This is a genomic window from Microcystis sp. M_QC_C_20170808_M9Col, from assembly GCF_007095495.1.
GTDB lineage: Bacteria > Cyanobacteriota > Cyanobacteriia > Cyanobacteriales > Microcystaceae > Microcystis > Microcystis aeruginosa.
Window position 1 is genome coordinate 1 of sequence record NZ_SFBZ01000324.1, and the last position, 55,084, is coordinate 55,084.

At 42.9% G+C, this 55,084-nt stretch carries 52 protein-coding genes, 1 tRNA gene and 2 pseudogenes; 25 read left to right on the forward strand and 30 right to left on the reverse strand.

What is annotated here, in order from left to right:
- Window positions 1-106: 106 nt before the first annotated feature.
- From EWV68_RS20630 to EWV68_RS20645, 4 genes are all read right to left on the reverse strand, one after another.
- Window positions 107-415, reverse strand: coding sequence for a TPM domain-containing protein (locus tag EWV68_RS20630; RefSeq protein ID WP_287170894.1), 309 nt, complete (start codon window positions 413-415; stop codon window positions 107-109).
- The gene (locus EWV68_RS20635) at window positions 412-1,674 is read right to left on the reverse strand and encodes a vWA domain-containing protein (RefSeq protein ID WP_287170895.1); all 1,263 of its coding nucleotides are present in this window, start codon (window positions 1,672-1,674) and stop codon (window positions 412-414) included. Before EWV68_RS20635 ends, EWV68_RS20630 begins: the two co-directional genes overlap by 4 nt.
- Window positions 1,675-2,095: 421 nt before the next feature.
- The gene (locus tag EWV68_RS20640) at window positions 2,096-2,911 is read right to left on the reverse strand and encodes a prohibitin family protein (RefSeq protein ID WP_287170897.1); all 816 of its coding nucleotides are present in this window, start codon (window positions 2,909-2,911) and stop codon (window positions 2,096-2,098) included.
- Between the two features lie 556 nt (window positions 2,912-3,467).
- A complete protein-coding gene (locus EWV68_RS20645) occupies window positions 3,468-4,691 on the reverse strand; it encodes a methionine gamma-lyase family protein (protein ID WP_159251844.1) in 1,224 nt (407 codons plus the stop codon).
- 119 nt (window positions 4,692-4,810) lie between these two features.
- On the opposite strand from EWV68_RS20645, the gene EWV68_RS20650 reads away from it, so the two are divergent.
- The 4 genes from EWV68_RS20650 (at window position 4,811) to EWV68_RS20665 (ending at window position 9,898) form a co-directional block, all read left to right on the forward strand.
- Window positions 4,811-5,644, forward strand: coding sequence for an acyl-CoA desaturase (locus tag EWV68_RS20650; protein WP_002795871.1), 834 nt, complete (start codon window positions 4,811-4,813; stop codon window positions 5,642-5,644).
- Window positions 5,645-6,257: 613 nt separating this feature from the next.
- A complete protein-coding gene (gene dxr / locus EWV68_RS20655; RefSeq protein ID WP_287170898.1) occupies window positions 6,258-7,430 on the forward strand; it encodes a 1-deoxy-D-xylulose-5-phosphate reductoisomerase in 1,173 nt (390 codons plus the stop codon).
- A gap of 485 nt (window positions 7,431-7,915) precedes the next feature.
- Window positions 7,916-9,211: a glutamate-5-semialdehyde dehydrogenase gene (proA, locus tag EWV68_RS20660; protein ID WP_061432314.1), complete on the forward strand. Its 1,296-nt coding sequence runs from the start codon at window positions 7,916-7,918 to the stop codon at window positions 9,209-9,211.
- A gap of 15 nt (window positions 9,212-9,226) precedes the next feature.
- Window positions 9,227-9,898: a riboflavin synthase gene (locus EWV68_RS20665; protein ID WP_287170899.1), complete on the forward strand. Its 672-nt coding sequence runs from the start codon at window positions 9,227-9,229 to the stop codon at window positions 9,896-9,898.
- A 62-nt stretch (window positions 9,899-9,960) separates the two neighbouring features.
- Here EWV68_RS20665 and EWV68_RS20670 read toward each other — a convergent pair whose 3' ends face one another.
- Both EWV68_RS20670 and EWV68_RS20675 read right to left on the reverse strand, forming a co-directional pair.
- Window positions 9,961-10,431: a PIN domain-containing protein gene (locus EWV68_RS20670; RefSeq protein WP_287170900.1), complete on the reverse strand. Its 471-nt coding sequence runs from the start codon at window positions 10,429-10,431 to the stop codon at window positions 9,961-9,963.
- Window positions 10,431-11,606 (reverse strand): ImmA/IrrE family metallo-endopeptidase, encoded by a 1,176-nt coding sequence (locus EWV68_RS20675; RefSeq protein WP_287170901.1) that lies wholly within the window; start codon window positions 11,604-11,606, stop codon window positions 10,431-10,433. Before EWV68_RS20675 ends, EWV68_RS20670 begins: the two co-directional genes overlap by 1 nt.
- A 243-nt stretch (window positions 11,607-11,849) precedes the next feature.
- Here EWV68_RS20675 and ahcY point away from each other — a divergent pair, with 243 nt between their 5' ends.
- The 6 genes from ahcY (at window position 11,850) to EWV68_RS20705 (ending at window position 15,754) form a co-directional block, all read left to right on the forward strand.
- Window positions 11,850-13,127, forward strand: a complete 1,278-nt coding sequence (gene ahcY / locus EWV68_RS20680; protein ID WP_061432318.1) for an adenosylhomocysteinase — start codon at window positions 11,850-11,852, stop codon at window positions 13,125-13,127.
- Window positions 13,128-13,376: 249 nt separating this feature from the next.
- On the forward strand, window positions 13,377-13,982 hold the full coding sequence (locus EWV68_RS20685; RefSeq protein WP_287170902.1) for a DedA family protein: 606 nt from the start codon (window positions 13,377-13,379) through the stop codon (window positions 13,980-13,982).
- A 142-nt stretch (window positions 13,983-14,124) separates the two neighbouring features.
- The gene (locus EWV68_RS20690) at window positions 14,125-14,424 is read left to right on the forward strand and encodes a hypothetical protein (RefSeq protein WP_008206929.1); all 300 of its coding nucleotides are present in this window, start codon (window positions 14,125-14,127) and stop codon (window positions 14,422-14,424) included.
- Entirely contained in the window at window positions 14,421-14,702 is a 282-nt protein-coding gene (locus tag EWV68_RS20695; RefSeq protein ID WP_287170903.1) for a type II toxin-antitoxin system VapC family toxin, read from the forward strand. Before EWV68_RS20690 ends, EWV68_RS20695 begins: the two co-directional genes overlap by 4 nt.
- Window positions 14,703-15,076: 374 nt before the next feature.
- Entirely contained in the window at window positions 15,077-15,274 is a 198-nt protein-coding gene (locus EWV68_RS20700) for a hypothetical protein (protein WP_002789758.1), read from the forward strand.
- Window positions 15,275-15,418: 144 nt separating this feature from the next.
- Window positions 15,419-15,754: a type II toxin-antitoxin system VapC family toxin gene (locus EWV68_RS20705; protein ID WP_287638588.1), complete on the forward strand. Its 336-nt coding sequence runs from the start codon at window positions 15,419-15,421 to the stop codon at window positions 15,752-15,754.
- Window positions 15,755-15,923: 169 nt separating this feature from the next.
- On the opposite strand, the gene EWV68_RS20710 is transcribed toward EWV68_RS20705, so the two are convergent.
- The 11 genes from EWV68_RS20710 to EWV68_RS20760 all read right to left on the reverse strand — a co-directional run bounded on the left by EWV68_RS20710 (window position 15,924) and on the right by EWV68_RS20760 (window position 26,809).
- Window positions 15,924-17,426, reverse strand: coding sequence for a protein kinase domain-containing protein (locus EWV68_RS20710; RefSeq protein WP_287170904.1), 1,503 nt, complete (start codon window positions 17,424-17,426; stop codon window positions 15,924-15,926).
- A 790-nt stretch (window positions 17,427-18,216) separates the two neighbouring features.
- On the reverse strand, window positions 18,217-19,164 hold the full coding sequence (locus tag EWV68_RS20715) for a F0F1 ATP synthase subunit gamma (protein ID WP_002800073.1): 948 nt from the start codon (window positions 19,162-19,164) through the stop codon (window positions 18,217-18,219).
- Window positions 19,165-19,355: 191 nt separating this feature from the next.
- Entirely contained in the window at window positions 19,356-20,864 is a 1,509-nt protein-coding gene (gene atpA / locus EWV68_RS20720) for a F0F1 ATP synthase subunit alpha (RefSeq protein ID WP_061432321.1), read from the reverse strand.
- A gap of 68 nt (window positions 20,865-20,932) precedes the next feature.
- Complete coding sequence (gene atpH / locus EWV68_RS20725; RefSeq protein WP_061432322.1) at window positions 20,933-21,481, reverse strand: ATP synthase F1 subunit delta; 549 nt, start codon at window positions 21,479-21,481, stop codon at window positions 20,933-20,935.
- A complete protein-coding gene (locus tag EWV68_RS20730; RefSeq protein ID WP_061432323.1) occupies window positions 21,482-22,024 on the reverse strand; it encodes a F0F1 ATP synthase subunit B in 543 nt (180 codons plus the stop codon).
- 126 nt (window positions 22,025-22,150) lie between these two features.
- Window positions 22,151-22,582 carry a F0F1 ATP synthase subunit B' gene (locus EWV68_RS20735; protein WP_002795845.1) on the reverse strand — a complete coding sequence of 144 codons (432 nt, stop codon included), beginning with the start codon at window positions 22,580-22,582 and terminating at the stop codon, window positions 22,151-22,153.
- A gap of 230 nt (window positions 22,583-22,812) precedes the next feature.
- The gene (atpE, locus tag EWV68_RS20740; protein WP_002740068.1) at window positions 22,813-23,058 is read right to left on the reverse strand and encodes an ATP synthase F0 subunit C; all 246 of its coding nucleotides are present in this window, start codon (window positions 23,056-23,058) and stop codon (window positions 22,813-22,815) included.
- 230 nt (window positions 23,059-23,288) lie between these two features.
- Entirely contained in the window at window positions 23,289-24,038 is a 750-nt protein-coding gene (gene atpB / locus EWV68_RS20745) for a F0F1 ATP synthase subunit A (protein ID WP_002739857.1), read from the reverse strand.
- Between the two features lie 57 nt (window positions 24,039-24,095).
- Window positions 24,096-24,458: an ATP synthase subunit I gene (locus EWV68_RS20750; protein WP_002789747.1), complete on the reverse strand. Its 363-nt coding sequence runs from the start codon at window positions 24,456-24,458 to the stop codon at window positions 24,096-24,098.
- Between the two features lie 629 nt (window positions 24,459-25,087).
- The gene (psbQ, locus tag EWV68_RS20755; RefSeq protein WP_061432325.1) at window positions 25,088-25,528 is read right to left on the reverse strand and encodes a photosystem II protein PsbQ; all 441 of its coding nucleotides are present in this window, start codon (window positions 25,526-25,528) and stop codon (window positions 25,088-25,090) included.
- A gap of 147 nt (window positions 25,529-25,675) precedes the next feature.
- Window positions 25,676-26,809: an FAD-dependent oxidoreductase gene (locus tag EWV68_RS20760; protein ID WP_287170905.1), complete on the reverse strand. Its 1,134-nt coding sequence runs from the start codon at window positions 26,807-26,809 to the stop codon at window positions 25,676-25,678.
- A gap of 219 nt (window positions 26,810-27,028) precedes the next feature.
- Here EWV68_RS20760 and EWV68_RS20765 point away from each other — a divergent pair, with 219 nt between their 5' ends.
- From EWV68_RS20765 to chlP, 5 genes are all read left to right on the forward strand, one after another.
- Entirely contained in the window at window positions 27,029-28,219 is a 1,191-nt protein-coding gene (locus EWV68_RS20765; RefSeq protein WP_061432328.1) for a thiolase family protein, read from the forward strand.
- A gap of 12 nt (window positions 28,220-28,231) precedes the next feature.
- Window positions 28,232-28,948, forward strand: coding sequence for an acetoacetyl-CoA reductase PhaB (gene phaB / locus EWV68_RS20770; protein WP_061432329.1), 717 nt, complete (start codon window positions 28,232-28,234; stop codon window positions 28,946-28,948).
- A gap of 96 nt (window positions 28,949-29,044) precedes the next feature.
- The gene (gene phaE, locus EWV68_RS20775; RefSeq protein ID WP_287170906.1) at window positions 29,045-30,040 is read left to right on the forward strand and encodes a class III poly(R)-hydroxyalkanoic acid synthase subunit PhaE; all 996 of its coding nucleotides are present in this window, start codon (window positions 29,045-29,047) and stop codon (window positions 30,038-30,040) included.
- 165 nt (window positions 30,041-30,205) lie between these two features.
- Window positions 30,206-31,300, forward strand: a complete 1,095-nt coding sequence (locus EWV68_RS20780) for a class III poly(R)-hydroxyalkanoic acid synthase subunit PhaC (RefSeq protein WP_002795840.1) — start codon at window positions 30,206-30,208, stop codon at window positions 31,298-31,300.
- Window positions 31,301-31,549: 249 nt separating this feature from the next.
- Window positions 31,550-32,767 carry a geranylgeranyl reductase gene (gene chlP, locus EWV68_RS20785; protein ID WP_002735532.1) on the forward strand — a complete coding sequence of 406 codons (1,218 nt, stop codon included), beginning with the start codon at window positions 31,550-31,552 and terminating at the stop codon, window positions 32,765-32,767.
- 175 nt (window positions 32,768-32,942) lie between these two features.
- Here chlP and EWV68_RS20790 read toward each other — a convergent pair whose 3' ends face one another.
- From EWV68_RS20790 to EWV68_RS20800, 3 genes are all read right to left on the reverse strand, one after another.
- Entirely contained in the window at window positions 32,943-35,867 is a 2,925-nt protein-coding gene (locus tag EWV68_RS20790; RefSeq protein WP_287170907.1) for a tetratricopeptide repeat protein, read from the reverse strand.
- A gap of 277 nt (window positions 35,868-36,144) precedes the next feature.
- Window positions 36,145-36,315 (reverse strand): hypothetical protein, encoded by a 171-nt coding sequence (locus EWV68_RS20795; RefSeq protein WP_170915377.1) that lies wholly within the window; start codon window positions 36,313-36,315, stop codon window positions 36,145-36,147.
- A 63-nt stretch (window positions 36,316-36,378) separates the two neighbouring features.
- Window positions 36,379-37,320 (reverse strand): hypothetical protein, encoded by a 942-nt coding sequence (locus EWV68_RS20800; protein WP_002763376.1) that lies wholly within the window; start codon window positions 37,318-37,320, stop codon window positions 36,379-36,381.
- A 90-nt stretch (window positions 37,321-37,410) separates the two neighbouring features.
- Between EWV68_RS20800 and EWV68_RS20805 the strand changes: the two genes are divergently transcribed.
- On the forward strand, window positions 37,411-38,232 hold the full coding sequence (locus EWV68_RS20805) for a sulfotransferase family protein (RefSeq protein ID WP_061432335.1): 822 nt from the start codon (window positions 37,411-37,413) through the stop codon (window positions 38,230-38,232).
- Window positions 38,233-38,328: 96 nt separating this feature from the next.
- On the opposite strand, the gene EWV68_RS20810 is transcribed toward EWV68_RS20805, so the two are convergent.
- The 3 genes from EWV68_RS20810 to EWV68_RS20820 all read right to left on the reverse strand — a co-directional run bounded on the left by EWV68_RS20810 (window position 38,329) and on the right by EWV68_RS20820 (window position 41,542).
- Window positions 38,329-38,529 (reverse strand): hypothetical protein, encoded by a 201-nt coding sequence (locus EWV68_RS20810; RefSeq protein WP_002735656.1) that lies wholly within the window; start codon window positions 38,527-38,529, stop codon window positions 38,329-38,331.
- 371 nt (window positions 38,530-38,900) lie between these two features.
- Window positions 38,901-39,902, reverse strand: a complete 1,002-nt coding sequence (locus tag EWV68_RS20815) for an Npun_R2821/Npun_R2822 family protein (protein ID WP_287170908.1) — start codon at window positions 39,900-39,902, stop codon at window positions 38,901-38,903.
- Window positions 39,903-40,036: 134 nt separating this feature from the next.
- Entirely contained in the window at window positions 40,037-41,542 is a 1,506-nt protein-coding gene (locus EWV68_RS20820; protein ID WP_061432337.1) for a hypothetical protein, read from the reverse strand.
- Between the two features lie 127 nt (window positions 41,543-41,669).
- Between EWV68_RS20820 and EWV68_RS20825 the strand changes: the two genes are divergently transcribed.
- A tRNA-Glu gene (locus EWV68_RS20825) sits at window positions 41,670-41,742 on the forward strand.
- Window positions 41,743-41,762: 20 nt separating this feature from the next.
- Here the strand turns inward: EWV68_RS20825 and EWV68_RS20830 are convergent.
- Window positions 41,763-43,112: a sensor histidine kinase gene (locus EWV68_RS20830; protein ID WP_061432338.1), complete on the reverse strand. Its 1,350-nt coding sequence runs from the start codon at window positions 43,110-43,112 to the stop codon at window positions 41,763-41,765.
- Between the two features lie 320 nt (window positions 43,113-43,432).
- Between EWV68_RS20830 and EWV68_RS20835 the strand changes: the two genes are divergently transcribed.
- The 3 genes from EWV68_RS20835 (at window position 43,433) to EWV68_RS20845 (ending at window position 45,875) form a co-directional block, all read left to right on the forward strand.
- A complete protein-coding gene (locus tag EWV68_RS20835; protein ID WP_287170910.1) occupies window positions 43,433-43,906 on the forward strand; it encodes an EVE domain-containing protein in 474 nt (157 codons plus the stop codon).
- A gap of 3 nt (window positions 43,907-43,909) precedes the next feature.
- The gene (locus EWV68_RS20840; protein ID WP_002763389.1) at window positions 43,910-44,764 is read left to right on the forward strand and encodes a prohibitin family protein; all 855 of its coding nucleotides are present in this window, start codon (window positions 43,910-43,912) and stop codon (window positions 44,762-44,764) included.
- Window positions 44,765-45,224: 460 nt separating this feature from the next.
- Complete coding sequence (locus tag EWV68_RS20845; protein WP_287170911.1) at window positions 45,225-45,875, forward strand: restriction endonuclease subunit R; 651 nt, start codon at window positions 45,225-45,227, stop codon at window positions 45,873-45,875.
- A gap of 113 nt (window positions 45,876-45,988) precedes the next feature.
- Here EWV68_RS20845 and EWV68_RS20850 read toward each other — a convergent pair whose 3' ends face one another.
- Window positions 45,989-46,981 (reverse strand): DNA cytosine methyltransferase, encoded by a 993-nt coding sequence (locus EWV68_RS20850; protein ID WP_287170912.1) that lies wholly within the window; start codon window positions 46,979-46,981, stop codon window positions 45,989-45,991.
- Window positions 46,982-47,094: 113 nt separating this feature from the next.
- Here EWV68_RS20850 and EWV68_RS20855 point away from each other — a divergent pair.
- The 5 genes and pseudogenes from EWV68_RS20855 to EWV68_RS20875 form a co-directional block, all read left to right on the forward strand.
- Window positions 47,095-47,220, forward strand: a pseudogene (locus EWV68_RS20855) (IS30 family transposase); the annotation flags it as partial.
- A 425-nt stretch (window positions 47,221-47,645) separates the two neighbouring features.
- Complete coding sequence (locus EWV68_RS20860; protein ID WP_287170913.1) at window positions 47,646-48,140, forward strand: response regulator transcription factor; 495 nt, start codon at window positions 47,646-47,648, stop codon at window positions 48,138-48,140.
- Window positions 48,141-48,278: 138 nt separating this feature from the next.
- A complete protein-coding gene (locus tag EWV68_RS20865) occupies window positions 48,279-50,006 on the forward strand; it encodes a M6 family metalloprotease domain-containing protein (RefSeq protein ID WP_287170914.1) in 1,728 nt (575 codons plus the stop codon).
- Window positions 50,007-50,037: 31 nt separating this feature from the next.
- Window positions 50,038-51,723, forward strand: coding sequence for a DUF6345 domain-containing protein (locus EWV68_RS20870; protein ID WP_287170915.1), 1,686 nt, complete (start codon window positions 50,038-50,040; stop codon window positions 51,721-51,723).
- A gap of 84 nt (window positions 51,724-51,807) precedes the next feature.
- The gene (locus EWV68_RS20875; RefSeq protein ID WP_287170916.1) at window positions 51,808-52,245 is read left to right on the forward strand and encodes a pentapeptide repeat-containing protein; all 438 of its coding nucleotides are present in this window, start codon (window positions 51,808-51,810) and stop codon (window positions 52,243-52,245) included.
- Between the two features lie 452 nt (window positions 52,246-52,697).
- Here the strand turns inward: EWV68_RS20875 and EWV68_RS22185 are convergent.
- The 5 genes and pseudogenes from EWV68_RS22185 to EWV68_RS20900 all read right to left on the reverse strand — a co-directional run bounded on the left by EWV68_RS22185 (window position 52,698) and on the right by EWV68_RS20900 (window position 54,572).
- Window positions 52,698-53,141 (reverse strand): annotated as a pseudogene (locus EWV68_RS22185) (type II toxin-antitoxin system RelE/ParE family toxin).
- The gene (locus EWV68_RS20885; RefSeq protein ID WP_002754695.1) at window positions 53,134-53,370 is read right to left on the reverse strand and encodes a type II toxin-antitoxin system RelN family antitoxin; all 237 of its coding nucleotides are present in this window, start codon (window positions 53,368-53,370) and stop codon (window positions 53,134-53,136) included. The pseudogene EWV68_RS22185 and the gene EWV68_RS20885 overlap by 8 nt, the downstream one beginning before the upstream one ends.
- A gap of 58 nt (window positions 53,371-53,428) precedes the next feature.
- Entirely contained in the window at window positions 53,429-53,767 is a 339-nt protein-coding gene (locus EWV68_RS20890; RefSeq protein ID WP_024969856.1) for a HepT-like ribonuclease domain-containing protein, read from the reverse strand.
- Window positions 53,751-54,047, reverse strand: coding sequence for a nucleotidyltransferase family protein (locus EWV68_RS20895; RefSeq protein WP_106909158.1), 297 nt, complete (start codon window positions 54,045-54,047; stop codon window positions 53,751-53,753). The genes EWV68_RS20890 and EWV68_RS20895 overlap by 17 nt, the downstream gene beginning before the upstream one ends.
- A gap of 153 nt (window positions 54,048-54,200) precedes the next feature.
- Window positions 54,201-54,572: an endonuclease domain-containing protein gene (locus tag EWV68_RS20900; protein ID WP_287170918.1), complete on the reverse strand. Its 372-nt coding sequence runs from the start codon at window positions 54,570-54,572 to the stop codon at window positions 54,201-54,203.
- Window positions 54,573-55,084 lie beyond the last annotated feature (512 nt).

The following is a 55,084-nucleotide window of genomic DNA, read 5'->3' on the forward strand; positions in this document are numbered from 1 at the left end:
TCCTTCTTGTAGTACATCGCTTGGTACAAAAAACAAGGGCAACAAAGCCTGAAACGACCGGCTCCTGACTCCTGACTCCTGACTCCTACCCCCAGGAAAAACTTTTTCAGCAGACCCTAAATAGGGCTGTGGCGTAGGCTTTGGGGGTAGGATAGGGTAAGGTATTGGGGACGGTGACAACAGCAATTTCGGCGCTGGTTTCTGCCTCTAATTTGGCTATATCATCGGAAATTTGCGTAACAGCCGCCCGACTTAAAAGATTAGCTCGATCGCTGACCCATAATCCCCCTTGCGGATTTAGTTTCGGTATCTGTTCAATGGGAATAGCGTTGACTAAGGAGGGCAAAATAACAGGGGGAAGAGCGAACATTGTCACCAGAAAAATTCCTAGGGGCAAGGGGCGAATTTTAATCATTTTCCTGCTTCTCCGTCGGTTTGTAGTCTTGTTTTAGCAATAATGCGGGTTTTCTTTAAATCTCCCTCGCTCAATTCTTCTCCCACCTGTAAACGGGTGGCATTAGTTTGGAGGACAGTGGCGGCATTTTTTTCTCCCAATTGTAGGGCTGTTTTGGCCGCGGTTTGTAGCATGGTGGCGGCGGCTGCTCGATCGCCCTGTTTTAATTTTTCTTCAGCGATTTGGGTTTGACGATATTTGGCTAAAGTCAGAGTCGATTTCTGAACTTGCTCGTTTAATTGGGATTGATAGATAGCTTGGGAGGCGATATCAAGGCTAACAGTCGCAGTTTCTAGCCCTTTTTGACCGGAAGCGGGATCATCGTAGCGAATCTTCACCTTAGCTATGGTATGAGTACCGGGGGGAATTTGGTCGATATAGAGATTGAGGAGGATAATTTTTTCTTCATCTATCATTAAATCACCCAAACGGGTGATGTAAAAATTGCCCTCTTTTTGTAGGCTCATTTCTATAGTTTCTGGGGCAACTTGGGCAATGGGTTTTAACTCCGCTAAATGAGTCCGAGCATCTAATTCTAATTGCAGGAAAGCGTTAGTTAACCGGACAGATTGCAAACGGTTAAATAGACGAGTAAATTCAATTAAAGCCTGTTCGGGTCTTTCGATATAAGATAAACTTCCGCCAGCGATATCGGCAATTTTTTCTAGGATATCTTGATTCCAATGATCGCCAAAACCGAAGGTATTTAAGGTGATGCCGTACTCGGCCGCCACTTCGGCTAATTTTAAACAGCGTTGATTATCTCCGTGTTCATTTTCACCATCGGTAAGCAGAAAAATATGAGATACATAACCTTTGCTGCCGCTGGAACTTTCTTGAATGCCTAATTTTATCCCTTCATCGATCGCTGTACCTCCTCCCGCTCGTAATTGTTGAATTTTTGAGCGAATTAAGGTCAGGTCATCCTGTCGCGATTGGGAGGGAAGAATAACTTTGGCGCGATGATCGAAAGCTATGACCGAGAGACGATCGTTAACCCCGAGGGATTCTATTAAACTGAAGGCCGCTTTTTTGACCGTTTCTAGCGGTTTTCCCTGCATAGAACCGCTATGATCGAGAACTAAACAAAGATTAATCGGTAAATTTGTGTTGATCTGTTCACTGGTGGCGGCGATCGAGAGCATCAGTTGACGTTGACTGCTGCTTTGATTAGCATCGATATGACTATCACTCAAGGCCGATTTTAGAGTTACCCGCATAAGAGTTTTTTTATCGTGGTCGTTGATATTTATATTGTAATGAGTATAGTTAAATTTGTGCTTATTTTCCCGTCTGGCATCGAGTTAGACAAGTTCGAGCATTGAGTGCATCTCATTTTTGTCAATCTACGATGCACACCTGTGGTTGTTCATATATTGGTAAGTACCTAAGCAAAATTAATTATACATTTCGATAAAGCTTTTGCCTCTTGCCTCTTGCCTCTTGCCTATCTTCACTAGGAAATTTATTTTGCATGACTACTTAATAATTTAAGAGTCACTGATAATTCCCGATTGTCGATATTTCTACAAAGTTAAGATGCGGCCCCAGCAGTTCTTGTGGGAAATTTTACCGTGGCTGGTCGGACTTATTCTTTCGTGGAAGTCATGGCAAAATCTCTTTAACGCGAACTAAAGTTATTTACTCTTTTTGAGATGATAATAAATTGGAATCGATGTTAATCAGGGGAAGGGAGCCTGAACCAGTCATGACGACAGGAAAACGTCCATCCCACTTTTCGATTGCTCGTTGTTGTAAAATTTCTGCTGTTAGGTTTTGGCGCAATAGTTTTTGAGCTTCTGCCTGTCCCTTTGCGCGGTTGATTTCCGCTTTCGCTTCCTGTGCTGCTTGTTGTGCGCGAAAAGCTGCTTCTTGTGCCTTTTGTTCTGCTACTTGTTTGGCTTCAATCGCTGCGTTAAACTTTTCAGAAAAACCAAAATTAACGAGAGATACATCATTGATAATTATCCCATAACGTCTTAGTCTTTGGGCGAGGGAATTGTCAATTTCACGTTTGAGTTCTCCTCGCTCTTGCAAGATATTTTGTACGGCACGTTGTGCTGTTGCCGCTTTGACAATTTCCGATACTGCTGGGTTGATAATACCAGAGACAATCTCATTGATATCCCCAACTTGTTGATAAATCTGATTGACTTTGTCGGGGTCGATGTGCCAGTTAACGATAATAGTTGTTTCCACATCTTGCAAATCTTTAGAAGCTCCTTTTGCCTTTACTTCCGTTGTTTGCACTCGAACGTTGATGGGCTTGATCTTGGTGACAATCGGTATAACGGGATGAATTCCTTCATCGAGGATTTGTTTTTGCACTTTGCCAAAGTACATGACAACGCCGCGTTCGCCAGTATCAATAACGGCAAAAGGGCGCAGTATGGTAGTAAAAGCTAATATTAAAATTCCCCCCGCCATTAATGGTATTATATTGCGATTGTAATTCATGACAACTCCTTAGATATTTGATCGGTTTTATCGTACCACTGTTATTATAAGTAAGTAATCTCAATTAATTTTTAGATAAGTACCTAAGCCAAATTAATTACACATCTAAGCCACTACTCCGTCAGACTTCTGGTGTGAGGAAACAGTGAACTGAAAACTCAAATCCGATCCCTAATAGCTGTCTCCCGTATCCCGTATCCCGTATCCCGTATCCCGTATCCCGTATCCCGTATCCCGTATCCCGTCTCGGAGTCTCCTGTCTCGACTAGGAAATTAATTTTGCACGACTGCTTAGTGGGACAAGCTTCTGGTTCTTTGTATTTTATCTTTAATTGTAATTGGCTACTTAGTTGATGATAGGTGGTGCGTTACTTCAATCATAGTCCATCACACAATCACAGTGGATGATAGGTGGTGCGTTACGAGGGATTGTTACCTTCCAGTCACAGCAGCAATTTTGGCCGTCTAACGTACCCTACGTTTTACTTTTTGTTAACCACAAAGACAGGAAGTTAGGAATTTAACTAGGGGAGAGAAGGAAGGTGAGAGGAACCATTCAAGATAAAGCTGCGATCGCTTGTTCTAGGGCCAGGGAAATATGAGTCCAATGGGTTCCTCCCTGACAGAAAACGATATAGGGTTCCCGTAGGGGTCCATCGGCGGAGAATTCCGAGGTGCTACCATCGATAAACGTGCCACCAGCCATCACTACTTGGCTCTCATAGCCCGGCATTTGGGCAGGAATGGGATCCAAGTAGGAACCGATGGGAGAATAGGCTTGAATGGCTTTACAGAAGGCAATCAGCTTATCGGGGGAACCGAGTTTAATCGCTTGAATAATATCGCGTCGAGGCACAAAAGGGGCAGGATTGACCGGATAACCCAACTTATCGCCCACATAGGCAATTAAATGACTGCCTTTCATCGCTTCTCCCACCATTTGCGGTGCTAGAAACAATCCCTGATAAAGGAGACGATTTTGGTCAAAAGTTGCCCCTCCCTCGCTACCGATCCCCGGTGCTGTCAGACGATAGCAGGCCATTTCCACTAATTCCGCTTTACCTGCTATGTATCCCCCGGCCGTGACGATTGTACCTCCGGGATTTTTAATTAGAGAACCGGCCATCAGATCTGCCCCCACGTCGGTGGGTTCTTGGGTGTTGATAAATTCTCCATAGCAATTATCGACAAAACAGACGGTATTCGGGTTTTGTTGTTTAACTATACGGACAATTCTCTCGATTTCGTCAATAGACAAACTCGATCGCCAGGAATAACCGCAGGATCTTTGAATATGGACTAAACGGGTTTGGGGTTTCACTGCTGTGGCCAAAGCCAACCAATCGATCGCACCGGTAGAATCTAGCTCTAATTGCCGATAACTAACGCCAAAATCCTTTAAAGAGCCTTGACCACTGCCCCTAATCCCAATTACTTCTTCTAGGGTATCGTAGGGCGCACCCGCTACCGCTAACATCTCATCCCCCGGTCGAAGAACCCCATACAAGGCACAGGCGATCGCATGGGTTCCTGAAACAAATTGTACTCGCACCGCTGCCTTTTCGGCCCCCAGGGCTTGGGCGAACACTTGATCTAAAGTATCCCGTCCCAAGTCATCATGACCATAACCACTAACACTAGCAAAATGATGCACCCCGACGCGGTTTGCACGGAAAGCAGCGAGGACTTGACGGAGATTTTCCTTGACCTGTGCGTCAATTTCCGAAAAGATGGGGAGTAAGGCCTTTTCTGCCCTGTGGAGTAGAGAGGGGATATCCATCAAACAATAGACTGTGATATTTGTTACTATTTATTAAGCGTCAAAGTTCCCCCTGTGTCAAATCGAGACAGATAAGACAATGATGCTCTGTCTCCTGTTGTTTCCCTTTGGGTTATTCAATGACTGTTGCGACTTCCGAAAAACTTCCCATTGACTGGGTGACTCTCATCTACATGGCTTTTATCCACTTAGTGGCTCTTTTAGCCTTCTTGCCTAGCAATTTTAGCTGGGGTGCAGTGGGAGTGACATTGATTCTCTATTGGATTACCGGGGGTTTAGGAATTACCCTCGGTTTTCATCGTCTGGTCTCCCATCGGAGTTTTAAGACTCCCAAATGGCTAGAATACTTTCTGGTTTTCTGCGGGACCCTCGCTTGTCAGGGAGGTGCGATCGCATGGATAGGTTTACATCGTATTCATCATAAATATTCTGATACTGCTCCCGATCCCCACGATTCTAATAAAGGTTTTTGGTGGAGTCACATGGGTTGGATGCTGCACGAAATTCCTGCCGACGAAGAAATCGCTCGTTTTACCCAAGATATCGCCGACGATCCTTTCTATAAATTCTGTCAAAATTATTTTGTTCCTATCCAAATTGTTTTAGGCTTAATTCTCTATGCTATGGGCGGTTGGCCGTTTGTAATTTGGGGAATTTTTGTTCGCTTGGTCTTAGTTTTCCACTCCACTTGGTTTGTCAATAGCGCCACCCACAAATTTGGTTATGTTAGCCATGAATCCCACGATAATTCTAAAAATTGTTGGTGGGTTGCTCTCTTAACTTTCGGTGAAGGTTGGCACAATAATCACCATGCCTATCAGTATTCTGCCCGTCATGGCCTACAATGGTGGGAAGTTGACCTGACTTGGATGACCATTCGTCTGCTGCAAATTCTGGGACTAGCCACTAATATTAAGTTACCCCCCACCACGGCAACGGCGACAGAAAGTTAGTTTTATCCAGTTGTTAAATAGGGGCTGCTGAAAAAGTTTTTCGTGGGGGCAGGGTGTGGGGTGTGGGGTGTGGGGTGTGGGGTTTTACCCATTTTCAGGTGGTCAATTACCTAATTTTCAGGGAAAAAATCCAACCCTAAATAGATTATAAATCTAGCCGAACTTAAGTTTAAGTTCGGTTATTTTTTCGGCGACTTAACCCAAATCTGACGGCTTTTCCCACGGCACAACTGAGGAATATAGGTACGGCGAATCCTCCCCCAAAAAAAAGAATTAAGGACAGAATCCCTTTCATGAATGCTGCTGCTGCCGAACATTGACTGGGGAGAGCGCAACTCATCCCAAGAGCGAAGGATAACCAAACAAAAAAGAAAACACACAGGGGAAATAAGAGGCAAAAAACCAGACCCCCCGCTAGACAGCCTAATCCATTGGCCGTTCTATTCGATTTCTTCTCTGTCACCATCTCTATCGCTGACTCTTTCTAACCCATAGCACAAAAAAGTCAAACTAGCAACTTTTTTAACAAATATTTAATATTTACTCTGATGTGCCGGAAAGACCCCGGAGAACGTATATTTAAAGCTAATCCCCAAATTATATTAAGTTTCTAATGAAAAAAATCTCGATTTTAGGCTCTACAGGCTCGATCGGCACTCAAACTCTCGATATTGTCACCGATCATCCCGATAAGTTTCAAGTGGTAGGATTAGCCACGGGTAATAATATTCAACTACTATCGGAGCAAATTCGGCAATTTCGCCCGCAAATCGTGGCGATTAATAACGAAAGTCAACTAGAAGACCTAAAAAGCCTAATTTCCGACCTTGACTATACCCCGATTATCCTAGCAGGAAAGGAAGGAGTAATCGAAGTGGCCCGTTATGGCGATTCCGAAAGCGTCGTCACGGGAATTGTCGGTTGTGCGGGATTGCTGCCGACAATTGCCGCTATTACTGCTGGTAAAGATATTGCCCTCGCTAATAAAGAAACCCTGATTGCTGGCGGTCCAGTGGTGCTGCCTTTAGTGGAAAAACACCGAGTTAAATTATTACCTGCTGACTCGGAACATTCAGCTATTTTTCAATGTTTACAGGGAGTTCCCACTGGGGGATTAAAAAAGATTATTCTCACCGCTTCTGGGGGTGCTTTTCGGGATTTACCGGTGGAAAAATTGCCGCAAGTAACCGTAGCTGATGCCCTGAAACATCCTAACTGGTCGATGGGCAAAAAAATCACCATCGATTCGGCTACTTTAATGAATAAAGGTCTAGAAGTTATCGAAGCTCATTATTTATTTGGTGTAGATTATAATGCGATCGATATTGTTATTCATCCTCAAAGTATTATTCACTCTTTAATTGAGTTACAGGATACCTCGGTTTTAGCTCAATTAGGCTGGCCAGATATGCGTTTACCCCTGTTATATGCCTTGTCTTGGCCTGAAAGAATTTATACCGATTGGGAACCTTTAAATTTAGTTAAAGCCGGCAGTTTAACTTTCAAAGAACCCGATCATCAAAAATATCCCTGTATGGGATTAGCCTACGCAGCTGGCCGCGCGGGTGGGGCAATGCCAGCAGTATTAAACGCGGCTAATGAACAAGCGGTAGCGTTATTTTTAGAAGAAAAGATTAGTTTCTTAGATATTCCCCGGGTGATCGAAAAAGTTTGCGATCGCTTTGCAATTCATAACACTTCTACCCCTAGCCTAGATGACATTTTAGCCGCCGATAATTGGGCGCGTCAAGAGGTATCTAACTGTCTGATTACCAATCTGGTCTAGATAGTCTAGTTCTGTAGGGATGTTAACTCTAATTTCTCTACAGGTCTAGGATAGAAAAATCACTAATTTCGGCTATTTTTTCTAGTTAACTAGATTTATGATGATCATGACAAAAGTTGATAAGTAGCTGGTTATAATTAAATTAAAAATGGATTTTAGGTTCGATCCCCCCTGCCCCCCTTGATAAGGGGGGTGCCGATAGGCGGGGGGATCTGATAACTTTTAACGCCTACCTACTTAACCTTCAATAAACCTCTTGCCTAATTAATTTTTTAGGTTTCAAAACCAGCAAAAATAAGGATTAAATTGCCTAAAATCCGTAAATAGACCATTTAATTGATTATTATTGATTCTTAATTCTCCTGACTACTGACTCCTAACCCTAACAACAATTTTTGATTTTTACAATGAGGTGTAATGACCCTGAAACTTGATCAAAAATAAGATAAAATAAACAAGATAGCGGTTATTACTTTTAATTTTCTATGGTTACAACTTCTCTATCCCTCCCCGAAATCGCCAGAGAAACCCGTCAAGCGAGTCGTCAACTGGCTATCCTGACTAACGAAGAAAGGAATGAAGCTTTAGAGGCTATTGCTGAGGCTTTAACTGCCAATGCCGATAAGATACTAGAAGCTAATATCGCCGATGTTCAAACTGCCAAAGCGATGGAATTATCCCCAGCTTTATGTGCGCGATTAGAGTTAAGTCCCAGCAAATTAAAAGCCGCTATTGCCGGGGTGCGAGATGTGGCTAAATTAGCGGATCCTTTAGCTACGATGCAAATTAATCGGGAATTAGATCAAGGTTTAATTCTGCGGAGAATAACCTGTCCTTTAGGGGTTTTAGGCGTTATTTTTGAAGCTCGTCCCGATGCTTTAATTCAAATTACCAGTTTAGCGATAAAATCCGGCAATGGCGTTATTTTAAAAGGGGGGAAAGAGGCGCTCCGTTCTTGTCAAGCTTTAGTAACAATTATTCATCAGGCATTGAGTCAAACTAAAGTTAATCCAGCAGCGGTACGATTATTAACAACACGAGAAGAAATTCAGGAACTCTTAAAACTTGATCAATACATCGATTTAATAATTCCTAGAGGTTCTAACGAATTTGTGCGTTATATCCAAAATAATACCCGCATTCCTGTCCTCGGTCATGCCGATGGTATCTGTCATCTCTACATCGACAAAGAAGCCGATTTAAGCAAAGCAATTAGAATTACCGTCGATGGCAAAACCCAATATCCTGCCGCTTGTAATGCCATTGAAACTTTATTGGTTCATCAAGACATCGCTAGACAATTTTTACCCGCAGTAGCCCGAGCATTAGAGGAAAAAAAGGTTAAATTGTTGGGAGATGAAGCAACTCGTCAGATGATTAACGTGCCATCGGCCACAGAAGAAGACTGGCAAACCGAATATAGTGATTTAATTCTGTCAATTAAAATTGTTGATAGTCTAGAATCAGCGATCGAACATATTAATTATTACGGTTCTCGACACACGGAAGGCATTGTCAGCGAAAATCTTAACACGGCCAAAACCTTTAGCGATCGAGTCGATGCCGCCGGAGTTTTTCATAATTGTTCCACCCGATTTGCCGATGGTTTCCGTTACGGTTTTGGGGCCGAAGTGGGTATCAGTACCCAAAAAATGCCCCCCCGTGGTCCGGTGGGATTAGAGGGATTAGTGACCTACAAATATCAATTAGTGGGAGATGGTCATATTGTCGCCGATTATTCCGGGGAAAATGCCCAATCTTTCACTCATAAGGATTTATAGTCGAGAAAAAAGCCGATGTTTACAGGATTAATTCAAGCCTTGGCAACGATTCGGGTCGTGGATACTGATAGACTATATTTGTCTGTATCCTCTGATACAATTATCCGAGATTTAATGATTGGTGATAGTGTGGCTGTGGATGGGGTTTGTTTGACAGTCGAGGAAATTCTCCCAGAGGGTTTTCTGGCCACCGCTTCCCCGGAAACCCTACAGCGCACTACTTTGGGACGAAGGATTAAAACAGAAACCAACGTTAACCTAGAAACCTCTTTGCGGGTGGGTAGTAAAATCGGCGGTCATTTTGTCACCGGCCATGTGGACGGTATTGGTTGTTTAGTCGAATCGATAATCGTGGCTAATTCGTGGGAAATGACCTTTGCTGCCCCTAGTTCCCTAGAAGAGCAGTGGAATAACTACATAGCTCGTTATATCGTCGGTAAGGGCAGTATAGCTGTTAATGGCATCAGTTTAACCGTGGCCGATTGTGATGCCTCCAGCAGCTGGTTTAAAGTGGCAGTCATCCCCCACACCTACGCTGAAACCAATCTTTCCCATTTAAAATTAGGCGATTGGGTGAATCTAGAAGGGGATATTTTAGGCAAATATGTGGAAAAATTGCTAGGAATGCGCTCTTATCACGCTCCTAGCGAGATTAGCCTAGAATTTCTGGCTGAACATGGTTATTAGTTTTCCAGAAAAAGCCTTTTCAACATATAAATTTATTGGCAATTTATCCATTAATTTTAGTTTTAAAATTGCCAACCTTCTCGCTCCATTAAACCCTGAACATTGGTACAATCGATAGAAAAGTGTTGACAGACGGTGGGGGTTTTGGGAGCATTAGGCTTTAAGGCTTCTTCGGTAATTACGCAACCGTCTTTTATCTTGGCACAGGCAATAATAAATGGGTCAGCCACTGGTTTTCCTTGTAATCTTGCTTTTTGACTCACTAAATCCTTAAAGTTTCTTATAGAAAAAATTTCAGGAATAAATAAAGTTTCCTGAGCAGTGGGTGGTAAAAATATTTGTTTATTCGAGTCTATCCAATCTAAAACAAATTGTTTATTATTGCCATATTCTACTTCTTTAAGCACTTCGCGTACTGATTGTAGTTTACCTTCTGACACAATCAAATCGATTTTTTGCCAAACGGTAGGAAAACTTTTGGGAAAATAGTTTCCTAAGACCTTAAAACTACTTTTGTCAAAAATGTAAACCATCAAAACAGTCCTTTGTCTAATAAATATTGTTCAATTTTTTCCACCGTAGCAACTTTTTTAATGTTTAGATAATCAGCAACACGCTCGATATCGTATTGGCCTTGATAGTATTTATTGAACACCAGTTTTAGGTAATTTTCTCCCAAATATGTCGCCTGATTAGCATAGGGATTACCTCCAGATTTTTTATTTTTGTCCTGATTTTTTCCCACCTGCTCACTGTACCACTCGTTTACTTTAAGAGTATATTCTTTCTGGGAGATTAAGTTATTATCTAATAGTTTTCGTAAAACTACTTCTCGACTAACCTTATAATCACTGGAAATTTTCGAGATAATTTTATCGTTAACTATTGTTTCTCTAATTATCTCAGAAAAGACATGATTAGGAAGCAAAAACTCCGCAGCAAATTTATTACAAAATATCTCGATACTTTTATTTGCTCCCTGCAAACTATTAATATATCTATCGTCAGACTTAGTAATTCCATTAGTCTGCAAAAGAATATGTGCTAATTCATGAAAAATGGTAAATATTTGTCTAGATTTTTCCGTGCTATTATTAAGATAGATGATCGGAAATTCAATATCTATCAAGCAAAATCCCGAAATTTCTCGCTGCTTAAAAGAACGCTTAAAAATAAAAATACCGGCTTCTTCCACGGCACTCCGCCATTTTTTTAAGGCAGTTTCCTGATCATTCCAGGTCAGTTGTTCTTCTAGAGTAACGTTTAAATAATTTCTGATCTGTTCGGCTAATATCCTTAAATCATCACTAGAACTAACCGCAATATCCTGAAAGATTTTCTTGGTACTAGGATTAATACCATTATTAATTTCCTGTAGCGACAATTGCATCGCTTTTGCTTGTCGTAAAGCATAGATAGTATCGGCGGCCAGGTTTTCGATTTCAAAGTCTGGCAAAGTTCTAAATTCTTGTTTTTCCTCCGCTTCTAGGGGAGGTTCTGGGAAAAAGAATAAAGCGAGAGGACGTTTATATATTTCTGCTAACTTTTCCAATTGACTATAAGTAGGAAAGTCCTCTCCTGACTCCCATTTCTCGATAACAGAAACCTCTTTTTTCAACTTGACCGCCACAGACTCAAGAGAATATCTCGCCCTTTCTCTTGCCCATTGGATTATCTTGGGATTAACGCCTGTCAGTTTGTCGCCCATCAGTTCATCTTATCATCACCAGATAGAGATTTCTAGCTTGATTTAGATCATACAGTAGTTTTATTGTACTATATAATTACCCAAAATAGAGACAATGTACCGATTTCTGGATAGGTCAGTGAGGGATTGATAACTTTTTCCTATATAAAAAACCAGCCGAAAGCTTGACATTAGCCAAAATACCCAGACAATGTTAAGTTAAATTAACCAATAGCCGAGGCTTGTATTTAAGGAAAACCCCTTATGGTAGCAACACCAGTTCAACAGAAATACGACATTAAAGATATTAGTTTAGCCCCCATCGGCAAACAACGCATCGAATGGGCCGGACGGGAAATGCCCGTTTTGCGTCAATTAGCCGAACGTTACGCCATCGAAAAACCTTTTGCTGGACTGCGTTTAGTCGCTTGCTGTCACGTTACCACCGAAACCGCTAATTTGGCCATCGCACTCAAAGCCGGTGGCGCTGATGCGTTATTAATTGCTAGTAATCCCCTTTCTACCCAAGATGATGTGGCCGCTTGTTTAGTCGCTGATTACGGCATCCCCGTTTATGCAATCAAAGGGGAAGATAACGACACCTATCACCGTCACGTTCAAATCGCCCTCGATCACAAACCCCAGATTATCATCGATGATGGTTGTGATGTAGTGGCCACCCTGGTTAAAGAAAGAAGTCACCAATTACCCGACATTATCGGTACTACCGAAGAAACTACCACCGGTATCGTCCGTTTGCAAGCCATGCTCAAAGCTGGGGTGTTATCCTTCCCGGCAATGAACGTTAACGACGCAGAAACCAAGCATTTCTTTGATAATCGCTACGGTACAGGTCAATCTACCCTTGATGGTATCATTCGCGCCACTAATATCCTCCTTGCCGGTAAAACCGTGGTTGTGGCTGGTTATGGTTGGTGTGGTAAAGGTGTGGCTATGCGGGCCAAAGGTTTAGGCGCTAATCTAATTGTCACCGAAATCAACGCCGTGCGCGCCATTGAAGCAGCGATGGACGGTTTCCGGGTTATGCCCATGGATGAAGCCGCTAAAGAAGGCGATATCTTTATCACCGTCACTGGTAACAAGCACGTTATCCGGGCCGAACATTTTGACCTGATGAAAGATGGGGCGATTGTTTCCAACTCCGGTCACTTTGATATTGAAATCGACCTGCAAGCTTTAGGCGCAAAAGCCGATAATGTTAAGGAAGTTCGCAACTTTACCCAACAATATAGCCTAAAAAGCGGTAAATCCGTCGTTGTTATCGGTGAAGGTCGCCTAGTTAACCTCGCCGCCGCCGAAGGTCATCCTAGCGCCGTTATGGATATGAGTTTCGCTAACCAAGCGATCGGTGTAGAATACTTGGTTAAAAATAAAGGTAAATTAGCCCCCGGCATCTACTCAATTCCCTACGAATTAGACCAAGAAATCGCCCGTTTGAAACTGCAAGCCATGGGGATTGAAATCGATACTCTCACCGAAGCCCAATTAGAATATATCAACTCCTGGACTTCCGGAACCTAATATCAGTTATCAGTTATCAGTTATCAGTTTTCAGTCATCAGTTTTTTAGCCGTCAGGAGTCGGTCGTCAGGAGTCGGTCGTCAGGAGATTGCTTTGATTTATTCTTGCCACTCCCCCACTTCCCCACTCCCCCACTTCCCCACTTCCCCACTTCCCCACTCCCCCACTTCCCCACTTCCCCACTTCCCCACCCCTAACACCCAACCCCCTTTTTTTACTTTTAAACTGTTTTCTAAATCATCAAAAAATATGACTGAATGGATTACAAATACAATGACTTCCATGGGCTATTTAGGCATAGCCCTATTAATGTTTTTAGAGAATCTTTTTCCTCCCATTCCCTCAGAATTAATTATGCCCCTGGCGGGTTTTACCGTCCATGAGGGACAAATGCAATTTATTCCGGCAGTGGTAGCGGGGATTTTTGGTACGGTCATCGGAGCGCTACCTTGGTATTATCTCGGTCGGGTTGTGGATGAGGAAAAAATCGAAAAACTAGCCGATAAATACGGCAAATGGATTACCGTTTCCGCTAAAGATATTCAAAAAGCTAATCAATGGTTTAACCGTCACGGTAGTAAAGCGGTTTTACTCTGTCGTTTGGTCCCCGGAGTGCGAACTTTGATTTCCCTTCCCGCCGGGATGAATCACATGGCGATGATTCCCTTTTTAGTTTACTCCACCATCGGCACGACCCTCTGGGTCGTTTTTTTAACGGCAGCAGGTTACTTTTTAGGGAAGAATTACCCACTTGTGGAAGAATATCTGGCTCCCGTCTCAAAAATCGCCCTACTTGTCCTGGTTATCTGGTTTATCCTCTGGATTGTCCGCAAACGTAACCGCCGGTATGAGTAAGTTTTGATGATAGGTGGTGCGTTACGACGGATTGTCACCTTCCAGTCACAGCAGCAATTTTTGCCGTCTAACGCACCCTACGTTTTACTACGTTTTACTGCTTATAAAGGGGCAAAAGGATAAGAATATACGAGGTTTTAATATGCCAAAAATTAAACTAAGTTCTCAGATTGGTAGAGATGGAATCTTACATTTAGATATACCGTCCGATTTTAAAGACACTGAAGTAAATGTTACAGTAACCGTTGAAGCGGTTCAAGAAGTCAGTGAAGATTTAGCAAGTAGAAAAGAGGAAAGAAAACCTCGCTATAATGCCTGGGGCAACCCAGTAGTAGAGCAATCTATTACCCAAGCTATTTCAGGAATGCGCCGCCTTCAAAAAACTGTAGCTTTACCTAAAAGTGAAATTCGTGCCATGCGAGAAGAAGGGAGGCGGTTTTGATTGAGTTCGTTTTAGATTGTTCGGTAGCAATTAGCTGGTGTTTGGTCGATGAAGATAACGATTATGCTAACGCAGTATTAGACATAATGCCAAACGCCGAAGCATTTGTTCCCGAAATTTGGTCTTTAGAGATTGTCAATACTCTCCCAGTCGCAGAAAGAAGAAATCGGATGACGGTCGAGCAAACTCAAGCATCGATTAATTGGTTACAGTCTTTACTTATTACTATTGATTCTTTAACTTCAGTCCAAGCTTTTGGCAGGACTTTAAGTAGGTAGGCACAATTATTTGTAGGATGGGTTAGCGGTAGCGTAACCCATGCGGGCGTTGGGTTTCATGCTTCAACCCAACCTACGTTCATTTTATATTTAATTCCACCCACCCAACAAAAATTAGCTTCTTATGATGCTGCTTACTTAGAACTTGCTTTGCGCTTAGATTTACCATTGGCTACCAATGATAAGCAATTAATAGATGCAGCATTACGCTGTCAGGTAGAATTACTTAATCCCGCTCTAAATTGAACAAAGTTAGTTTTATCACCCGAATATTCCTTGACTTGGTGGCTCTACCGTACTTGTGATGATAATATATAATGATGGTCTATGACAGAGAGAAACATTAAATACTGTTTGGTATTAGGAGAAAAGCTGTGCCACTGATTAAAATACCAAGGAATTATCTGATTGCTGAAGATGAAAATTTTATTACAGCAGACGTGCCAGATTCACTGCTTCAGCTTTGGCAAAAAGATTATCAAAAGGTGGTTAAAGCCAAAGGTATTCTTAAGGATAAAAAAGCGGCAATGCTATCTCATGTAGAGTCTCTTCGTCGGGAGTGGGATGGATGAAATACGTCTATGATACCAATATTTTTAAGTAGGTAGGCACAATTATTTGTAGGATGGGTTAGCGGTAGCGTAACCCATGCGGGCGTTGGGTTTCATGCTTCAACCCAACCTACGTTCATTTTATATTTAATTCCACCCACCTATATAGTTACTTCTTTTTTCTCCCAAGCTTTTTTGAGTTTGCATCAGATTTTTATCTCACCAATTGTCAGAATTGAGTTACTCAGTTTTCCTACTTTGTCTAAGGAAGAAGAGCAGATAATTGAAGATTTACTCTCACAGTTTGAATTAATTCCCATATTGAGAGAAATTGAAGATCTGACTATTCAACTGAAACGACAGTATAAAATCAAGATTCCCGATGCCATTATTGCCGCAACAACATTGAGCCAAAATGGATGTTTGGTCACTAGAAATGTTGATGATTTTAAGGGGATTTCCAGTTTAAATATTAAAAACCCGTTTATTGATGAGGGGTAAATAATAGTAGAAGAGCGAGAATTAAAAGTTGACTTATCTGCAAAGTAGCTTACTACTGGAAACCGATAGCTTGATGACAGCAACCAGTGCCAGGTATTGAAGTAGGAAAAAGCCTATGTTTTCGTTCTAGAAATCTCCAAAAATAAGCTTGACAAAAGACCTGATATCGTTATATCCTACAGGTTACAAGTCTTTGTAGGAGAGAAAAGAACCGGCACTTAACACCACCTTCAAAACTCTGATTTTGACTAACCACTGTGCGAGGAAGCAAAAATCCAGGGAGGTGAGCTTTGGGGGCTTTCTGCAAATCAAAGGTTAGGTCATAGTCTTCGTAAGACAACCACTTCCTCCTAAATATACCTTTTCTCCAGCCGACGTGATCGCTGAACTTTCTCCACATTTCGTGATCATAGACATAGATTCTTTGCTTCGTAAGACTCTCATAGATTTCTTTCTGGACGCTGAAGCCAAATTTGCCGTTACTGTAGTGTAGCCAAAGTTGGTTAATAGTTCGTAAATCTTCACAAGGGAAATCATGAATATCATCTATTCCCAAGAATCTTTCCCTTTCCCTTCGTGCGACTTGAAGCATAACTTTACCTGTTTCTTGGTCTGCTTCTTTCCAGTTTCCTGCTGCTAGGAGTTGCTGTAATTTGGAGTAGTTAACACCTCTAGCACTTTTAAGCACAATATTAGCAGCAACTTTAGGCGGTGGTGGTGTTTGAATAACGGGGGTTGCTGGTGTTGGAGAATAACGGGGAGTTGCTGGTGTTTGTATCGAAGTTGCTGGTGATTGTCCCGTCAAATCTTGTAAAATCTCCCGCGCTGACTGATAACGCTTTCTTGTCCCAAACTCGATCATTTTATCAAGAATGCGCCCTAAATCATCCCGAACATTATTATTAACTAAAAACTGTCGCCAAATCCATTCATGGTCACTGGTATCAAATAAATCAAAGGGTGAAATCTGAGTCAACAAATAAATACAAGTGACTCCTAAACTATACAAATCACTAGGATTGTTTGGCTTACCGTTAGCTTGTTCTGGCGCGACATATTCCGCTGAACCGATTACCGTACCAGTAACAGAACGGTTAAGAGGTGTAACAACTCTAGACGCGCCAAAATCCACTAAAACCGCTTTCTTGTCTGAGTTACGTCTAATAATATTTTCTGGTTTAATATCTCGGTGAACTACTCCCTGACTATGAATAAAATCTAAAACCGGCAAAATATCCGTTAATAAAGCTTTAATCTTGGCTTCATTAAATACCCCCTGGCTTCTTAATTCTTGTTCTAAATTCTGTCCTTCAATATATTCTTGTACCAAATATTGACGGTTATCATCATGATTGAGATAGGCGAAAAGTTCAGGAATTTGGGGATGTTTTCCTAATTTTTCTAATTGGATTGCTTCTTTTTCAAATAATTCTGAGGCTTTCTCAATTGTATCAGTCCCTTGAGCCGAGGGAAAAAACTGTTTAATCACACAATAAGGTCGAGAAGGCTTACTGTAATCTATCGCCTTAAAAGTGCGACCAAATCCTCCTTGACCAATTAATTTAATTGCTTGATAACGCTCTTGTAAGAACAATTTCGAGCGGCATTTTTCACAGAATTTATTGCCATCTGGATTGGCGGAGGAACAATTAGGATTGAGACACAGACTCATGGTTTTTACTCCTTTAAGTAGTTGGGTTGACGTTAAAAAAGTAGCTCTCTTAGGTTTGGTGGGTAAAATGTATTCTAAGATACAGTACTGCCGGCAAGCGAGTGGAAGGAACCACAGAGACACAGAGGACACAAAGATTGATCGATTCTACAGTAACTTAAACTGATCAGACAAAGAATAAGAGAGCCACTATCAGTGTCATCCAAGATTTGTAGCGGCCAGTGCCTTCGTAGAAAAAGAAGAGTCTGCATAACTGAGAATGATAGGAATTGTCGGTAATGCCTCATCCTCAGAAAAGGGAAACTCAACTGTACTAGGCATGAGCAGATGCCCCTTGGTCATCCTCAATCATCTGCCCCAGGATGTTTGCAGCTTCCATTGCGTCGTAGGGCGACCAAATTGGGTACTCTGATGCGGAGAAGATGACTTGTAGTTCAGCGTCTGGGATTTGTGTGGCTAGGACTTTAAAGAGTGATAATTTGTCTGACTGGCTCAGATTGTTGACCAGAGGAATTAAGTAGGTAGGCGTTAAAAGTTATCAGCTCCCCCCAGCTATCGGCACCCCCCTTATCAAGGGGGGCAGGGGGGATCGAACCTAAAATCTATGTTTAATTTAATTATAACCAGCTACTTAACTCAGCGAGTGACATGGTTTAAACTTCTAGAGGTGCGAGAATGAATTGACCATCCTTAGGTGTTCTTCGTCCCTACTTTTTCAGCAAACCCTATATAAAAAAAGGAGTGAAAATAATCACTCCTACTGATAATCAAAAGAAAAACAGGCTTAAACCTAGAGAGCGTTGGCTCCCGCTACTACTTCTAGCAATTCTTGGGTAATAGCGGCTTGACGCGCCTTGTTGTAGGTACGGCTTAAAGTCCCGATTAACTCGCTGGCGTTCTCGCTGGCGTTGCTCATGGCCGTCATCCGGGCTGCTAATTCACTCGCTGCCGATTCCTGGAGAGCGCGCAGTAATTGGTTATTTAAGTACAAAGGTAGGAGAGAATCGAGGATTTGGACGGGATTCTGCTCAAAAATCATGTCTTGGGGAAAAACCTGCGCCGGTTGGCTGGCCATTTTTTCCCGTTGTACCTTAAATTTTCCTTCTTTAGTCACCAAACGGAAAATCTCGTCATCCTGTACCGCTAAACCTTGGGTAGTTAAAGGTAACAGGGTTTGAATCACCGGAGTGGCACTGATCAGGGAGATAAAACGAGTATAAATTAACTCGACCCGATCGACTGTTTCCGATAAAAATAAGGAAAGCAATTCATCCCCAATCGTGCCAGCTTCATCGGCAGTGGGAATCTGTTCGAGGTTGATAAATTTAGCGGCAATGGGAGCATTCCGGCGCTCGAAATATTGTGCCGCTTTCCGGCCGGCAACAACTAATTGATAGTTAATCCCTTGCTCTTTTAATTCATTCATCCGTTGTTCGGCACGACGGATGACGTTAGTATTATAACCGCCACAAAGACCTCGATCGCCTGTCACTACCAACAGAGCCACGGTTTTTACTTCCCGTTGGGCCAGCAGGGGTAAATTAACATCACTAAAGGCTAAACGACCTTGCAGATTATAAAGGACCTGAGCGAGGGCATCGGCAAAAGGACGGGTACAGAGAACTTGTTCTTGGGCGCGGCGCACTTTTGCGGCCGCCACCAGACGCATGGCCTCGGTAATTTTTTTGGTATTTTTGACCGATTGAATTTGGTCGCGAATCGCTTTGAGATTAGGCATAATTCAGTTATCAGTTATCAGTTATCAGTTATCAGTCATCAGTCAAGATTCGGGGTTTAGGAGGGAATGGAGAGGTGGGGAAATAGGGAAATCGGGAAATTTCAACTAATACCCCAAAACCCCAAAACCTCAACACCCCATCCCCTAAAACCTAACCCCCATTACCAACATTCATTTACTGATTACCAAGATTATTTAAAAGCCTGTTTATACTCGTTGATGCCATCTTTGAGCAGGCCTTCCGCTTCGTCGTTGAGTTGTTTTTCAGTGCTGACGATCTCAACGTAGCGAGGTTTGCTGGTTTTCAGGTATTCCCGTAAACCGGTGCAGAAATCGATAACTTTATCGGTGGCGATATCGTCGAGATAACCGTTTAAACCGGCATAAACCACCGCCACCTGTTCCCAAACGGAGAGGGGGAAGTTTTGGGGCTGTTTGAGGATTTGACGCAGACGTTGACCGCGAGCGAGTTGTGCTTGGGTGGCCGCATCAAGGTCAGAAGCGAATTGAGCAAAAGCTTCTAATTCGTCAAACTGGGCTAATTCGAGTTTTAATTTACCAGCAACTTTCTTCATCGCTTTCGTTTGGGCCGCCGAACCCACGCGGGATACGGAAATACCAGCGTTAATAGCGGGACGGAAACCAGCGTTAAAGAGGTCGGTGGAGAGGAAGATCTGACCGTCAGTAATCGAAATTACATTGGTGGGAATGTAGGCAGAAACGTCACCGGCTTGGGTTTCGATAATCGGCAGGGCGGTCATGCTGCCACCACCGAGGGCATCGCTGAGTTTAGCGGCGCGCTCTAGTAAACGGGAGTGGAGATAGAAAACGTCGCCGGGGTAAGCTTCCCGACCGGGAGGACGACGCATGAGCAGGGATAGCTGACGATAAGCTTGAGCCTGTTTGGTGAGGTCATCGTAGATAACTAGGGTCGCTTTGCCTTTATACATGAAGTATTCGGCGATTGAAGCTCCGGTGTAGGGGGCGATATACTGGAGAGTGGCGGGGTCGTTAGCGTTAGCGGCCACCACCACGGTGTAATCCATGGCACCTCTTTGGGTGAGGGTGTCGATTACTTGGGCGACGGTGGAGGCTTTTTGACCGATGGCGACATAGACACAGATCACGTCTTCGCTTTTCTGGTTAATGATCGTGTCAATGGCGATCGCTGTTTTACCGGTTTTTCTGTCACCTATAATTAACTCCCGTTGACCACGACCGACGGGAATCATGGCATCGATAGCGGTAATGCCGGTTTGCATCGGTTCACAGACGGATTTGCGAGCGACAATACCGGGGGCGGGGGATTCCACCAGACGGGTTTCGCTGGCGAGGATTTCCCCCTTCCCGTCAATGGGACGACCGAGGGCATCAACCACGCGGCCGACTAAGGCGTCACCCACGGGAACCTGAGCGATTTTACCGGTAGCTTTCACCGTACCGCCTTCTTTAATCCCGAAACCGTCACCCATTAACACCGCGCCGACGTTATCTTCTTCGAGGTTAAGGGCGATGCCGACGGTTCCATCTTCAAATTCTAATAGTTCTCCCGACATGGCCTGTTGTAGGCCGTAGATGCGGGCAGTACCGTCACCCACTTGCAGGACGGTTCCCACGTTGGAGACCTGTACTTCTTGGTTATAGGATTCGATCTGTTGACGAATAATCGTGCTAATTTCGTCGGGTCTGATAGCTACCATAGTTTAATCTGGGAAAAGGTAAAAAATTAGGAGGTGAAAAAACGGCAAAAAAGGGAGATTAGATGGCCTTAGCGCAGGGAGAGGCTGAGGCGTTGTAGTTGACCGCGAATGCTGGCATCAAAGACCTGAGAACCGACTTTGATCACCACACCACCGATCAGGCTGGTATCAACTTTGGTTTTCAGTTCGACCACATTCGCCCCGGTTAGGGTTTTCACTTTGTCGATGACGATTTGTTTTTGGCTATCGTTCAATTCGGTGGCCGAGGAAACTTCCGCTAAAACGGTGTTAGTCAGCACTCTAGCCAGGGTGAGATATTGTTGACAAACGGGTTCTAAAAATTGAATCCGACGTTTATCGACTAATAACATCATGAAGTTAGTTAAATAGGGATTGGCACTGCTCCCCATTACTTGGGAAAGAACGGCTTTTTTAGCTTCTTCTTTGATCACGGGATTGCCGATAAACGCTCTTAGATCGGGAGCATTTTCCAACAATTCTAAGAGGGATTTAATTTCGCCGCCGATCGCTTCTAATTGTCCGCTGCTTTGGGCGACGGAAAGTAATGCTTGGGCGTAGGGTTCGGCGATTTCTGAACTGATTAAACTTCCCTGCATCTATTTACCTCCTAGGTTGGCCAAACTGCGATCAATTAGGGTTTGTTGTACCGATTCTTCCAGGCCGGTGCTTAACTGGGATTCCACATTAGCTAAGGCTAAAGCGGTAATTCTTTGGCGTAATTCTACTAAAACGCGATCCTGTTCCGCCGAGAGATCTTTAGCGGCACTTTCGCGCATTCTTTGAATATCGAGTTCGGCTTGGGCGGCGATGTCGGCGGTGACAGCTTTAGCTCTAGATCGAGAGTTATCGATAATTTTTTCCGCCTCTTGTTTTGCCAGGGCGAGTTTTTTCTGTTCTTCGGCGAGGGCGGTAGCGGCAATATTTTTCCGGTTTTCAGCTTCGGCTAAAGCTTCCGCAATCTTCGACTGACGTTCTCCGAGGATTTGTCCGAGAACTTTGCGGCCGTAGAAGATGATTAAACCGAGCAGAATCGAGAGGTTAAATAGGTTAGTTCCTAAGATATCGGTGTTGATGCCGAATCCCTCTGCTGCCGCTTCCTTCGCCTCCGTGGCTAATAATAAAACTGTGTCGATGATCATGATTATTGAGGGCGGGGAGTAGGTTATTCAGTTATCAGTTATCAGAGGTAAGTTTCCAGTCTTCTAACTCCTGAAGACTGAGTTCTATCTTTTCACTGATCACTGTTATTAACCAATGGCTGGTGTTTAGCGAACGAGTTCGGGGCCGAGGAGTTTTTCGAGAATTTGACGGGAAAGAGAGGCCACTTGTCCTTCTAGAGAACGAAAGGCTTCTTCTTTCTGTTGGGCAATTTCGGCGGCGACGGCTTCCTTACGGGCGATCGCTTCTTTTTGGGCTGCGGCAACTCGTTCGCTGGCTAGTTTTTGGGCCTCGGCTTGCGCTTGGGCGATAATCTCTTGGGATTGTTTACGGGCTGAACTTAATTGCAATTCGTACTCTTGTACCAGTGCTTCGGTTTTGGCTAGTTGTTCTTTGGCTCCGCTTTCTGTTTGCCGAATATACTCCGCCCGTTCATCTAAAACTTTACTGAGGGGTTTATAAAAAACGGCGTTCAGGATCACTGCCAAAAGAATAAATTGTAGTGCCATCACTGGCAGGGTGGCATCGAAATCAAACATTGATTTATTCCTGATAAATAGAAGCTATAGGCAGGTTCAAAAAAGGAAGACGATCCCCCTGCTTTAACAATGAACATTCAGGGGGAATCAGCAAAATTCCCTTAACTAGCTATCAGCCTTCCGTCCCCAAAACCAGACTTTTTAGTTGGCTCCTTTGGCGTTTTTTGAGAGTTTTGAAAACTCTGCCGCCAAGCTGCGGACTGGGGGCTGATAGCCCACTGCTTTTTTAATTAGGCGAAGGGGTTAGCGAACAGTAAAACGAGAGCGATAACCAAGCCGTAGATGGTTAAGGATTCCATGAATGCCAAGCTGAGGAGAAGGGTACCACGAATTCTTCCTTCAGCTTCGGGTTGACGGGCGATACCGGAAACAGCTTCTCCAGAAGCGGTACCTTGACCAACGCCGGGGCCGATAGCGGCTAAACCAACGGCGAGGGCGGCGGCGATAACGGAAGCGGCAGCTACTGTGGGGTTCATGGTGATTTTTTCCTCTATTTACTAATCAATTTCAATCTGTTGTTTACAGAGCGCGTTCTCAGCCGTAAAAAATGGCTGGTTTTCTGCTCAAAACTCCCGAAAGAGTTTTTGGGAAAGAACGATCTGGGAATTCAGTTGCTCATCCTGAATTCGACCAATAATTTCTTAGTTATTATCCTATTATTTGGACACTTTTCCCTAAGAAATTTTTCTTTTTTCGTCCTTCGCTTTTAAGCGTGTTCTTCTTCGTGTTCCGATTCCAGGGCCTCATGGATATAGGCCCCGGCAAGGGTGGCGAAGACAAGGGCCTGAATAGCGCTGGTAAATAAACCGAGAGCCATCAGGGGTAGGGGTACGACTAGGGGGACAAGGAAGACTAATACGGCCACTACCAACTCGTCCGCGAGGATGTTTCCGAAAAGACGGAAGCTGAGGGAGAGGGGTTTGGTAAAGTCTTCTAAAATTTTGATCGGTAATAGCACGGGAATCGGCTCTAGGTAGTGAGCAAAGTAACCGAGTCCTTTTTTACTGATGCCCGCGTAGAAGTAAGCGAGGGAAGTCAGTAGGGCTAACGCCACCGTGGTATTGATGTCGTTAGTGGGGGCGGCTAATTCTCCTTCGGGCAGTTCGATTAACTTCCAAGGAATCAGGGCCCCTAACCAGTTAGAAACGAAAATAAATAAAAATAGGGTGCCGATGAAGGGCAACCAGGGTCGATATTCCTTTTCTCCTAGCTGGTTTTTGGCTAAATCGCGCAGAAATTCCAGAACGTACTCCATCAGGTTTTGAATACCGCTAGGAACTTTCTGGATCTTGCGGGTAGCGGCGATCGAGGCGATGATTAAGATAGCGAAGACGATCCAGGAGACCGCGATCACTTGCCCGTGAATTTTTAGTCCGCCGATGTGCCAGTACCAGTGTTGTCCCACTTCCAGGGAAGCGAGGCTATAAAAATTAAGCACACTTAAACTGTCTAACATTTTCACCTTGGAGAGATTCGGGTTCGCAAATCAGGGTTATTTTAACGGTCAAAGGGTTTAGGAATCGGCTTTCTGCTCCAACTTGAAGATGGTTTGCAGAGTATAGACGATGATCGCCCCTTTATAGGTCAAAAAACCCAAAAAAACTGGCACTATGTGCAGTTCTTGCCAACGACTGGCGATGATGATTAATCCGGCGAATAGGGCTAATCCTTTTTTGCCCACCCGATTTTTCGTTACCCCCAATTTTTCCACTTCCCCGGCCAGGAGTTTTAGGTAAACAACTCCCACCATTGCCCCTAATAGGTAATTAAGGGCGGTATTGAGGGAATAAAACAAGCACACGGGAATAAAGATCAGACCGCTTAAGATCAGGGTGGTGATCAATAAAGTGTTTTGTAGTTGATAGTATTCCCGCATCGGATCTGACGGCGGGTTGGTTTCTGGGGTTGGGGGAGATTCGATCGATGGATCAGACAAGGTACACCTAAATCAGCGATAGACTAATCTCAATATCTAGATTGCTTTCCGAGCTATGACGCTCAGGTGAGCCACAAGACATATTATCACGGCAGTGGCAACAATTATTAAGCAATTGTAAATGGCCATGATTCCCCCCGCTCGCAGCCGTCAGCCGTCAGCTTTTTTCTCCCCCCTCCCCTGCTCCCTTCTTCCCACTTCCCCAACTCCGGCGCTCCCTCTTGCCTGTTCCCTAAAACCAGAGACTTCGTACCTCTGCTTGGGAAAAGGTAAGGGTCACTATTTTTGGCTCTTCTGGTTTCTGTGTGGAAACGGGGTCTATACTGATAGAATATCCGCAAAATAGTCCTAAAAGTCTTTCCCAGTAAACATTTCACGATTCTATAAGCAAAAATTATCACACAAAGTCGAGAAGAACCCTATTTTTTTCTATCTTGATTTTTAAACTGAACATCTATAAGAAAAAAAGTTTTTGTGTGCTTCTCTCTGACAACAATCTCTAGGCAAAAAGCCCGAGATTTTTTTAAAAAGCTGATAACTGATCACTGATCACTGATCACTGATAAAAACTAACTGGGAACAATATTTAAGAAAGCATCGAAATCTTTTAATGCTTCTTGGAATTGAGTAGCAGCAAGACTAGCATCTTTTTCTTTGGCTGCCGCATCGATACGTTCAAAGTGAACGAAAAGATTTTTCGCTAACTGCTTGGCTTTTTCTTGGTCTTTGGGCAGTAAATTACGGGATAATCCTACCATTTCCTGACGCAATTGCCCCAAAGGACCGTGGATATAGGTGCGAGTATCTACCCAATTTTTGTCAGCGATGAGGTCTTGCAAAACGCTCATTTTTTGGCGAAACTCTGCGATAGGTTGGATGTAAACCTGTAACTGTTCGATTTTTTGGGGACTATAGACGGTGGGGATAGTTGCTTGGGGACCACTGCAGCTAACCAGCAGCGTAGTAACTAGGACTAAAACTAGGGAAATAATCGAGCGAAGACGTGGCATTGGTTTATATGTACTATTTAACAAACTATTGACGTTCTCTCCCGATAACCAGTCAAGGTATCGGGACGATTTTTACTTTATCAGGTTGTGGGATTCCCAAATCAGATTTTACTCCCAACGACCTTGACAGTAACTCGGTGTCAATAACTAGAGCTTATCAAACTGTTTCATAAAAGCTCGATCGATCCGATCTTTCCATAACCATAATAACGGTGATTGCCATGCGAAACCGCCCCAAGATGCGATCGCTTGTTGGTCTCCCGTCCCAATTAAACTGAGATAATTTTTCTGGGGAAAATAGGGTTTTAAGGGCTGATTTTGCAGAATTCTTCCTAAATTATCAAACAGGGGTTTTCCTTGTCGGACGGCAAAAACTCCCGCTTTCGGACGGGGATAATCTGGAATCGTGGCAATATCTCCCACGGCAAAAATATGGGGATGGGAAAGAGATTGCAGATAATTATTCACTAAAATAAACCCTTTTTCATCTGTCAGTAATCCTGACGCTTTAATCCAACTAGGGGCCGAGGCAGTCGTTACCCAAATTGTATAATCCGTGGGTAAAACTAACCCCGATGAACAGATAATCTGATCTGCTTGCACTGCCGTCACATCCGTTGATAAATATAATCTAATTCCCCTTTGTTTAAAAATATTCTCTAAACGTTGACCGACCCAATTATTATGGGCTGGTAGTAGTTTTTTTCCTCGATGAATTAGAGATAAATTCAAATTACTGCTAGAGTTGAGAATTTTGGCCAAACGGGACTGCATATTTAAAGCTAATTCGACCCCGCCCGCGCCACCACCAACAATGACGATATTGAGAGGATTATTAGGGTTACTAACCGCTTTTTTCAGGATTTCTTGCCATCCTTCCCGAAAAATCGGCACCGGTTTGGCGGGAATAGTGTACTCTTTAGCACCGATAACATTATCTACTGCCGGGATGCTGCCGATATCAATCGAGAGATAATCAAAGGGAATCGGTGAAGAATTATTACAAATTACTTGACATTTTTCCGTATCTATGAAACTAGCTTTAGCCAAACAGAATTGCGCTTGAGAATACCTAGCTAGAGAAGGTAAATCGATATGAGTCTCGGCAAAATCATAAAAACCGGCGATGTGGCCAGGTAACATTCCCGAATAGGGGGTATGGGTGACATCGCTAATTAAAGTTAATTGAACGTTTTTTAGGGGTGATTGCCCCCAAAGACGAAGGGCGATCGCATGACTATGGCCCCCACCGATAAAAACTAAGCGCTTGACTAAATCCATAAAAAAACGGGATTGCTGCCAGAAAAGTTAAATTCTAATGAATATATCTTCTTACACAGAAATTCTGTTGCAAAATCGAGGGTAGATAGACAAAAACTCAAGGCATCGAGGCCATAAACTTTTAACCAATGACAGTAAATTGGGATTTTGATTTTTTCGGACTCGATATTCTTAAGCAAATTCTATCTATTATCTTCGCTTCCCAATAGAGAGAAGTCTATGCAAGAAGTTTATATCGTGGCCGCAGTCCGGACTCCAATTGGTCGTTTTGGTGGGGGATTGATGGGATTATCCCCGGCCGATTTAGGGGCAACAGTGATGAAATCCGCCCTAGAAATCGCTAATTTGCCCCCAGAAGCCCTAGATTTGTACATTTTCGGCAATGTTTTGGGAGCGGGTCATGGTCAGTTAATTCCCCGGCAAGCGGCGATTAAAGCGGGAATTCCCGTAAGCGTGGACGGATATCGGGTGGATATGGTTTGTTCTTCGGGAATGATTGCCGTTAGTAACGCTGCCACCTCAATTCGCGCACGCGAAGCGGATCTCGTCCTCGCTGGTGGTATTGAATCCATGTCCCAAACTGGCTTTTTTCTCTCCCATCGGGCCCGGTGGGGTTATAAATTCCTCATGGGTGCGCCGGAACAATTAACCGACCTATTACTGCACGATGGCTTAACCGATGCTACCACGGCTGAGGTCATGGGTTCCCAAGTCGATCGCCTCTGTCTCGATCGCGGGGTTTCTCGGCAAGCATTAGACGAAATTGCCGCCTTATCCCACCAAAGAGCGGCCACAGCCACAGAAAAAGGCTGGTTTAATGGTGAAATCGTGCCAATTGAGCTTAAATCTAAGAAAGGTTCCACAATTATCGCTCAAGATGAGGGTATTCGTTCCGATAGTACCCCAGAAGGTTTAGGAAAACTGCGGCCGGCTTTTAATCCGTCGGGAGTTTTAACCGCAGGCAATAGTAGTCAGATTTCCGATGGGGCTGCCGCTATCCTTTTAGCCAGTCAAAAAGCTGTGGATCAGTACGGTTTAAAACCAATTGCCAAAATCCTTGGCGGCGCTGTGGGTGCTGGCAAAACCGAGCGCTTCCCAGAATTCCCCGTCCTCGCGGTGAAAAAATTACTGGCATCTTTAGATAAAACGATCGAAGATTTCGATTTAGTGGAAAATAACGAAGCTTTTGCCTTAAATAATCTGCTTTTTGAGATGGATCTGGGGTTAGCTAGGGAAAAACAAAACGTTCACGGTGGTGCGATCGCCTTGGGTCATCCTATCGGCGCTTCCGGCGCGCGGATTCTGGTGACGTTAATTAACGCGTTGAAAGTACAGGATAAAACCCTCGGTATGGGGGCCATCTGTCATGGGACCGGTGGCGGAACAGCGATCGCAATTGAAAGAGTTTAGGAGGAAAAAGCTATGGTATCTCTGGGACTAGAGGAGAAAGTTATCGTCGTTACCGGCGGAAATCGAGGCATTGGGGCGGCTATTGTCTCTCTTTTGATAGATTTGGGGGCCAAGGTGGCCTACACGGATTTAGCCACGGATAATCCCCAGGGTTTAGGCATTGTGGCCGACGTGACTAAGTTGGAATCGATGGAAGCGGCAGCTCAACAAATTGAAGCGGAATTGGGGCCGGTTTACGGTATCGTCGCTAACGCGGGGATTACCAGAGACAACTTTTTCCCTAAATTAACGCCGCTAGATTGGGATTTAGTGATTAATGTCAACCTAAAAGGGGTTAATCACACGATTAAGCCGTTTATTGAGGGAATGTACCAACGACAAGCGGGATCGATCGTTTGTATTAGTTCTATTTCCGGTGATCGCGGTAATGCCGGCCAAACTAATTACGCAGCCACAAAAGCGGCAGTTATCGGTTTGGTCAAATCCTTGGCCCGGGAAGCTGCCCGTTATAATATTCGCGCCAATGCGATTGCGCCGGGGTTTATTAACACGGAAATGACTTTAGCGATTCCCGATAAAGTTCGCGATAAAATCACCGCCGAAATTCCCTGTCGTCGCTTCGGTGAACCCGCAGATATCGCCTGGGCAACTGCCTATTTACTCTCTCCTGTTGCCAGCAGTTATGTCTCTGGAGAAGTCCTCAGAGTTAATGGGGCCCATCACACCTAATCAGTTATCAGTTATCAGTTATCAGTTATCAGTTATCGGGTGTAGGGTGGGTTAGTAAACTAGCGAAATCAGCGTTAAAGGAAAAGGGCAAAAATAATGGATAAACCGACACAAGCTTGGAGCGAGATGGCCGCCGATTACGTCAATCTTTGGACGGAAACTGGGGCAAAAATGTGGTCAAGTTGGTTTAATATGATGGGGGCGATACCGACTCCTATGGGCAATATTAAACCAGAATTGCAAGAGGCAACCCAGCGCTATTTTGATAATCGGGATTTATTGATCAAATTCCTAAAATTATCGATGGAAGCTTGGGAAAGTATCTTCCCAAAAATGCAAACAGGAGAAGACTGGCAAACAATTTTAGATAATTATACCCAACAGATGCGCGGTCAACTGAATAGTTTTACTACTACCACTTCCCAAAGTAGTCAAGATGTCAGTCAACTATGGACAATTTACCTGCAACAATTGCAAAGTCTCAATCATTTATGGTTCGATCCTTTCGTCCTGTCAAATGACACAATAACCAAAGCTTGGTTAGGTAATACTTCTTCCTTGATCGAACTCAATAATATCTATTGGCAGAAGTTTTATGATGAAACTTTTGGCCAATGGTTACAGATGCCTTTATTGGGATTGCCGCGAGAATTTAACCGCAAATTACTCGATAGTTTTGAAACTTGGCGCATTCTTTATCAGGCTAGTATTAACTATCAAATTGTGCTGGCTGATATTCAAGTTAAATCCTTTGAAGCTTTAACTAAAAAATTAGTTTTCCTAGCAGAAAAAGGTCAACCTGTCAAGAATTGGCGAGAATTTCAAGATGTGTGGAGTGTCGTCGCCGATGATATTTTTGAAAAGGCTTTTTGTCAACCAGAAAACCTAAAAGTACGGGGAAAATTTATTAATTCCCTCAATGATTATCGCCTCAAACAGCAGGATTTAATGGAAATTTACCTGCGATCAATGAATCTGCCTACCCGCAGCGAAGTCGATGAAATTCATCGGACTATCTATGAATTACGCAAAGAGGTAAAAAGTCTCAAAAAAACTTTAGGAGAAAAAAAAGCAGTAGAAAGTAACAATTAGTTAATTGTGCTTGACAATCAGTTATCAGTTATCAGTTATCAGTTATCGGATTGCAGTTTTCAGTATATAGTGTTAGGTGAAAACTTCGGAACTTTCTTTTCACTGATTACTGTTTACTGTTCACTGCTCACTGAAAAATCCCCACTTCCCTAGGAGAATTAAATTATGTGGCCATTTTTGACGCAAGTGAAACTGGAAGATTTTACCCAAGATTATCTAGAATTAACTCAGAAAAATCTCAAAGGGTTAGACAATCTCAAACGAGTTAAAGAAGAAGATATTCAGTGTGGAGTCTCGGAAAAAGAAGCAGTTTATCGGGAAGATAAAATCATTCTCTACCACTTTAAACCCGTGGTCGAAAAACCCTTCGAGATTCCCTTGTTGATGGTTTATGCCTTGGTCAATCGTCCCTACATGGTAGATTTACAGGAAGGGCGTTCTTTAGTGGCAAATCTGCTGAAATTAGGCTTAGATATCTACTTAATTGATTGGGGCTATCCCACCAGAAGCGATCGCTGGTTAACCCTTGATGATTATATCAATGGTTATGTGGATAATTGCGTCGATTTTATTCGTCAAAGTCACCATCTCGACAAAATTAATCTGTTAGGAATCTGTCAGGGAGGAACCTTTAGTTTATGCTATAGTTCCCTCTATCCCGATAAGGTAAAAAATCTGGTGACAATGGTGACACCAGTGGACTTTTATCAAACCGAGACCCTCTTAAATATGCGCGGGGGGTGTTCCTTGGGAGCCGAAGCATTAGACATCGATTTAATGGTAGATACTATGGGCAATATCCCGGGAGATTTTCTCAACTTAGAGTTTCTGGAATTGAAACCTTTGCAGTTAGGTTATCAGAAATACCTCGATTTTCCTGACATCATGGAAGACGAATCAAAATTAGTTAATTTTCTGCGTATGGAAAAATGGATTTTTGATAGTCCCGACCAAGCAGGAGAATCCTACCGACAGTTTCTCAAGGATTTCTATCAGCAAAATAAACTGATTAAAGGGGAAGTGATGTTAGGAGATAAACGGGTAGATTTACACAATCTGACCATGCCAATTCTCAATCTTTACGCGGATAAAGATCACCTTGTACCTCCCGCTTCTTCCCTCGCTTTAGGGAATTATATCGGTACTTCTGACTATACCGCTTGTGCTTTCCCGGTCGGACATATCGGAATGTATGTCAGTGGCAAAGTGCAACGGGATTTACCCCCCGCTATTAGCGATTGGTTGAAAGCAAGAGCTTAACAATCCTCGCACCTATCCCCTTTTCCCAGTTTGGGAGAGGGGTTTAGCACTTTTTTTCTCTACGGGTGTAACACAATACAACACATCGATAAAAAAACATCTACGGGCAGTAAAATAAACTTTTGTAACAGAGGATGTTAAGCACTGTTGCAAGATCGGGCAGAATCGGAGGATATCGTTCCTTTCGGCTAAACCCCTGTGGTACACTGCAAAGCGTACTCGCTCGTAAGTATGTAGGAGAAAACCTGAGTGTTAAGAGTCGCTGTTGTGGGTTCAGGGCCGGCCGGTTCTTCGGCGGCAGAAACATTAGCTAAAGCAGGCATTGAAACCTATTTATTTGAACGCAAATTAGATAATGCTAAACCCTGTGGTGGAGCGATTCCTCTCTGTATGGTGAGCGAATTTGACCTACCTCCTGAAATTATCGATCGCCGGGTGAGAAAAATGAAAATGATCTCCCCCTCTAACGTCGAAGTCGATATTAATCTCGATAATCAAGACGAATATATCGGAATGTGTCGTCGGGAAGTCCTCGACGGTTTTATGAGAGAACGCGCCCATAAATTAGGAGCGCATTTAATCAACGGAACCGTTTACGGTCTCGACATTCCCACCAATAGCACCGATCCCTACACCCTACACTACGCCGATCACTCCCACGGCAATTCCCAAGGGGAAATGAAATCTCTGAAGGTGGATGTGGTTATCGGTGCCGACGGTGCTAATTCCCGCATTGCCAAAGCTATTGATGCCGGGGATTACAACTATGCGATCGCTTTCCAAGAACGCATCCGTCTCCCCCAAGATAAAATGGCCTACTACGAAGACCTGGCCGAAATGTATGTAGGAAAAGACGTATCCCCCGACTTCTACGCTTGGGTATTCCCCAAATACGATCACGTCGCCGTCGGTACTGGCACAATGAAGGTCAATAAAGCCATGATTAAAGACCTACAAGCTGGTATTCGCGCTCGCGCGGCCCGTCGTCTGGAAGGGGGCGAAATCATCCGCGTGGAGGCTCACCCCATCCCCGAACATCCCCGTCCTCGTCGTGTAGTCGGTCGCGTGGCCCTCGTAGGCGATGCTGCGGGAACAGTTACCAAGTCTTCGGGAGAAGGCATCTATTTCGCCGCTAAATCGGCGCGGATGTGTGCGGAAACCATTGTCGAAGTCACTAACGGCGGCCAACGTATTCCCACAGAGGACGAATTGAAACTCTACCTCAAGCGTTGGGACAAGAAATACGGTATGACCTATCTGGTATTAGATATCCTGCAACGGGTTTTCTACCGTACCGATGCCACCCGGGAAGCTTTTGTGGAAATGTGTTCCGATAAGGACGTACAGAAGATGACTTTTGACAGTTATCTCTATAAAACCGTTGTTCCCGCTAATCCTCTCGTACAGATGAAGATTACCGCTAAAACTATCGGTTCTCTCCTGCGCGGTAACGCTTTGGCCCCTTAAAATCAATTGATAACCAGAAAACCCAATCTTCCCATCGCGGTGGTTGGGTTTTCTTTTGGGTTGTTTCATCTCCTGTTTCAATAGGGTTTGCTGAAAAAGTTTTTCTAGGTGGCAGGGTGTCGGGTGTCGGGTTTTACCGATTTTCAGGTTGTCAATGTAATTTGCTATAACCAGTCTAGGAGAGCCTAGTTTTCTCTGTATTAATGGGCAATGATGCAGTCTCTAAACAAGTCAAATTGAAGACAGCATCGGCTTCTCCCTTACGGTAATTAATTCTTCTTTCCAAAACTACTTTGAGAAGCAGTAAATAATAATTATAAGCAATATTAGAATTGTTAGCGATTCTAGTGTTAATAAAATTGTATACAATGGCGGAAATGATTGGAACTTCTCCGAAAGCCATGCCCAAGCTTGTTGGAACTTCTCCGAAAGCCATGCCCAAGCTTGTTGGAACTTCTCCGAAAGCCATGCCCAAGCTTGTTGGAACTTCTCCGAAAGCCGCCCAAGCTTGTTGGAACTTCTCCGAAAGCCATGCCCAAGCTTGTTGGAAAAGATTCCTTTGAACCATTGGCTTTTCTATAGCTTCTTGGAGAGTTCTAATTAGAGAATCGAAATCTTCCTTATTTGTAATTTTTTTAAGCATTCTTAAATCCTTGACAATTAATTTAAGAAAACTCTTTTGCTCGGAGACGTCTCTGGATTTTAAAAGTCTATCTGGACTATCTATCTGTTCTCCAGACGAGGTATTTATTACACAATCGTATATATGAATAGATAATTTATTTTTTGTTGTATTATCGTTTGGTATTCTTATTCTGGCATCGTTCCAGGCTTGGTGAGCTCCTGTCAAATTACCTTGACTAAACCTAATTAAACCTAGATTCCAATAGTAACTAGCGTTGGTGCTATCAAATTCAATAGCTTCGTTAATCGATTCTTCAGCCTCTCTTAAAAATTCGTCTCTTCTCGACTTTGTGTGATAATTTTTGCTTATGTAATCGTGAAATTGCTTATCAGTCAAAACTTTTAGGGCTATTTTGCAGGAGAAACTAAGGGCTATTTTGCAGGAGAAACTATCGGTATAGACCTCGTTTTCACACAGAAACCAGAAGAGCCAAAATTCATCATGGTAGTTACTTAAAGTAGCCTTAAAAAAGTAAGCTAATCCCAGTCCGCTCTTAGATATAGAAGATTCAGGGAATTTTTCTAACGCTTTCTGGAATTTGTCAATAGCTTTGTCATAGTCAATTAAGTCTTGTTGATCGCTGTATAAATAAATAACTCCTGCGTTATGATAAGGCTGCCATAAATTAGGTTCGTATTGAGAAGATTCTTCATATAGGCTCAATGCCTTTTCATATTTTCCTAGCTCAAAATATATGTTGCCAAGCTTATATACAAATTCTTGCCACGTTTGAGCTAAAAACTGATTAGGTGCTATTTCATAAGCAATATGATAAGCTAGTTCCTTAACCTTATTCAACATTAAATCGCTATCATTATAGTCAAAATTAACTTGCACTAACTTGAACTTTAGAGGAGACTTTAATTGAACAATTAAACTTTTTTTTGTATTCCAGTGTTGGATGCTACCATTAATAACAGTTTCAACACCTCCAAAGGGCCATATTTTTTTTAAGAAGATAAGTAATTTTCCAACGGATAAGTCTAATTGTATAAATCCGAGACCAAAAGATTTAATTGTGAAAAAATCCATATCACTGGCACTCCAGTTTTCTTGTGCATCTATTCTTAACGGAGAAGAAACACCAGAAGAAGTATTTTTCTGAGGTTTAGCCGAGAGACAAAGTTGATTGATTTGATCTAAATCTGCAACAAATAAATCAGTAATAGCTTTACCTAGCTCGTCACCCTTGTTTGAATTTTCACCATTAGATTTACTTGTAGTTCTATCTTCAAAAGGGACAACAGCTACACCTCCCGCTCCCTTACCAGACAGCCAGTTAAATAGTGAATAAAGAAGTACCACGAGGAGCAAAAATCCAATAATCTTTAAAAGAACAACTACTGCACCTTCACCAGCAATATCTAAAAAAGTAACCTCTAAAAATTTTACTGATAGTTGCTTTAGCAAAATCAAAAAAATCAACAAAATAAGTAGAAATATCAAATTATCCGATTTAAGTTTCCAATTCTCAATGAGATTTTTGCTTTTAACAGCTTTTAAAAAAATCAAGAAAGGTTTTAAAAAAATTAAGAAAAGAATCAATTTAACGACAATAATGACAGCCCAAAAAGACCAGAACCCCAAATTACTAAAATTCCTATTTCTATATTCTTGAATAGCACTTTTGATTCTGTAAAGGTAAACTTCTGCTAGTTTTTTCTTATTTTTAGCTTCCACTCCAGCTAACTTGGCATCTTCGTTGGTTATTGTTAAAATAATTTGACCGTTTGAGACTATATTCGGATTTTCTCCATTGAAATCAGTAACAATAATAGGATTAGTTAGGATTGAATAATTACTAGCAATTTCCTGAATATTTTTACTTATATTTGATGCCCTGTCTCGATTGTAAACAATAAAAAGAAATTGATCTTCAAGACAAACTTTCCCAGAACTTTGTGGTATTTTTTTTGGCGGTATTTCTGAACATTTAGATATAGCTTGGGTTTGATAAAAATTTTTTTTCCTATATTCCCTAACCGATTTTTTGATTTTTTCAAGATAGAGTTTTGCTAAGTTTTCTTTGTTGCTCTCTGCTCGTTCAGCATCAGCATCCGTCAAGGTCAAGATTACATCATCATCTGAGACAATAACAAGGGTTTTTTGGTTCCATGGCTTAACTTGAATAGAATCAACTTCGATTGAGAAATCATCAGCAATGTTTTTGATTCTTTGTTCAACAATATCTCTGCGCTTTTTATCATCGATTCCATGCTCATGAGATGATAGTGGAAGTGGTATAAGCTTTTCTGGCTTCAAGTGAAAGAGAAATTGCTCATCTAGACATACATCGTCTTGACCTTTTTTAGAACATAGAGCGTCTTGTGTAGCCGAATAACTGGGCAAGTATGTTATGGCAATCAAAAAAGCCGCTAAAATCAAGATGATAAATTTCTGCCAACGCTTCTTCATGTTCCTGTTCCTACTATGGCAATAAAAAAATAAGTTTCTCTATGGTTAAGCAAGATGCTCGATCTAACTCTAACTCACAAAAGGCTAGGGTAAGCGCATTTTAACAATCCTTCACAAAATGAACTTTATCTGAGTTGCTTACCCGCAATTCGGGCATATTTGGGTAGAATTTGCCCTCTCAATTGTTAAGCAAAAATCGACCAAATGGGTCGAGTTCGTAACTATTCTGATTGACTGGTATCACTTGAAATGCCCACAGAGCCAGCGGTTCACAAAATTAGGCAATTGTCAATAGCGTTTGAGATGCACTCACCCTGCAATGACGAATGCGTCCATTCTGTTCGATTTCTCGTCTTACTGGATTCTGTATAGCTTCTTGACACCACTCTCGCTTAAGATAGGGTCTTTTGAGCAAGACTTGTTCTTGAAAATAGCGGGTGGTTTTCATGAATATTTTTCTCGATCGATTCCATCTATGGTAATTTTAACGAGATGGAGATAAAACGACTTCTTAATACCATAATTCCGGGATCAGGTCATAGTAACCAGCTTGGGTCGGTGGGTAAATACCCGCTTCGATTTTTTCGATAATAGTCGGCCAAGCTTGCCTAAAAGCGGCAGAGCGCTCGTTGGGGTGCAGAGTCCAACCCTTGGCATTGGTGAGAGTGGCGCGATAGTAGTTGCTTTGTTCTAGGGAGCGAGAAACCATAATTTCCCAAGAGTCGAGTTTTCCTTTGCCAGTCAAAATATTCCCCCAAGCTTTTAAACCATCGGGTAAATGATCGAGAAAGGTATTTTTATAAGAGCGCCAGAGGGGGGTGATCGGTAAAAGGCGATCGTAGCGACGACAATTAAGTAGATAGGCACGACTACCAAAAAATTTAAATTGATAGAATCCATCGGGATTTTTCGTGCAAGGATGCTGAGAATAAATCGTACCATCGGGCCGCGGTGGACCGGACAAAGGACGCACAAACATCATTTCTGGATGGGTTTCCATTAACTCGATCCCTTCGCAGATCCAACTGTAATCCGGTTCTTGGTAGAGCATCATGTCACTGTCATAATGGACCATATAATCGCTGCGACAGGACTCGATTTTGAAGATCGAGCCGAAAATCGGATAACCTTTGTAGTTATGGGTGGAACGGAGGGGACTGCCGAAATGCTTTTGATAGATGCGCTGACGATAGCTGGGATCGTAGTTAAAATCCACTAGGCGATCGATTATGCCATCTTTAACTAATTTTTCACCACAGGCTCTTAACTCCTCCATTGTACCCAGTCCGGGGCGATTAACCTTTTCCCCGCTTAAAGAGGCCGTGTCAATAGCGAGTACCTTTTCCTCGAAGGGAAACTGACTCATTTTGACTAGATGGGGAATAGTGTTCATCATAAACCAGACATCGGTTCGCGCCGTAAAAAACCAGAGCGAACAACTTGGCAATCCCATTTTGTATAAACCTCACTTTTGTTTGGGTCTTAAATGGGATACATTATAAGAGAATCTTAGCGACAAGTTGACACAATTCCTTATTAACCTATGACTATAGCCCTCGATCGCTTACCCCAATCTTGGCAGGGTTTAACCCATCGTTTAACTTATAAGTATTTTCAGGTACGCATTGATACACCCAAAGACCCCTATAAAATTCTCTTTCGTCCCCAACCCTATCAGGTTTTATTTATTCTTAGCCATATGCGATCGGGTTCGTCTTTATTGACCCATATCCTCAATTCTAATCCTGAAATTATCGGTTTTGGCGAAACTCATCTGGTTTATGAGAGTGAACAGGATTTTAAAACTTTAATGTTTCAACTCTACTGGCGTTTAAAAGATTTAAACATGAATCATAAATATATTTTAGATAAAGTTCTTCACAATCAGAAGTTTTTAGATCATAGTCTTTTGCAATCTGATCCAGTTAAGACCATATTTTTACTACGAGAACCGCAGCGCACTTTAGCTAGTATTCTAGATATTAAACCCCATCAAAACGAGCAACACGCCCTGGGTTATTATACCAGTCGTTTAGCCACCTTAGAAAGTTATGCTCGATTAATTAACAGCAAAGAAAAGAGTTTATTTATCACCCATGATCAGGTATTAAACCAAAGTCAATTGGTCTTTAATAGTTTACAGAGTCATCTCGATACTAAAACGGGATTTTCTGAAGAATATCGAGTTTTAAAAACCACTGGCAGACGCGGTATAGGAGATTCTTCCGAGAATATCAAAGCGGGTAAAATTATTAAACAAGCAAGAAAATTAGATATAGAAATTTCCGACGCTGTTTTAACCCAAGCCCAAAAAGCCTACGATCAATGCTACGAAACCCTCAGCCATTATTGTCATTGTATCTAAACTGAATTGGCGATTAGTAATAGCCTTGATTCTCTCCTCCGAGTCCCAAGAAAACCCCCCTAACTCAACTCTAAGTTTAGCATTTAAAAAGTCCGATTAGCCTTCAATATTAGCAATTGTAAAGCCCATCTGACACTCGTAGAGATTGGGCTGTTGGCTTCCTCCTTTGCCCAAGGAGTGACCACAGCCTAGTTTACCCTCTCGCCACCGGGGTTGCCCCTGCTGGTTGGCTAAAAGACAGCCCTGACAGACAGAACCCGTATCGAGAATGTGTTCGTCGGTTAAAATCACTAACATGACGTTCACCCCCATTGATCTCCGATCACTTTTGTCTCTATTGTAAGAGGTTTTTTCTGAGATGTAGTGGCGCGCTATACATTCCGCTACTTTTTGGTTTTTTTTCGCCTGGACTCTTCTTATACAAGAGATTTACCGCTCAATTATCAATGCTGAGAAGATTAGTCCTTCAAAAGGGATAGTCATACTAAATCCGTTGAGTATAGGCTACTTATGAAGACAGGCAAAAGACACTCATGCACTCATGCAAAAGGGTGGATAAATAATCAGTCTTTAATAACCGGATTTAGGATCATTTCAGATAAGTCTGATACAATCTATACCGGTGGAACCCCTAGTAACTCTGGCCTTGATCTTCTCAATCTTAATGATTATTTTCCTAAACCGAGTTTTCTGGTTACTTTTTGCCAAAAGGTTGGGGTAGGTGGTTGATAGGGTTTGGGACTATCGGTAAATATAGGACGTTGACTAGGTTCGTAGAGATAACGATAGTGCAAAAAAATATCTCGATAGGGAAAATCGAGATTTTCACCGCTACAAAGTCGCGTGAATAGAGAGGAAGATAAACCAATGTAGTGAAGGTATGTCAAGCGGTTGCCCTTGTCGTAAAGAATATTATCTAAAGCCTGAAAATGGGGAGAGGTGACACAGCAGCCGGTGCGTTCTTCTTTAGGCAATTGAAGAGCTAGATTATATATAGAAAAATTTGAGCGCATCATCATATAATTGACGATAGTTTGATCGGGAGCCATCGGATAGAGAATTTCCGCTTCTCCTGCTCGCAATTGTTCTATGAGCCAATCGCGCTGATTTTCATCGAATAAACCAGTTTTAGAAGCGTAGAAACCTGCACAAAAAATCTCCTTTTCGATACGATCACGGGAAAAAACCTCGAATAATTTTGGTTGAGAAACTTCGTAGACATGAGTGGGATCTTTATGCTGAAAGTCATAAACAACACAATCGTGCCTATCTAGGATAGCGAAGATTTTATCAATGGCATCGAGTAGCAAGGTGTCCCCATCCATGTAGATAAAACGCTCGAAGGGACTATCAAAAGCAATAAAACGGTGGTGCATTCCCATACGATAATATCGGTCAGTGCAACCCGATTTCAACCAACGTTCGCGGGCTTGCGGGTGGCTATCCCAAATCGACTTGGCGAAATTTTCCCAGCGTTCGATAATTTCCTGATTATCAAATAACTCTACATTAGGACGTTGAGCAATTTCCGCCTTGATACGTTCGGTGTTGTCATCGTAGGGATAGACACAAACAGGAAGAGCTTTTCCTCCATTGACCTCGATGCTGTTGAGTAGGGCGACTAATTGATCGTAAACCCGATCATTGGCTAGGGTACAGATACCGTCCATAAGTAATGCCAAGGAAAAAAATCAAAACTTATTATCTTTGCCGTTAGTTTAGCTTATTTTTGTCGATAAATTATAGTCTCAAGTTTCTCACAACAGAAAGACTAACCGATCGACTATACCCAAAACCGATCGATTTAGCGTTTGCGTTTGAGTAATTTAGAAATGCGTCGATTGTACCGCAACCAACGCCAAATTTTAATAACTAATTCCTCCACCCATAAAATAATCGCATCTAATCCCTCTAAAATCCGTTCTAAGGGGTGTTTAACGTAGCCGACGGGGGTTGATTCGGTTTCTAACCATTCTTCGTTAATTGGTTGAATTATCTCCCTAGCGTAGCGGGAATCTAATTGGGTTGCGGGGGGGGATTCTCCAGGAGTAATTTCAGCGGCGGCCAGGGGGATTTTTTGTAAAGATTTATTTTGTTTTTCTTGACTAAAAGCTTTTTTTGTGCTATGAGGCTCGACTGGTGTGCCTGGGGACTGGGGAAGGGGATAAGCGGGGTTAAGGCGCGGTTTTTCGGAGTCTTGGGGAGAAATAGCCAAGATATCGGCGGATTCTAGCCATGGTTGCTCGCTGACGGCGGAAAATGTCAGGGATTGGCGAGAGGAAAAGAAGTGATCGATCGCCGCTTGGATGAGTTTGCCGATCGTGAAGGGATCCGCTTGGGTTTGTTTTTCTAGCCAATCCTGGAGACGTTGCTTGAAGGTGATCAGCAGAGAATTAGGAAGACTCAAGGGATATTTTGCCGATAAAGCGGGGGAATCAGCACTATATTCTAAATTATTCTTCTCTTTTGCCCAGAAATGCTCGATCGCCGCATAAATTAACCAATAAAGTCGCCAGAGATAGGAGGAATTTTTCTCCAGAGTCGGGGACTGGTTAACGAGATCGGAAGGGGGGTTAGAGGTGTGGCTAACACTGCTGGGGATTGCGGGGGAGATAGCGAGAAATTTAGCCTCGAAAATTGCTAATTTTTCGTCAATAACTTCTAAAATCGCTTGAGAATTTAAATTAGGCAGTGGTAAGGAGGGTGGTGTCGGGGTTTTGACGAGATGGGATTCCTGGAAGAGATTTATGGCGATCGCTATTTGTCCCTGTTGTTCCCAGCGTAGTAGGTTCCAAAACCAACGGATCGGAGGCAAGACAGGATTTTTGTCGGTAAAATTCGGTAATAAAGGTGGATATTGAGGATTTAATCGCTTAATTTTCCGTTTTTCGAGGGCGTAGTTAGCCAGTGCCCTCCTAATTTGTTTTTCTATTTGTCTTTGGGTTTGATTATCGGTGATTTTGACAGTCTGGTGATCGTTAGTGACGAAAACTAAAGCTTGATCCTCTAGATCGGCTGCTATGCCAATAAATGGCGTTTCTTGGTCAGATAAGCTCTGTAGAAATTCTTCGATCGCATCCGTCCCCTCTTTGCCGGGGGGTGATAATTGTTTCTGGAGACTGTTCCCCAATTGATTAGCCGTCATCCGCAGGGATTGTACCAGCAAATAGACGGGATAGAGGGCTATTTGCAGGGCAATAGCGATCGCATTTTGACCGCGACGGGAGACGCGGCCGAGGTTATCTTTCAGACGGATCAAGCGACGGTTGATCAGGTTGAACAGTCGGCTTTTATAGGGATCGGCAGCCATGGATTTTGGGCGATAACATCTTCAATTAGACTATCCTATTGTGCAAGGACGGGATTAAAAAAATTTTGGCCAAAACCCTTGACTCCCGGAAAGATTATTGTTATATTTAAAAAGGTCTGAAATCCACGCCCCCATCGTCTAGTGGCCTAGGACACCTCCCTTTCACGGAGGCGACAGGGATTCGAATTCCCTTGGGGGTATGAAAAGAAGGTCAGAAGTGTCAAGCTTCTGACTTTTCGGTTTTTTTCTCCCGTTGATGGCTTTTCGGTAAGCTGACGGTGAAGATTGTTCCTCGATCGATCTGACTTTCGACGCTAATTTGTCCATGATGACTGAGGGTAATCGCTAAAGCGATCGCTAATCCTAATCCTGTTCCCCCGGAAGTGGCGGAATTTTGTCGTGCGGGATCGAGACGATAAAAGCGATCGAAAATATGGGACAAAGCAGCCTCGGGAATACCGATTCCGTTATCTTTGATGCGTACCAGTAACACCGATTGTCGATCGCGTTTACTTTTTTCCAATTCCACTGCCACATTTTTAGGCTCAGATTCGGGCAAAAAAGCGTGTTTTAGGGCATTAGAAATTAAATTTGTGAATAAACGGGCTAATTGATCCCAATCTCCCTGCATAGTAAACATTTCATCGCTGTAGGAAAAATCCTCTTGGTCCGGTTCCACAATCGACAAAGAGAGGGAAATTCCCTGCTTATCGGCGATTAAACGCTGTTCTTCCACCACTTCCATCAATAAAGCATCCAAAGGTACAGCTTGCTCGATCGGTTGGACGATGCCACTATCAGAACGGGCTAAAAAGAGCAGATCATTGACTAAATTGCCCAATCTTTCCGTTAAACGCTCGATCACTTGCAAGCGTTGATGGCCAGTTTGGGGATAGGCGATCGCCATTTGCACGTTAGTTTGGATAGTGGCGATCGGGTTGCGTAATTCATGGGAAGCGTCGGCGGTAAATTGTTTTAAACTCTGATAGGACTCTTTTACTGGTTGAATGGCTAAACCGGACAAAAACCAACCAATCCAGGCAACACTAGCAATCATCAGGCAAATTCCGAGGATTAAATCCCATAATAGCTGTCTAATCGGTTTTGTCACCTCAAACCAAGGATGACTTACCCGCAGATATCCCAAAACATAATGACCGATTTCCACCCTTTCGGTTACTTGTCGCAGCAGACGATTATCGGATAAGCGAATAGTTTCCCCTTGACGGTGGGGATGGAGGGGAATATCTAAGGATTCGGCCAGAGTTGACCAAAGTAGATTACCTTGGGGATCAAACCATTCCAAATCTATATGATCGTCCTCGACGGATTTACCCTGACTGGGAAAACTTGCGAGGGGATCGACGCGATAACGTCCTTGATCCGGGGGAATCGATTCGATCACGAGGGAACGATTTACCACCTCAATGATGTGTTTGAGGGTATCATCAATGCGATCCACTAGGGTATGGCGCACATAAAAATACATTGCCGTAGCGAGAAAAAGCAGTAGTATGGCAGTGACAACAGTGTACCATAAGGCTAAACGGCGGCGAGTGGCTTGGAACACCGATAATCTATGGATTGGCTAGAGATTTTTAGAGCAATGTATCCTATTTTACAGCTTATTTGAGCGATTTAATAATCGAGAATAAATTATTTTTACCTATAGGGAAAAACTGACGGTTGCCAAGAATAGCTAGACTTGAACGCTCATAGTCCTTAAAAATTGCCGCTAACAAAGGTATTTTTAGATACATTCTCCTCAATAATTGTTTGAATAGAACTACAAAAGCAGTCAAAGTGAATTATATTTAACCCTATGGTGACAGGGCTGACAGGAACGGCTAAAAATATTTTTGAGCTTATGTGAATTAATCACAACTATAAATGATGAATTTAAATTACTGGTTAATGAAATCGGAACCCGATGTCTATAGTATCGAGGATTTAAAAAAAGATGGTCAAACTATTTGGGAGGGAGTGCGAAATTATCAGGCGCGCAATTTTCTCCGTCAGATGAAACGGGGAGATTTAGCCTTTTTTTATCATTCTAATACCACCCCGCCGGGGATTGTCGGCTTGATGCGAGTGGTGCAAACTGATATGATCGATCCCACACAATTCGATACCGATAGTCCCTACTATGATTCTAAATCCTCCCCAGATTCCCCGCGCTGGTGGACGGTTAAAGTTGAGTTTGATCGCCTTTTTCCCCAACTGCTGCCCCTGGGAATTTTAAAACAAAATTTTACGGCCGATGAATTATTATTAGTAAGGACAGGAAATCGTCTGTCAGTGATGCCTGTCAATCAAGCAATTGCGGTAAAAATTCTCGCTTTAGTCGCTCATCAAGGAGTATAAACTGTGAACCAGAAAGATGCTATTAATTTACTTTCCCTGATCGGGGGATTATTGGCCACTATTGTCATTTTAGCGGCCTTTAATGCCTATGTGATTATCACCCCCGGACAAGCGGGAGTTTTAAGTGTGTTAGGAAAGGCTAAGGACGGGGTTTTATTGGAGGGATTTCACTTTAAACCTCCCTTTGTTTCTAGTGTCGATATCTACGATGTTACGGTGCAAAAATTTGAAGTTCCCGCCCAAAGTTCCACTAAAGATTTACAAAATTTATCCGCTAGTTTTGCGATTAATTTTCGTCTTGATCCGACTCAAGTAGTGGCAATTAGAAGAACCCAAGGTACCCTACAAAATATTGTCGCTAAAATTATCGCCCCTCAAACCCAAGAATCCTTTAAAATTGCCGCCGCTAAAAGAACAGTAGAGGAGGCAATTACTCGACGCAGTGAGTTAAAAGAAGACTTTGATAATGCCCTATCGACTCGGTTAGAAAAGTATGGTATTCTAGTCTTAGATACCAGTGTGGTAGATTTGAATTTTTCTCCAGAATTTGCTCGGGCTGTCGAAGATAAACAAATTGCGGAACAACGCGCCCAAAGAGCCGTTTATATCACCCAAGAAGCAGAACAACAGGCCCAGGCAGAAATTAATCGCGCTAAAGGGAAAGCTGAGGCACAAAGACTATTAGCAGAAACTTTAAAAGAACAGGGGGGAGGATTAGTTTTACAGAAAGAAGCGATCGAAGCTTGGCGCGAAGGTGGGGCGCAAATGCCCCGGGTTTTAGTCATGGATGGATCGGGAAAAAATAGCGTACCATTTTTATTTAATTATAGTGATTCTTTTCCAGAAAATACCCCCTAAATTCGGGTCTATTTAGCCCAATTATTTTCTCAAGATACAGTCTTTCCCATCAAGAGGAAGTGTAACCTAAATTTGGTAAGCTGTTGACTATCTAAATTACTCGTTAAGACTATAGGGGAGAAGGGAGCAGGGAGAAGGAGTTTGAGCCTAAGTTCACCCCACTTCTCCCCATTCCAATCCCATGCCACCATCCCCAACCTAATCAAACCTCTAACTACAAGAAATATGACCTTGGGGTGCTTTTCGTTCAAAAATAACTTGATCGTAGATCGCCGACGAGTGTAAAGTGCGTTAGAAGGCTACCAATTCTGTTAAAAAAACCAAATCAACAATCCGCACCCCACGCAGCAACTTGATTCTTAAATTTGTGTTTCTGTCTTGGCTTATTTTGTTAGCAAGAACAGCCGAGAAACCTATTTTCCGCTATCATGGAAACAGCGCTGTACTGCTTGCTAAATCAATGCTTACCCTCAAAACGAGTAAACTAACCCTTGCTGATGTTCAACGTCATCTCCATTTCCAAGAAAAGCTTGAGGATGTTTCATTTACAGAGCTTTTAGCTTTGGAAACCGTCAGCGACGCAGAAAAATTAGAACTTGTTCAAATCCGCAACGATTTTCGACCCTATTTGATGGAAGATAAAGCATCAGAAGGACAAGTGAAAGTTTTAACCCTATTTCCCTTATTGCGGTTAGCTGGTTTTTATCGTTATCCGATTAAGATTAGGGTTGAAGAAGGGATTGATAATATTATCCTTGTCGATGAAGATAAAACTATTAGCGGACGCTTTGATATTGTCACGGTGAATAATTCGATATCAACTGTCAATAATATCCCTTTTTGTATTTTAGTAATTGAAGCTAAAGAGAGTGGAATCGAAGTACGTCAGGGATTACCTCAATTACTGACTTATGCCTACAATAGCTTAGAAAGACAACCCTCAGTTTGGGGATTAGCGACTAATGGCTTACAATATATGTTCGTCTGTCTCAGACAAGAAACTAACCCCACTTATCAGATAATGCCAGAACTTAATTTAATGTATCCTGAATCAGCCATTAATCTGCTCCAAATTCTCAAGGCAATGGGTCAGCTAATTTTAGAGACATAAATTAGGACTCAAACAAGCTATAATCTCCTAGGCTTTTACTGTCTATATAGGGAATTAAAAGCGTCTTGAATAATCACCACTATCTAAAACTCCTGAGTCGAAAATAAACTTAATTAAGTTGTTCGATTGAACGAGAATGAATTAGTTGATGCTTGAGCAACATCTAACAAAGACTCGATCACAGAATTAACCACAGCAGCTACGCAGGAAATCGCTACACTATTACCCGTTAATTTTCGCATAGTTTGATAACTGCCAACAATTTGATAATCATCGGGAAAACCTTGTAAACGTAGCATTTCCCTTGCTGTTAAGCGTCTTTTCCCATCCACTAACAAATAATTATAGGATGCTCCTGCTCGCAAGGCACAGGAATAGGGATAAGCGCTGACATTACCTCCTTTATTTTCGTGCCAGATGGTCGGTTCACTATAAGGTTTTTTTCCCTCTCTTTTCAGGAAGCGACTTTTTTGAATTCTTGCGGAAGCATAATAAAAATCCGAGACATTTTCTTCTAATATTTCCGTTAAAGTTGTTCTAGATAAAGCTGGTTTTGGCCAGATAAAACCCCGCGCTTCTCGGAAACCAACGATAAAAATCCGTTCCCGTTTTTGCGGTAAACCAAAATTAAGCGCATTCAAAACCCGATAATCGGTATAGTAATCTAAATCTTGCAAAGTATCGAGAATAACTTCTAAGGTTTTTCCCTGTTGATGTCCCTGCAATTGCTTGACATTTTCCAGAATAAATGATGCGGGTTGTTTGGCTTTTAAAATGCGGGCAATCTCAAAAAATAGCGTGCCTCTGGTATCTTCAAATCCCTTTAAATCACCACAAATACTAAAAGGTTGACAGGGAAATCCTGCCATTAAAATATCGTGATTGGGAATATCTAGGGCGGCGATTTCGGTAATATCTCCCTGGGGTTGGTCGCCAAAATTAGCGTGATAAATTGCCCGAGCGTCTTTATCTATATCACAGGAAAAGACACAATCAGATTCTAAGTTTTGTTGGCGACAAACTTGTTCAATAGCGACTCGAAACCCTCCCAAACCACAAAAAAGGTCAACAAAACGAATTTTCTGCTTATCTTTAAGTAAATTCATCGATCACATCCCTAGCAAGACCTGGATAATATCCTAACTTAATGGGGATAATTCATCACCTTATAGCACAGCTACGTCAAAAAATAAATCGAACTTTAGAGGTATTTTTAGCCAAGTTTGAGGAGGTAGAAAGAGCCGTAAACTTGATTAACAATCGTCCTCGAAAATGTCTTGACTATCGTAACCCGAATGAGGTATTCTATGAGGATAGAGCAGACAGTCATGTAATTCAGACTTGAATTGGCGTTTTATGAAAGGAAATTATAGTTAACAGGGGGCTGTTTTCAGGAATTCTGTCACTGCGACTGATGTTGATGACATAGATATTTTCTTGTTTGTTTCCTAATTTTCTGTTGCCTATTTGCTGCTTTCTAAAAGTACAGATATTCTGAGCAAGCACTAGGCCTTGAGATAAGAGCGTCACCACTAGGGCAGAAAGATGGATTTTGTGATAATTATTTGAATAGTGGAGAAATTTATGGGATTGATGCCAAAGCTCTCAGTAAGTTGTGATCGTTGTCTCGCAGCTTTGCTATCTAGCCCACAGAGAGAGCCAGAAAACAATAAAGACAAATATAATCAAATAAAAGCAATAACGCCACGATTACCCCAATTTTGCCAGCAGATAGGTTTAATAGTCATGGATATAGCTGGAAGCGTGCAAATGCTTACGGAACGATCTGAACAATTGCTGTACCAGTATTCCCTCTCCCATACCCCGAACACCTTACCAGAACCCTTGCAAAAGTGGTTTAAACATCCGATTGCCCGACTCTTAGCCAAGGATGAGCAAGCCTTTTCCTGTTCACCCTTACGCCTAGAACAAGAGGGACGACAGTTAATCATTTTTCTGATTCCCACTCTTATCGGAGAACAGTTTCTCCTAATCTTAGAAGAACAAGAACTGCCCTCTTTTTCGATTGCGGCCTTAGAATTGTTGGGACTGACTAAAAGGGAAGCAGAAGTGCTATTTTGGATTGCCCAAGATAAAAGTAATGCCGCCATAGCAAAAGTGATCGGATGTAGCGAAGGAACCGTGCGAAAACATCTAGAACATATTCACGGGAAACTAGGGGTACAAACTCGGACGGCAGCGGTTATAGTTGCCCTCGAAAAGTTGGGGCTACTGAAAGGGCAGATTGCTGCGATATCTTCATAATTCCCTACGCGGATCATCGTATTGTTAACCCAGAAAAATTTGATGATTATTGAAATTGTGCATTGTCCTGTACTTAGTTCTTGAACAGAGCTTCTCATCGAGAAAGCCAAAATTTCTTTGGCAAGGAGAATCAAATCTATGCCTACACCCTTTGTGAATGAGGAATTTACCTTCACCAATCCCGACGGCAGCACTATCCGGGTCAGGGGATCGGGAAACCAGTATTATGCTGTTTTTGAAACCCTAGATGGCTATACCGTGGTCAAAAACCCTGACAATGGTTTTTACACCTACGCCCAGCTTTCCGAAGACAAAAGCCAACTGATAGCCACCGATGGGATAGTCGGCCAAGTAGCACCCCAAAGCCTCGGCATCCAGCCCCATCTAAGCATCGAGACCGAGAGTGCCAAACAACAAGCTCAGAGCGCACCGATGCTACAGGAAGGGTTCAGTCAATGGCGAGTCCGTCGTCAGCAAAAAAAAACTCAGCTGCAGGGAATCAGTGCGACGACCAGTGCTGATGCCAGACCAACTTCAACAGTAACTGTGGGCAACTATCTGGGATTATGTATCTTGATTAAGTTTCCCGACGTTGCCGCCAGCATTTCCCAACAGGAAGTCAGCAACTTCTGTAACCTACCTGGTTACGCCGGATTTGGCAATAAAGGGTCAGTACGGGATTATTTCTACGACAACTCCCAGGGAAAATTAACCTATACCAATGTTGTCACCCAATATTACACCGCCGCCCATAATCGCTCCTATTATACCGATCCAGCGATCGACTATGGTACTCGCGCCCGAGAACTGATTCTAGAAGCCCTCAATTATTTGAAATCCCAAGGCTTTAACTTTAGTCAGTTGAGTAGTGATAGTAACGGCTTAATTTATGCCTTAAATGTCTTCTATGTCGGACCGCGGGTCAACAATTGGGCCGAAGGACTATGGCCTCATTCCTGGAGTTTAGCTTCACCCTACGATGTCGGGGGGGGCAAGAAGCTATACGACTACCAAATCACCAATATGGGTAGTGAACTGACCTTGCGTACCTTCTGTCATGAAAATGGTCACATGATTTGCGATTTTCCCGACCTCTACGATTATGGCGGTCAATCGGCAGGAGTGGGTAATTATTGTCTGATGTGTTACGGAGGCAATGATAAAAATCCCGTACAAGTTTGTGCCTACCTCAAAAATGAAGCCGGTTGGGCCAGCAAAGTGACAGCGATAACTCCAGGTCTTACCGCCAGTCTTGCTGCGGCCAAGAATGAGTTTTACCTCTACAGTAAGAACGCTAACGAGTATTTCCTGATCGAAAACCGGCAGAAAACTGGCCGGGATACATTCCTCCCCGATGCGGGCCTAGCCATCTGGCACGTGGACGAACAGAAGAATGGTAACGAGGAGGAACAGATGACTCCTAGCCAACACTACGAATGTTCCTTAGAACAGGCCGATAATCGCTTCGATTTGGAAAAAGACGTGAATGCTGGTGATAACGCCGACCTATTTCGAGCCTCCTATAAAACCGAGTTTTCCGATAGCACCAGTCCTGCTGGCAAATGGTGGGATGGTAGCAACTCTGGCCTAAAAATCGCCCAGATTTCTGCCGTTGGTGCCACGATGACCTTCACTGTCCCCGGCAGTGCTTGGCTAGAGAAAAAGCAGATTACCGGTTTGTGGATGATTAACCAAGAACGCAATGCGGCCGCCTATGTGGACGGCCTCGGCTGGCGCAAGATTGCCAGCGAGAGTGACAGTGTTTTCTTGGGGATGCTTGCCCTGTTGTCCGCCGCTAAGGAAAGAAAATTTCCCGTCAATCTGCGTCTAGAAAACAACGTGATTCAGGAAATTTACGTTTTTTAAAACTTTTTCAAGATTTAACGAGGAAAATACCATGACATTAACACAACCGACTCAAATTCCCCCCGCAGCTAACCTTCCTAAGTCCGAAACACCAGAAATTCCCGCCGTTCCTCTCTTGGCCGAAAACCCCCTCGGTCAGGATAGCAAAGATGGCCTGCGTGGCGGAGCGAATCTCTATGGCGGCTGTAGTATTGAAGTGGGCTGTGGTTGCTCCTTTGGCACCCTGCGCTATACCCATGAAGATGCCCAAGGCTGGTTAGACTATGTGAAAAAGTTTACCCCCTTAAACTTTTGGTATCAGGATTGTGGCGTACAACCCTGGCTTTACTACGAACCCTACGATGATTGGCAAGATACCTACGGGGTAGATGCGGTCATGGCCTTCTATCACTCTGGTCATGGCGGGATGGATGCCAATGGCGTGTTTTATCTACCGATGAGCAAACCGTGGGGTAACGAAGGTTGTACGGTCGTCTCTAGCAGTGATAAGTTAGTTTGGGCTAACGAGCGGGTCAGATACATTTTTCTGTCTACCTGTCTTTCCCTGCGGGTTCTGGGCGGTCACAACCCGATTCGCACTTGGCATCGTAGTAATCGCGGTTGGCGAATGCTCTTCGGCTATGAAACTGTTAGTTGGGATAATCCCAATTACGGCAAATTTTTCTGGGAAGAATGGAACAAGAATAAGTCTTTTAGTACCGCTTGGTTAGATGCTAGTTGGCGCATTGCCCACGACCAGGCCCCCTCGGTGGTGGCCTGCGGTGCCAGTGCGGATGAGGCGAAAAATCGTCTCTTTAATGAACGCTATTTTTCTCGCGAACGGGTCAGTAATGCTTGGTATTGGTGGCGATGGTACAATGTGGCTCGCAGTAGCCAACCACAACTGGTCTTACCCCAGCATCTCCTCGTCGGTCGTTTGCAACCCCTAGACGCTACTCGACCCGCTGCCCGCAGCCTAGGGGCACGATTTGGTCTTGACCTGGAAATCCCGTCAGAAGTTGGTAGTACCAGAAATGGCTCCTATCGCGTGGTGACGGGGGAACAAAGCATCGCCTACGGTAGTGATGGGTCAATTGATGTTCGTTTGGCAACTCCTAACCGTTATAATTACAACCCTTTGGCTATGGACAGCGCCCAAACCTTAGCCCAGGAGGCCGTCTGGCGTTACGGTCTTGACCAAGAAGTCCCAGTGGTGTTCGATCGAATTATCTTATCTTCCGAAGCCGGCGGTACGGCTAACGGTTCGGGACAATTGGACGGACCGTTTACTACTGGTGTGATTGTCCAATTCCGACAGTTGATTAATGGTGTCCCAGTGATTACCCCGGGGGCAGGTACGGTGCGAATTGCCCTGGATAATGATGGTACTGTCACCGATGTGCATTCATCAGTCCGCTCGCTCGAACAGTTAAGTAGTCGTCCTGTACGCTCTGCCAGTGCGCCGCCTCCCCAGGGTGATATCGCTCCTGTCTTAGCACCCGAACCTAGCAACTATGAGCAGTTACTAGCGGCAGAGTTTAGCCGACAATTGGCTTCCCTGTCTGCTCGCGGTGGCGCTGGAATGCCTCTAGAATTCACCACTGTACCCAATTCCACCGAGATTGGCTACGATATTGACGGCGATGAGGCGATTTTGATCGCCCGCAAAGCGATCGAAGTTAACTTTGGCAATGGTTATCGTAAACGTTATTGGGTTACTGTACCCTTGTTTGGTTAACTGCGATCGAATCCAGTTTTAATCATGTTAAGACGGGCAAGCTCCCCGTCTTGACAGGCTTTTTTACTTTTTCCTTGCTACACAATGTCTAGCGTCACCCGTCAACAACTGGAGAGCGCGATCAATGCTGGCTTCAAGATCGGCTTAAACGGTGAAAATTTACAAGGTTTGGATTTATCTGGTCTGAATCTCAGTGAATTTGACTTTAGCTATGCCAATCTAGAATCAGTTAACTTCCGGGGTGCCAATTTAAGCAAGGCGATTTTGTGGTCTGTGCAAGCGGCAAAAGCGAACTTTAGTCAAGCTAACCTTAGTGGGGCCAACCTCGGCACTGCCAATCTTAGTCAATGCAATCTTAGCGGTGCAATTCTCCGTCAAGCTAGTTTGTTAGGAACCAATTTGCAACAAGCGGATTTAAGCAGCGCCGATTTGCGTCTGGCTAATCTCCAAAATACCATCCTCACGGATATTATTTATAATGCTCAAACCCAATGGCCTGATGGATTCCGTTTTTTGCGGTAGGCCAAAATTAAGGTTCTTCGTTACTTGGTATGGTTCGATAGGGGGGCATAAATCGACTAAATCCTTATCTGGTAAGAGACTTAATTGATTAGTTCGCTCTAGATCAAAAACAATTGACAAAAATCGCTAAATGCCTTTCTATATAAGTGTTCCATCCCTTATAACAATTTGTTCAGTAAAGTTAAGTGTATTTGGGTTGTTATAGCGTTTCCCAATCTCATGAGGTACACCAAAATCTTAACTCCTGAATCCCGAATCCTGACTCCTGACTCCTCAAAACCTAAGACTCTGTACCTCACAACTATGGGAATTGCTATATTTTGTAATTTTACTGCTAACTCTAACAATGGTCCTAATTGTTCATCGGAGAGATTTTGTGTTACTAAAGATAGTTTTTGTTTAATATTCATGGGTGGTTAGTCCAATTAATAGCTGTTACAATTATAATCTGTTTACTGTTGTTCATAGTCTGTAATAATGCTTTGAATATCCTTTACCACCATATCAACTTGTTCAGATTTCGTGTAAATAGTTAACAGAATGATTGCCGTTGCAGTTTTGACGTAATAAATTAAACGGTATCCCCCACTTTTGCCTTTTTGAATATCACTATTTCGGACTCTCAACTTGAAGACAGTATAACCAATAAGCTGCCCGCGCATTTAAATTGCTTGTTGAGACGAGGCAAGAGGCAAGAGGCAAGAGGCAACAGTAAAGGGATTGGGGGAGATTCGGCTAATCTTAAGAATAAGTGCTTTAAATGATTCTCCTTGCTCAAGTTGTTCAATCATAGGTTGAATGTCATCTCGAATACTGCGATATTTCTTAGCAAGTGTGCGGAGATTTCGCTTGAATGTCGCCGAGGCTAAAACTTGAATTATCGGTTGATTAGTCATCTTCTAACCCTTCCCAAAGTTGAGAAACGGGAATAGTTTGTCCTGTCATGGCTTCATGCCAAGCTTGCCGAAAGTCTGCTAAAATTTCTGCTTGAGATGTATCTTGGGTTTCCTCCTCTGGGATGAGAATAATAACTTCTACACGGCTGTTTTTGTCTATGATTAAAGGATGATCTAGGGTGAGTTGTCCTTGTTCATCAATGGTTGCCATAACCTTGAGTGCTTTCATGTTTCTCTGCTTGAGTGGGTTAGTTCAATATCTAAATTATGCTAATTTTCCCAAAGTTTTACCTGATCAGAATCTTTTCTAGTTCTTTAACTAAAAATGGTAAATCATTTTTAACGGTATTCCAAACAATATCTTCATCAACATTTAAGTAATCGTGTACTACTTTACTCCGCATTCCGACGACTGCTTGCCAAGGAATTGTTGGATAATTCTCCCGAAAGTCTGGTGATACACGACGCGCTGCTTCTCCGATAATTTGCAATAAATGGGTGAGGGATAACCGTAAAAGTTCGTTATTATCAAAATCTTCTCGACTGACACCTTCTACAAAGCTAAGTGCTTTATTTGCTGTGTCAATCATGTGTTCAACATACACTTGATTATCTTTCTGCGACATAACACACCTCTGCTGTTGCTAAAACACGCTCACGAATATGATGATTAAGAGATTTGATGGTAACGAGATCAATAGTACGTCCATCAAATAATTGAGATAGTTCTTCTTGAATTTGATGAAGTTTGAAAAAACTGGGGGTAAAACCAAGTTCAAACTCAACGAGCAGATCAATATCACTATCTGCGGTAAAATCATCTCGTAAAACTGAACCAAATAAGGAAAGTTTATGAATATGCCAATGTTGGCAAAGTTGTGAGAGTTTTTCTTGAGGAATTTTCATATTTTTGTGTTCATCAGATTAGGTTTACTCCCAAGCTTTCTAGTTGTTGATTTATCCAAGCGGTTGCCGTTTCTTCATCGGTTTCTATCGCTTTTTCTACTCCTATTTTAGCAATTTCTAGGCGTTAAAATTTCCCCCCTTTTTAAGGGGGGATTAAGGGGGGATCGAAAGATTTAGCTGCTCACAAACCGCATCAAAATTTCTTAATACCTGCGAATTCGTGAATCTAATAACTTTTAATCCATAGCTTTCTAATCGCGCAGTTCTCTCTTTATCATAGGCTTTTCCCTCATCCGTAAAGTGAGTATCTCCATCAATTTCAATCACAAGTTTGAGGCTAGGGCAATAAAAATCAACAATGAAATGATCAATGGGGCGTTGTCTTAGGACTTTGAATTTGAAATTTTTTAGATAGGAATACCACAGCTTTTTCTCTGCTAAGGTCATGTTCTTTCGCAGTTCTTTCGCTCTGGCTACTAGGGCAGTATTATAAGGTAGATGAAAGTCGCTGTTGTTTAGGGTCATTGATCCCCCCTACCCCCCTTAAAAAGGTTCATTGATCCCCCCTACCCCCCTTAAAAAGGGGGGAAATGTCTAAGGATTCTAGTTGTTGGTTTATCCAAGCGGTTGCCGTTTTTTCATCGGTTTCTATCGCTTTTTCTACTCCTATTTTAGCAATTTCTAAGAGTTGACTTAAAAGGGAGATTGATGATTTTAATGAGTCAGAATCAGTGAGAATTAGCCGTTTATGATGCTGAGGATGCGTTTTTAAGGGTCAATCGTCTAGGGTTGTCCTTATTTCGGTTTTGGGGTGATGAGATTCATGAGCGTTTAATGGAGAATTTGAATAAATTTTTATGATGAGGTATCGTCATTGTTATCAGTTTTTTTACTTCGTAAATCTACCCATAGATGTCTTAAACCCACATTCCGCACCCTGGTCGTTGAAATCAAAAGTTGCTCTAGCCCTTGTATAGTAAGACTTTTAGCGATTACTAAGAATTATGAAGTGTCACACTCTAGTCAGCGATCGCCAG

What these genes read in the sequence shown, in the direction of transcription:
- phaB (WP_061432329.1), top strand. Translation starts at nt 28,232, where the DNA reads ATGGTATCTCTGGGACTAGAGGAGAAAGTTATCGTCGTTACCGGCGGA.
- EWV68_RS20650 (WP_002795871.1), top strand. Translation starts at nt 4,811, where the DNA reads ATGACTGTTGCGACTTCCGAAAAACTTCCCATTGACTGGGTGACTCTC.
- EWV68_RS20860 (WP_287170913.1), top strand. Translation starts at nt 47,646, where the DNA reads ATGCTTACGGAACGATCTGAACAATTGCTGTACCAGTATTCCCTCTCC.
- EWV68_RS20900 (WP_287170918.1), bottom strand. Translation starts at nt 54,572, where the DNA reads ATGACCCTAAACAACAGCGACTTTCATCTACCTTATAATACTGCCCTA.
- EWV68_RS20675 (WP_287170901.1), bottom strand. Translation starts at nt 11,606, where the DNA reads ATGGGCGACAAACTGACAGGCGTTAATCCCAAGATAATCCAATGGGCA.
- ahcY (WP_061432318.1), top strand. Translation starts at nt 11,850, where the DNA reads ATGGTAGCAACACCAGTTCAACAGAAATACGACATTAAAGATATTAGT.
- EWV68_RS20665 (WP_287170899.1), top strand. Translation starts at nt 9,227, where the DNA reads ATGTTTACAGGATTAATTCAAGCCTTGGCAACGATTCGGGTCGTGGAT.
- EWV68_RS20670 (WP_287170900.1), bottom strand. Translation starts at nt 10,431, where the DNA reads ATGGTTTACATTTTTGACAAAAGTAGTTTTAAGGTCTTAGGAAACTAT.
- dxr (WP_287170898.1), top strand. Translation starts at nt 6,258, where the DNA reads ATGAAAAAAATCTCGATTTTAGGCTCTACAGGCTCGATCGGCACTCAA.
- EWV68_RS20690 (WP_008206929.1), top strand. Translation starts at nt 14,125, where the DNA reads ATGCCAAAAATTAAACTAAGTTCTCAGATTGGTAGAGATGGAATCTTA.
- EWV68_RS20895 (WP_106909158.1), bottom strand. Translation starts at nt 54,047, where the DNA reads ATGAAAATTCCTCAAGAAAAACTCTCACAACTTTGCCAACATTGGCAT.
- EWV68_RS20730 (WP_061432323.1), bottom strand. Translation starts at nt 22,024, where the DNA reads ATGATCATCGACACAGTTTTATTATTAGCCACGGAGGCGAAGGAAGCG.
- EWV68_RS20790 (WP_287170907.1), bottom strand. Translation starts at nt 35,867, where the DNA reads ATGAAGAAGCGTTGGCAGAAATTTATCATCTTGATTTTAGCGGCTTTT.
- EWV68_RS20820 (WP_061432337.1), bottom strand. Translation starts at nt 41,542, where the DNA reads ATGGCTGCCGATCCCTATAAAAGCCGACTGTTCAACCTGATCAACCGT.
- EWV68_RS20875 (WP_287170916.1), top strand. Translation starts at nt 51,808, where the DNA reads ATGTCTAGCGTCACCCGTCAACAACTGGAGAGCGCGATCAATGCTGGC.
- EWV68_RS20780 (WP_002795840.1), top strand. Translation starts at nt 30,206, where the DNA reads ATGTGGCCATTTTTGACGCAAGTGAAACTGGAAGATTTTACCCAAGAT.
- EWV68_RS20630 (WP_287170894.1), bottom strand. Translation starts at nt 415, where the DNA reads ATGATTAAAATTCGCCCCTTGCCCCTAGGAATTTTTCTGGTGACAATG.
- EWV68_RS20640 (WP_287170897.1), bottom strand. Translation starts at nt 2,911, where the DNA reads ATGAATTACAATCGCAATATAATACCATTAATGGCGGGGGGAATTTTA.
- atpB (WP_002739857.1), bottom strand. Translation starts at nt 24,038, where the DNA reads ATGTTAGACAGTTTAAGTGTGCTTAATTTTTATAGCCTCGCTTCCCTG.
- EWV68_RS20885 (WP_002754695.1), bottom strand. Translation starts at nt 53,370, where the DNA reads ATGAAAGCACTCAAGGTTATGGCAACCATTGATGAACAAGGACAACTC.
- EWV68_RS20715 (WP_002800073.1), bottom strand. Translation starts at nt 19,164, where the DNA reads ATGCCTAATCTCAAAGCGATTCGCGACCAAATTCAATCGGTCAAAAAT.
- EWV68_RS20815 (WP_287170908.1), bottom strand. Translation starts at nt 39,902, where the DNA reads ATGGACGGTATCTGTACCCTAGCCAATGATCGGGTTTACGATCAATTA.
- EWV68_RS20645 (WP_159251844.1), bottom strand. Translation starts at nt 4,691, where the DNA reads ATGGATATCCCCTCTCTACTCCACAGGGCAGAAAAGGCCTTACTCCCC.
- EWV68_RS20750 (WP_002789747.1), bottom strand. Translation starts at nt 24,458, where the DNA reads ATGCGGGAATACTATCAACTACAAAACACTTTATTGATCACCACCCTG.
- proA (WP_061432314.1), top strand. Translation starts at nt 7,916, where the DNA reads ATGGTTACAACTTCTCTATCCCTCCCCGAAATCGCCAGAGAAACCCGT.
- EWV68_RS20890 (WP_024969856.1), bottom strand. Translation starts at nt 53,767, where the DNA reads ATGTCGCAGAAAGATAATCAAGTGTATGTTGAACACATGATTGACACA.
- EWV68_RS20865 (WP_287170914.1), top strand. Translation starts at nt 48,279, where the DNA reads ATGCCTACACCCTTTGTGAATGAGGAATTTACCTTCACCAATCCCGAC.
- EWV68_RS20735 (WP_002795845.1), bottom strand. Translation starts at nt 22,582, where the DNA reads ATGTTTGATTTCGATGCCACCCTGCCAGTGATGGCACTACAATTTATT.
- EWV68_RS20805 (WP_061432335.1), top strand. Translation starts at nt 37,411, where the DNA reads ATGACTATAGCCCTCGATCGCTTACCCCAATCTTGGCAGGGTTTAACC.
- phaE (WP_287170906.1), top strand. Translation starts at nt 29,045, where the DNA reads ATGGATAAACCGACACAAGCTTGGAGCGAGATGGCCGCCGATTACGTC.
- EWV68_RS20635 (WP_287170895.1), bottom strand. Translation starts at nt 1,674, where the DNA reads ATGCGGGTAACTCTAAAATCGGCCTTGAGTGATAGTCATATCGATGCT.
- atpH (WP_061432322.1), bottom strand. Translation starts at nt 21,481, where the DNA reads ATGCAGGGAAGTTTAATCAGTTCAGAAATCGCCGAACCCTACGCCCAA.
- psbQ (WP_061432325.1), bottom strand. Translation starts at nt 25,528, where the DNA reads ATGCCACGTCTTCGCTCGATTATTTCCCTAGTTTTAGTCCTAGTTACT.
- EWV68_RS20835 (WP_287170910.1), top strand. Translation starts at nt 43,433, where the DNA reads ATGATGAATTTAAATTACTGGTTAATGAAATCGGAACCCGATGTCTAT.
- EWV68_RS20845 (WP_287170911.1), top strand. Translation starts at nt 45,225, where the DNA reads ATGCTTACCCTCAAAACGAGTAAACTAACCCTTGCTGATGTTCAACGT.
- atpA (WP_061432321.1), bottom strand. Translation starts at nt 20,864, where the DNA reads ATGGTAGCTATCAGACCCGACGAAATTAGCACGATTATTCGTCAACAG.
- EWV68_RS20810 (WP_002735656.1), bottom strand. Translation starts at nt 38,529, where the DNA reads ATGTTAGTGATTTTAACCGACGAACACATTCTCGATACGGGTTCTGTC.
- EWV68_RS20765 (WP_061432328.1), top strand. Translation starts at nt 27,029, where the DNA reads ATGCAAGAAGTTTATATCGTGGCCGCAGTCCGGACTCCAATTGGTCGT.
- EWV68_RS20710 (WP_287170904.1), bottom strand. Translation starts at nt 17,426, where the DNA reads ATGAGTCTGTGTCTCAATCCTAATTGTTCCTCCGCCAATCCAGATGGC.
- EWV68_RS20870 (WP_287170915.1), top strand. Translation starts at nt 50,038, where the DNA reads ATGACATTAACACAACCGACTCAAATTCCCCCCGCAGCTAACCTTCCT.
- EWV68_RS20685 (WP_287170902.1), top strand. Translation starts at nt 13,377, where the DNA reads ATGACTGAATGGATTACAAATACAATGACTTCCATGGGCTATTTAGGC.
- EWV68_RS20800 (WP_002763376.1), bottom strand. Translation starts at nt 37,320, where the DNA reads ATGGGATTGCCAAGTTGTTCGCTCTGGTTTTTTACGGCGCGAACCGAT.
- EWV68_RS20795 (WP_170915377.1), bottom strand. Translation starts at nt 36,315, where the DNA reads ATGAAAACCACCCGCTATTTTCAAGAACAAGTCTTGCTCAAAAGACCC.
- EWV68_RS20850 (WP_287170912.1), bottom strand. Translation starts at nt 46,981, where the DNA reads ATGAATTTACTTAAAGATAAGCAGAAAATTCGTTTTGTTGACCTTTTT.
- atpE (WP_002740068.1), bottom strand. Translation starts at nt 23,058, where the DNA reads ATGAACCCCACAGTAGCTGCCGCTTCCGTTATCGCCGCCGCCCTCGCC.
- EWV68_RS20760 (WP_287170905.1), bottom strand. Translation starts at nt 26,809, where the DNA reads ATGGATTTAGTCAAGCGCTTAGTTTTTATCGGTGGGGGCCATAGTCAT.